43 protein-coding genes, 3 tRNA genes and 1 pseudogene (1 of these 47 running past the window's edge) are annotated in these 47,611 nt (G+C 57.7%); 14 read left to right on the forward strand and 33 right to left on the reverse strand.

Annotation, left to right across the window (positions count from 1 at the left end; translation table 11 throughout):
* The 3 genes from ACR0AG_RS07715 to speB all read left to right on the forward strand — a co-directional run.
* A protein-coding gene (locus ACR0AG_RS07715) for a saccharopine dehydrogenase family protein (protein ID WP_480837696.1) crosses the window boundary here: on the forward strand, positions 1-1,204 show its 3' portion. Its footprint begins 8 nt before the window's first position; 1,204 of the gene's 1,212 nt are visible here — the last part of the coding sequence; its start codon lies off the left edge, out of view; it ends in the stop codon at positions 1,202-1,204.
* A gap of 77 nt (positions 1,205-1,281) precedes the next feature.
* The gene (gene nspC / locus ACR0AG_RS07720) at positions 1,282-2,451 is read left to right on the forward strand and encodes a carboxynorspermidine decarboxylase (protein WP_480837697.1); all 1,170 of its coding nucleotides are present in this window, start codon (positions 1,282-1,284) and stop codon (positions 2,449-2,451) included.
* Positions 2,448-3,290 carry an agmatinase gene (gene speB, locus ACR0AG_RS07725; RefSeq protein ID WP_480837698.1) on the forward strand — a complete coding sequence of 281 codons (843 nt, stop codon included), beginning with the start codon at positions 2,448-2,450 and terminating at the stop codon, positions 3,288-3,290. The genes nspC and speB overlap by 4 nt, the downstream gene beginning before the upstream one ends.
* On the opposite strand, the gene ACR0AG_RS07730 is transcribed toward speB, so the two are convergent.
* The 8 genes from ACR0AG_RS07730 to ACR0AG_RS07765 form a co-directional block, all read right to left on the reverse strand.
* Positions 3,287-4,414 (reverse strand): LptF/LptG family permease, encoded by a 1,128-nt coding sequence (locus ACR0AG_RS07730; RefSeq protein WP_480837699.1) that lies wholly within the window; start codon positions 4,412-4,414, stop codon positions 3,287-3,289. The genes speB and ACR0AG_RS07730 overlap by 4 nt on opposite strands.
* 72 nt (positions 4,415-4,486) lie before the next feature.
* Positions 4,487-5,893 carry a flavin-dependent monooxygenase QhpG gene (qhpG, locus tag ACR0AG_RS07735; RefSeq protein WP_480837700.1) on the reverse strand — a complete coding sequence of 469 codons (1,407 nt, stop codon included), beginning with the start codon at positions 5,891-5,893 and terminating at the stop codon, positions 4,487-4,489.
* Positions 5,894-5,910: 17 nt separating this feature from the next.
* On the reverse strand, positions 5,911-7,218 hold the full coding sequence (locus ACR0AG_RS07740; RefSeq protein ID WP_480837701.1) for a radical SAM protein: 1,308 nt from the start codon (positions 7,216-7,218) through the stop codon (positions 5,911-5,913).
* A complete protein-coding gene (locus ACR0AG_RS07745) occupies positions 7,215-8,978 on the reverse strand; it encodes a ferritin-like domain-containing protein (protein ID WP_480837702.1) in 1,764 nt (587 codons plus the stop codon). Before ACR0AG_RS07745 ends, ACR0AG_RS07740 begins: the two co-directional genes overlap by 4 nt.
* 1 nt (position 8,979) lies before the next feature.
* Entirely contained in the window at positions 8,980-10,656 is a 1,677-nt protein-coding gene (locus tag ACR0AG_RS07750) for a hypothetical protein (protein WP_480837703.1), read from the reverse strand.
* Positions 10,657-10,695: 39 nt separating this feature from the next.
* Entirely contained in the window at positions 10,696-12,255 is a 1,560-nt protein-coding gene (locus ACR0AG_RS07755) for an FAD-binding oxidoreductase (RefSeq protein ID WP_480837704.1), read from the reverse strand.
* A gap of 122 nt (positions 12,256-12,377) precedes the next feature.
* Entirely contained in the window at positions 12,378-15,671 is a 3,294-nt protein-coding gene (locus ACR0AG_RS07760; protein WP_480837705.1) for an AAA family ATPase, read from the reverse strand.
* A 211-nt stretch (positions 15,672-15,882) separates the two neighbouring features.
* A tRNA-Trp gene (locus ACR0AG_RS07765) sits at positions 15,883-15,958 on the reverse strand.
* A 145-nt stretch (positions 15,959-16,103) separates the two neighbouring features.
* On the opposite strand from ACR0AG_RS07765, the gene ACR0AG_RS07770 reads away from it, so the two are divergent.
* Positions 16,104-16,814, forward strand: coding sequence for a lysophospholipid acyltransferase family protein (locus tag ACR0AG_RS07770; RefSeq protein ID WP_480837706.1), 711 nt, complete (start codon positions 16,104-16,106; stop codon positions 16,812-16,814).
* Between the two features lie 68 nt (positions 16,815-16,882).
* On the opposite strand, the pseudogene ACR0AG_RS07775 reads toward ACR0AG_RS07770, so the two are convergent.
* Together ACR0AG_RS07775 and ACR0AG_RS07780 are read right to left on the reverse strand one after the other, a co-directional pair.
* Positions 16,883-17,242 (reverse strand): annotated as a pseudogene (locus tag ACR0AG_RS07775) (transferrin-binding protein-like solute binding protein); the annotation flags it as partial.
* An 18-nt stretch (positions 17,243-17,260) separates the two neighbouring features.
* Positions 17,261-17,785 carry a hypothetical protein gene (locus ACR0AG_RS07780; protein WP_480837707.1) on the reverse strand — a complete coding sequence of 175 codons (525 nt, stop codon included), beginning with the start codon at positions 17,783-17,785 and terminating at the stop codon, positions 17,261-17,263.
* Positions 17,786-17,963: 178 nt separating this feature from the next.
* Here ACR0AG_RS07780 and ACR0AG_RS07785 point away from each other — a divergent pair, with 178 nt between their 5' ends.
* Both ACR0AG_RS07785 and ACR0AG_RS07790 read left to right on the forward strand, forming a co-directional pair.
* The gene (locus tag ACR0AG_RS07785; RefSeq protein ID WP_480837708.1) at positions 17,964-18,755 is read left to right on the forward strand and encodes a tetratricopeptide repeat protein; all 792 of its coding nucleotides are present in this window, start codon (positions 17,964-17,966) and stop codon (positions 18,753-18,755) included.
* A 57-nt stretch (positions 18,756-18,812) separates the two neighbouring features.
* On the forward strand, positions 18,813-19,226 hold the full coding sequence (locus tag ACR0AG_RS07790; protein WP_480837709.1) for a hypothetical protein: 414 nt from the start codon (positions 18,813-18,815) through the stop codon (positions 19,224-19,226).
* Between the two features lie 157 nt (positions 19,227-19,383).
* Here ACR0AG_RS07790 and ACR0AG_RS07795 read toward each other — a convergent pair.
* The 15 genes from ACR0AG_RS07795 to ACR0AG_RS07865 all read right to left on the reverse strand — a co-directional run bounded on the left by ACR0AG_RS07795 (position 19,384) and on the right by ACR0AG_RS07865 (position 28,395).
* Positions 19,384-19,458, reverse strand: a tRNA-Phe gene (locus ACR0AG_RS07795).
* Positions 19,459-19,537: 79 nt separating this feature from the next.
* Positions 19,538-19,720, reverse strand: a complete 183-nt coding sequence (locus ACR0AG_RS07800) for a DNA gyrase inhibitor YacG (protein ID WP_480837710.1) — start codon at positions 19,718-19,720, stop codon at positions 19,538-19,540.
* A complete protein-coding gene (locus ACR0AG_RS07805; RefSeq protein ID WP_480837711.1) occupies positions 19,717-20,739 on the reverse strand; it encodes a ribonuclease E/G in 1,023 nt (340 codons plus the stop codon). Before ACR0AG_RS07805 ends, ACR0AG_RS07800 begins: the two co-directional genes overlap by 4 nt.
* A complete protein-coding gene (locus ACR0AG_RS07810; protein WP_480837712.1) occupies positions 20,736-21,314 on the reverse strand; it encodes a Maf family protein in 579 nt (192 codons plus the stop codon). The genes ACR0AG_RS07805 and ACR0AG_RS07810 overlap by 4 nt, the downstream gene beginning before the upstream one ends.
* 11 nt (positions 21,315-21,325) lie before the next feature.
* The gene (gene infA / locus ACR0AG_RS07815) at positions 21,326-21,544 is read right to left on the reverse strand and encodes a translation initiation factor IF-1 (RefSeq protein ID WP_005978431.1); all 219 of its coding nucleotides are present in this window, start codon (positions 21,542-21,544) and stop codon (positions 21,326-21,328) included.
* Positions 21,545-21,635: 91 nt separating this feature from the next.
* Entirely contained in the window at positions 21,636-22,511 is an 876-nt protein-coding gene (locus tag ACR0AG_RS07820) for a carbon-nitrogen hydrolase family protein (protein WP_480837713.1), read from the reverse strand.
* Between the two features lie 138 nt (positions 22,512-22,649).
* Positions 22,650-22,892 carry a hypothetical protein gene (locus ACR0AG_RS07825; RefSeq protein WP_480837714.1) on the reverse strand — a complete coding sequence of 81 codons (243 nt, stop codon included), beginning with the start codon at positions 22,890-22,892 and terminating at the stop codon, positions 22,650-22,652.
* 170 nt (positions 22,893-23,062) lie between these two features.
* Positions 23,063-23,656, reverse strand: coding sequence for a GNAT family N-acetyltransferase (locus ACR0AG_RS07830; RefSeq protein ID WP_480837715.1), 594 nt, complete (start codon positions 23,654-23,656; stop codon positions 23,063-23,065).
* A complete protein-coding gene (locus ACR0AG_RS07835) occupies positions 23,649-24,047 on the reverse strand; it encodes a ketosteroid isomerase-related protein (RefSeq protein WP_480837716.1) in 399 nt (132 codons plus the stop codon). Before ACR0AG_RS07835 ends, ACR0AG_RS07830 begins: the two co-directional genes overlap by 8 nt.
* Positions 24,044-24,502, reverse strand: coding sequence for an arsenate-mycothiol transferase ArsC (locus ACR0AG_RS07840; protein ID WP_480837717.1), 459 nt, complete (start codon positions 24,500-24,502; stop codon positions 24,044-24,046). Before ACR0AG_RS07840 ends, ACR0AG_RS07835 begins: the two co-directional genes overlap by 4 nt.
* A 3-nt stretch (positions 24,503-24,505) precedes the next feature.
* Positions 24,506-24,985: a UPF0262 family protein gene (locus tag ACR0AG_RS07845; protein ID WP_480837718.1), complete on the reverse strand. Its 480-nt coding sequence runs from the start codon at positions 24,983-24,985 to the stop codon at positions 24,506-24,508.
* A 78-nt stretch (positions 24,986-25,063) separates the two neighbouring features.
* Positions 25,064-26,365, reverse strand: a complete 1,302-nt coding sequence (hisD, locus tag ACR0AG_RS07850) for a histidinol dehydrogenase (RefSeq protein ID WP_480837719.1) — start codon at positions 26,363-26,365, stop codon at positions 25,064-25,066.
* Between the two features lie 126 nt (positions 26,366-26,491).
* Positions 26,492-26,968 (reverse strand): DUF2948 family protein, encoded by a 477-nt coding sequence (locus ACR0AG_RS07855; RefSeq protein ID WP_480837720.1) that lies wholly within the window; start codon positions 26,966-26,968, stop codon positions 26,492-26,494.
* Entirely contained in the window at positions 26,965-28,233 is a 1,269-nt protein-coding gene (gene murA, locus ACR0AG_RS07860) for a UDP-N-acetylglucosamine 1-carboxyvinyltransferase (RefSeq protein WP_480837721.1), read from the reverse strand. Before murA ends, ACR0AG_RS07855 begins: the two co-directional genes overlap by 4 nt.
* Positions 28,234-28,239: 6 nt before the next feature.
* On the reverse strand, positions 28,240-28,395 hold the full coding sequence (locus ACR0AG_RS07865) for a hypothetical protein (protein WP_480837722.1): 156 nt from the start codon (positions 28,393-28,395) through the stop codon (positions 28,240-28,242).
* Positions 28,396-28,478: 83 nt separating this feature from the next.
* On the opposite strand from ACR0AG_RS07865, the gene ACR0AG_RS07870 reads away from it, so the two are divergent.
* Positions 28,479-28,553: transfer RNA gene (locus ACR0AG_RS07870), tRNA-Thr, on the forward strand.
* Positions 28,554-28,644: 91 nt separating this feature from the next.
* Positions 28,645-28,809 (forward strand): DUF6538 domain-containing protein, encoded by a 165-nt coding sequence (locus ACR0AG_RS07875; protein WP_480837754.1) that lies wholly within the window; start codon positions 28,645-28,647, stop codon positions 28,807-28,809.
* A gap of 331 nt (positions 28,810-29,140) precedes the next feature.
* Here the strand turns inward: ACR0AG_RS07875 and ACR0AG_RS07880 are convergent, their stop codons facing one another.
* Positions 29,141-29,986, reverse strand: coding sequence for a sulfotransferase family protein (locus tag ACR0AG_RS07880; protein ID WP_480837723.1), 846 nt, complete (start codon positions 29,984-29,986; stop codon positions 29,141-29,143).
* Between the two features lie 720 nt (positions 29,987-30,706).
* On the opposite strand from ACR0AG_RS07880, the gene ACR0AG_RS07885 reads away from it, so the two are divergent.
* From ACR0AG_RS07885 to ACR0AG_RS07900, 4 genes are all read left to right on the forward strand, one after another.
* Positions 30,707-32,218, forward strand: coding sequence for a sulfatase-like hydrolase/transferase (locus ACR0AG_RS07885; RefSeq protein ID WP_480837724.1), 1,512 nt, complete (start codon positions 30,707-30,709; stop codon positions 32,216-32,218).
* A gap of 185 nt (positions 32,219-32,403) precedes the next feature.
* Positions 32,404-33,855, forward strand: coding sequence for a class I SAM-dependent methyltransferase (locus ACR0AG_RS07890; protein WP_480837725.1), 1,452 nt, complete (start codon positions 32,404-32,406; stop codon positions 33,853-33,855).
* 44 nt (positions 33,856-33,899) lie between these two features.
* Entirely contained in the window at positions 33,900-34,514 is a 615-nt protein-coding gene (locus ACR0AG_RS07895; RefSeq protein WP_480837726.1) for a YidC/Oxa1 family membrane protein insertase, read from the forward strand.
* 153 nt (positions 34,515-34,667) lie between these two features.
* Positions 34,668-35,099 (forward strand): hypothetical protein, encoded by a 432-nt coding sequence (locus ACR0AG_RS07900; RefSeq protein WP_480837727.1) that lies wholly within the window; start codon positions 34,668-34,670, stop codon positions 35,097-35,099.
* A gap of 7 nt (positions 35,100-35,106) precedes the next feature.
* Here ACR0AG_RS07900 and ACR0AG_RS07905 read toward each other — a convergent pair whose 3' ends face one another.
* The 5 genes from ACR0AG_RS07905 to ACR0AG_RS07925 form a co-directional block, all read right to left on the reverse strand.
* Positions 35,107-35,352 carry a MoaD/ThiS family protein gene (locus ACR0AG_RS07905; RefSeq protein WP_480837728.1) on the reverse strand — a complete coding sequence of 82 codons (246 nt, stop codon included), beginning with the start codon at positions 35,350-35,352 and terminating at the stop codon, positions 35,107-35,109.
* Positions 35,345-37,600 carry a xanthine dehydrogenase family protein molybdopterin-binding subunit gene (locus ACR0AG_RS07910; RefSeq protein WP_480837729.1) on the reverse strand — a complete coding sequence of 752 codons (2,256 nt, stop codon included), beginning with the start codon at positions 37,598-37,600 and terminating at the stop codon, positions 35,345-35,347. Before ACR0AG_RS07910 ends, ACR0AG_RS07905 begins: the two co-directional genes overlap by 8 nt.
* The gene (locus ACR0AG_RS07915) at positions 37,600-38,079 is read right to left on the reverse strand and encodes a (2Fe-2S)-binding protein (protein WP_480837730.1); all 480 of its coding nucleotides are present in this window, start codon (positions 38,077-38,079) and stop codon (positions 37,600-37,602) included. Before ACR0AG_RS07915 ends, ACR0AG_RS07910 begins: the two co-directional genes overlap by 1 nt.
* Entirely contained in the window at positions 38,076-38,942 is an 867-nt protein-coding gene (locus ACR0AG_RS07920; protein ID WP_480837731.1) for an FAD binding domain-containing protein, read from the reverse strand. The genes ACR0AG_RS07915 and ACR0AG_RS07920 overlap by 4 nt, the downstream gene beginning before the upstream one ends.
* 125 nt (positions 38,943-39,067) lie before the next feature.
* Positions 39,068-42,280 (reverse strand): reductive dehalogenase, encoded by a 3,213-nt coding sequence (locus ACR0AG_RS07925; protein ID WP_480837732.1) that lies wholly within the window; start codon positions 42,278-42,280, stop codon positions 39,068-39,070.
* 75 nt (positions 42,281-42,355) lie between these two features.
* On the opposite strand from ACR0AG_RS07925, the gene ACR0AG_RS07930 reads away from it, so the two are divergent.
* Positions 42,356-43,258, forward strand: coding sequence for a LysR family transcriptional regulator (locus tag ACR0AG_RS07930; protein ID WP_480837733.1), 903 nt, complete (start codon positions 42,356-42,358; stop codon positions 43,256-43,258).
* 2 nt (positions 43,259-43,260) lie between these two features.
* Here the strand turns inward: ACR0AG_RS07930 and ACR0AG_RS07935 are convergent, their stop codons facing one another.
* Together ACR0AG_RS07935 and ACR0AG_RS07940 are read right to left on the reverse strand one after the other, a co-directional pair.
* Complete coding sequence (locus tag ACR0AG_RS07935; RefSeq protein WP_480837734.1) at positions 43,261-44,295, reverse strand: ACP S-malonyltransferase; 1,035 nt, start codon at positions 44,293-44,295, stop codon at positions 43,261-43,263.
* On the reverse strand, positions 44,292-46,484 hold the full coding sequence (locus ACR0AG_RS07940) for a dehydrogenase E1 component subunit alpha/beta (RefSeq protein ID WP_480837735.1): 2,193 nt from the start codon (positions 46,482-46,484) through the stop codon (positions 44,292-44,294). The genes ACR0AG_RS07935 and ACR0AG_RS07940 overlap by 4 nt, the downstream gene beginning before the upstream one ends.
* Positions 46,485-46,628: 144 nt before the next feature.
* Here ACR0AG_RS07940 and ACR0AG_RS07945 point away from each other — a divergent pair, with 144 nt between their 5' ends.
* On the forward strand, positions 46,629-47,513 hold the full coding sequence (locus ACR0AG_RS07945; RefSeq protein WP_480837736.1) for a LysR substrate-binding domain-containing protein: 885 nt from the start codon (positions 46,629-46,631) through the stop codon (positions 47,511-47,513).
* Positions 47,514-47,611: the final 98 nt, after the last annotated feature.

The raw sequence follows: 47,611 nt of genomic DNA on the forward strand, positions 1-47,611 counted from the left end.
AACACTGGTTGTCGGCGCAGGCGGCGTATCCCACGCAGCCGTGCACAAGATGGCGATGAACTCGGACATCTTTACCGAGATCACTCTGGCCAGCCGCACGAAATCAAAGTGCGACGCCATCGCCGCGGCCGTTAAGGATCGCGTCAGCGTGGATATCAAGACCGCTGAACTGGACGCCTACAAGGTTGAAGATACGGTCAAGCTAATCAAGGAAACAGGCGCTGAAATCCTCGTGAACCTTGCCCTGCCCTATCAGGATCTGGTGTTGATGGACGCCTGCCTTGAGGCCGGTATCCACTACCTCGACACCGCGAACTATGAGCCCGAGGATGAGGCCAAATTCGAATACCACTGGCAATGGGCCTATCAGGAACGGTTCAAAGCGGCCGGGCTGACCGCCATCCTCGGCTCGGGTTTTGACCCGGGCGTGACATCCGTCTTCGCCACATGGCTCAAGAAACACAAGCTGGACACGATCCGCCAGATCGACGTGCTGGACGCCAATGGCGGCAGCAACGATCAGGAATTCGCCACCAACTTCAACCCCGAGATCAACCTGCGTGAAGTGTTGGCCGAGGTGCGCCACTGGGAAGGCGGCAAATGGCACCACAGCCCAGCGATGACCCACAAGGTCGAGTTCGACTTCCCCGCCATCGGCCCCAAAAACATGTACCTGATGTATCACGAGGAACTGGAGTCGCTCAGCACCCATTTCCCCGAGATCGAGCGCGCCCGCTTCTGGATGACCTTCGGCGACGCTTACATCACCCACGCCAAGGTGCTGGAAAACGTCGGTATGACCCGCATCGACCCGGTGATTCATGACGGCAAGGAAATCATCCCGATCCAGTTCCTGAAAACCCTGCTGCCCGACCCCGGCGATCTGGGCGCGGAAACCAAGGGCAAAGCCTGCATCGGCGACATCGCCACGGGTCAGGCCAAGGACGGCTCGGGCGAAAAGACCTTCTACATCTACAACATCTGCGACCACGAAGACTGCTATGCCGAGGTCGGCTCCCAGGCCGTCAGCTACACCACCGGCGTCCCCGCCATGATCGGTGCCGCTCAGGTGCTGAAAGGCAACTGGCGCGAACCCGGCGTGTGGAACATGGAACAGCTCGACCCGGATGACTTCATGGATATGCTGAACACCCACGGCCTGCCGTGGCAGGTCCACGAACTCGACGGCCCGGTAGAGTTCTGATCTTCATCTTTTCCGAAATACTCCGGGGGCCCGGGGGGCTGGCCCCCCGGCCTCTCCACCCGACGGAGACGCCCGATATGTCCGACATGATGACCACACAGGCCGGAGATGCCGGCGCCTTCCGCAAGTTCGACCTCTCCCGCGTTCCGACGCCCTGCTTCGTGGTCGATGAAAAAGCGATCGAACGCAACCTCACCATCCTCGCCGATATCGGCACCCGTTCTGGCGCACATGTGCTCAGCGCGCTCAAGGCATTTTCGATGTTCTCGCTGGCCCCACTGGTGCGTCAGCACCTCGGCGGCACCTGCGCCAGTGGCATCTACGAGGCCCGATTGGGCCGTGAGGAATATGGCGGTGAGGTCGCAACCTTCTGCGCCGGTTACAAAGTCGCCGACATCGACGAAATTCTGTCGCTGTCCGATCACATCATCTTCAACTCTCCCGCGCAAAAGGACCGGTTCCTGAACAAAGCCCAAGCAGCCCAAGTTCAAGTCGGCCTGCGCATCAACCCCGAACATTCCGAAGGCGAGATCCCAAAATACGACCCCTGCGCGCCTTGCTCGCGACTGGGCACGCCGATCAGCCAACTGACAACCGAAACCCTGACCGGCGTGGATGGGTTGCACATGCACACGCTCTGCGAACAGGGGTTCGAACCTTTGCAACGGACGTGGGACGCCGTTGAACAAAAGCTCAAACCGTTCCTCACACATCTCAAATGGCTGAATTTCGGCGGAGGACATCATATCACTCGCGACGATTACGACCGTGACGGGCTGGTGGAGTTCATCAAAGCCATCCGCGCGAAATACGATATCGACATCTACCTAGAACCCGGCGAAGCCGTCGCCTTGGATGCGGGCATTCTGGTGGGCGAAATCCTCGACCTGCCCACCAACGGCATGAACCTTGCCATCACTGATATCTCGGCCACCTGCCACATGCCCGACGTGATTGAAGCCCCCTATCGCCCCGCGCTGTTGGACGAGGCCGACGCATGCCATACCTACCGCCTCGGCGGCCCCTCTTGCCTCGCGGGCGACGTGATCGGTGACTATACATGGGACCGGCCGTTGGAAATCGGCCAGCGCTTTGCCTTCCTCGATCAGGCGCATTACTCGATGGTCAAGACCAACACGTTCAACGGGGTGCCGCTGCCGACCATCGCCTTGTGGAACAGCGAAACGGATGAGTTGAAAATCATCAAACAGTTTGGCTATGACGACTTCAAGGACCGCCTTTCATGAGCATTTTCCTCGACAGTGAACTGACCGACGCGGAACGCAGCGCAGACGCCCGTTTCCGGGTGATCCCAGTGCCTCTCGAGCGCACCGTTTCATACGGATCGGGCACCGCCAAAGGCCCCGAGGCGATCATCGAGGCCAGCAACGAGCTGGAACGCATCACCGGCCACGCGGAACCCTGCGTCGAGGGCATCTTTACCGAAGACCCGCTGGATTGCGCGGGACCGCTGCCCGACGTGATGGAACGCCTTGCCCAACGCACCGAGGCTGCAATCCACGCGGGCAAGGTGCCTGTGACGCTGGGCGGAGAACATTCGCTCAGCTATGGTGCTGTCATGGGTGTGGCACGGGCGCTGAACCAGCCCATCGGCATCGTCCAGATCGACGCCCATGCCGACCTGCGCAACGCCTATCAGGACGAGAAGCACAGCCATGCATCAGTCATGCACCTGCTGGCCGAAAAAGGCATCCGGCTGGCCCAATTCGGTGTCCGCGCGTTTTCGACCGAAGAGGCTAAAAGCCGCCTGAAAAACCACGTCTTTCACGTCGACGCCGAAGAGCTGGTCACAGGCAATATTCACTCAGTAGACCTGCCCGAAGAATTTCCCAAGCTGGTCTATGTCAGCTTTGACGTGGATGGGCTCGACCCCTCTCTCATGCCTGCGACGGGAACCCCCGTTCCCGGCGGTTTGGGATATTATCAGGCTCTGCGCCTTGTGGAACACGCGCTGAAAGGGCGGAAATGCGTAGGATTCGATGTCGTCGAACTGGCCCCGGATGGCAACGCGGCCTGGGATTTCACCGCCGCGCAGATCGTCTATCGCCTGATGGCATCCTGCTAGGCCGCTGCCATTTTACGCCTGCGGTTCGGCAAGATCGGGCGGCCAGCGATGGATAGGAAAAAGCCAGACAGCAAGACGCCGATCAGCGCAGGGACATAAAGCAGAAACCACAGCTTGGGGTCTGCGATAACCAGAGGGGCAACAAACCCACGAACCCCTTCAAGCAGGGTCAGAACAGAAAACGCGCCCAATATCTGCGGCCAAAGTCCAAAACGCGAGAAACTGCCCAGCATCAAGGTCGAGTAGCCGACAAGAGCCACCGCAACCGAAATCGCGATCCAGGAAAACCTCTGGTGCAGTTCTTCGACAAGCTGGCCTTCAGTGTGCCAGTCGCCCTCTGATACGACGGTTCGGTTTTGCAGCAGCTCCAGCGTGGGTATCGCTTCGAGGCTGCGTTGGCCCATCTCATCGGTATTCGTCATTTGCGTGATGTCATACGACGCATCGTCGAACAGCGTGGATGACAAGGTGTTGCCAGCCTTATCATGCCGCAGGGCGATACCGTCCAGCATCACAAGATTGATACCCACCCCGTCGTTGACCAGATAGGCGGTGGCGCTGGAATAACTGACGGGATTGTCGCGATCGCGGCTGTCGGACACGAAGACTTCGTGAAGCGTTCCGTCCAGATCAACCTGACCGATATAGACCGTAACCCCCCGGACCGGATGGAGAAACTCACCTTCATTCAGCAACTGCGCGGTGACGTCACCGGCCACTTCGGCCTGCCGCCGCTCAAGCTGATCGACAGAGGCCGGGCGCAGAAAAACGCTGATCACCGCCATCATCAATCCCGCACACAGGCCAAACAGGAACACCGCCCGCGCCAGCCGCCAGGGACTGGACCCCGTGGCCAGCATCACCGTCATCTCGCTTTCGCGGCTGAGCCGATTGGTGGCGTAGACAGCCGCCGCAAAAACGGCCATCGGCATCACTGTGCGGATCAAGGTCGGCAATGTCAGGGCGGTGAATTCAAGAAACACAAGTGCGGACTGACCGCCACTGATCACACGATCAAACAGGCTGACCGAGCGGGTGATCCAGAAGACCCCAACCAGAACAAGGGTGAAAAACCCGAACAAAATCAGCAATTGCCGCAGGAAGTACCCATCAAAACGCGACATGTGACCTCTTTGTTTCGGATATTCGCAACGTGACGGGACATTAGGCGATTCACGGGTCCGAGGAAACCGCGATTAAGCCTTCTGCAAAATTCGATTGCGCCAGAACCAGTCCAGGAACCGCTCGGCGCGTTCGGCTGGCAAAAGATGCGCCCAGCGCGCCAGAATTTCCGGGCGGGTCGCCGGGATTGTCAGCCCCTCGATCAACGGGGCCAGAGGCTGGGTGTCCAGCATGCCAACGGGTCGCGGCAAATCAGGATGGGCCAACACCTGACCGGGTACGATGAATGCGTCGGTTTGAATGCCCTCGGTTCTCAGTTTTGCGTCCGGTGCCAAAACAACCCGCTGCCGCTCTGGCCACGCTCCGGGGTCAGGGGGCGTGATGCGTCGGGGTATCCAATCCGGTGTTTGGGCCCGGTCCGACCAAAAGCGCGTATGCGCAACGCGCGCATGGTTGGCATAGAAATCCGCTGCCAGTGTGGCGTGGGTCTTGGCCCGTTCTACCTGCCTGTCTCGGTAGAATTCCAAAGCAAGTTTGGTGTCAGTCGGTCGGGACAGAACCGTGTTGGCGACGACCGCGCATTGAATGGCTTGCCCCATAGCCAGTTGCACGCCCTGCGACGATAACGGATCCACGGCAAAGCTGGCTTCACCCACCCGCAGCAGGTCGGTCGCGGGCTCTGTCGTTTCCAACAGGCTGGTCGCATCGCACCGCCGCACAGGGCCGATGCGCCGTTGTTCCAGGCAGGGTGACAAAAGCACGGACCGGGACAAGAGGTTAAGGTACAGATCACGCCGATCGCCCGGAGAAAGCCCGGTGCAATCCGCCGGGTCCACGAACACCATGGCATTGACACGCCCATCCGGCAGCGCAGCGCCCCAAAACCAATGGCTCTCACCTGCTTCAACCCGAGTCTGCGCGCCAAATCCCGGTGGAGCTTGCCAATAGGCATATAGCGCCAACAAAGGTTGCGAGGCTGCACGGTATTTTCGACCCAAACCCGCTTGCCGCCCTGCGGCGTCGATCAGAACCTTTGCGCGTACCGTGGTATCACCCGATTCCGACCGCACAGGGATAACCCAGCCCCCTTGGCGGCGCGCTGGCCTGTGGGCCTTGGCGGGTTGCAAAACTTTTACGCCGGCCGCACTGGCGGCTGACAGCAGAACCGCATCAAACGGCCCGCGATCCACCATCCCGCCTTTGGCTTGCGCCTCTGGCCCGCGTCGTTCGAACGTACCGCCCCACTGCAGAACCGAGCCTGATGAGGGCAGAAAACCCGTCCGCTCCACGATCTGCGTCAGACCCAGCATCTCCAAAATCGGCCAGACCGAAGGCGTCAGAGACTCGCCCACATGCGGGCGTGGGAATGCCGCGCTTTCCAATAGACAGACCTGCCGACCCAGCTGCGCCAACCGTAACGCCGTGACCGCCCCGGCAGGGCCGCCACCCACAACGCAGATTTCGGTCTGGATATCGGGCATGGCTTAGCGGCCTCGGGTCAGGCCGATTTGGCGGCTTGCTCGCCAAAATAGTCCGGGCATGCTTCGGACAGACGGACATAGGCTTGCAGGCAATAGTCCAGCCAACCACGGATGTAGTCGCAGGCCGGGCGCCCGCGCTTGATGACCTCGTGATGACACCCGCCCCCGCATAGATACCGTGCCCAGCAGGTATTGCAGGGGGATTGCGTATGCACATGCCGTTCGGCCAGCCAGTTGTCCCGGCGCAGGTTCGGACCGGCATAAACGTTGCCCATTGCACCGGTCTCGTCTTCGACAAAGCGGTGGCAGGCATAAAGACCGCCGCTGGCCGAGACGCCAAAATACCCCGCTCCCGCACCGCAGGCATAAGGACGGTGGGTGCCCCGATGGATTTCCTGCATGGCCGAGGACATATTCGAGAACGGAAAGCGCCGCCCGCTGATCACGGCCGCTTCAAAAAGCGCGCCGCAGGCCATCATCTGGTCCAGCATCAGGGCCAGATCCTCGGTCGCCAATTCATGCTGACCGTTGGGAGAGGCCAGCATTGGCGAAAACCCGACCGAGTGGAATCCCATGGCAACGAACCGCTCCAGCGTTTCGGTCAGTTCCATGTTCTGCGGCGTGACAGTCACCCGCGCGCCGACCTGCATCCGCTGTTGCCGGGCCAGCAGGGGCTCAATACGGCGCAGGATCGTGTCATAGCTTCCACGCCCGCCGCGGTTGGGGCGCAACCGGTCATGGGTGGCCCCGACGCCATCCAGGCTGATCGTCACCGCAAAGCCCTGGGTTTCAAAGAATTCGGCATCCTCGGGGCGCAACAGGGTGCCATTGGTGGTGATCGAAAATCCAACCCGAACGCCAGCTTTTTGCGCATGACGCACAGCATAGTCGGTTGCCTTGTGGATGAGATCGCGATTGATCAGCGGCTCACCCCCCAGGAAGGCAAGGTTGATCCGGTCGCCCGGGTCCGCATCTGTAATCAGGCGGTCGATTGAGGCCTGGGCGACCTGCCACTCCATATTCTGCGCCTTGCCGCCGAATTCTCCGCCCGAGGCGTAGCAATATGTGCAGGCAAGATTGCATTTCTGCGCGACCGCCAGCGACAAGGATCGCACCGGCATGTTTTCCGGCGGTGCATCATGGATGAAAGGCGCACCGTCCAGCCCCATCGAGTGTAGAAAGGCACGCTGATCTTCTTCCCCCTGGGACGCAAACTGCGCGGACGTTCCGTCGGGCACGTCAAACACACGCGATCCATCCACGGCCAGCATGTGCTGACCATGCGCCGTCTCAAAGAAATGTACATGTGCGGACGGGTGCGTCACCCTTCACCCTCCGTCCAGAAGGGGATGCCGATACCTTCGGTGGCCAGCCGTTCGCCTTCGACCCGAAGCAGTTTCATGGTGTCGCGCACCTGCTGGATATAGATTTGGGACTGTTCATACTGCTTCTTCGCTTCAAGCTGATAGGCCTTCCGCAGCCCATCTTTGACCTGATCGAACAGGGCCAGCGCCTCGGCTGTTTCTGTCTTTGACCCGACCCGCACGGGCCGCAGATAGGCAGGTGTGCCCTGCCCCGTCTCATACTTGCGCAGGACCTCTCGCATTTGCTTGAACCGCAGGAAATGCTCGTCACCATCGGTATCGATGCGAACTGCCAGCGCATAAAGCTGGTCGTCCTTACCCTTGAGCTGGTCAAGGGTCGCAACGCATCGGGCATAGGCCCGGTCAATCGCCCCATCCGGGCTTTCGATGTCGATGTATTCGTCGATTACATCACCTGTCAAAGGCCGCAGGGATCGCGGGTATTCCCGCCCGTCGCCCGGCCCGATCCGCAACGTATTGGAGGGTGTCAGAACCGGCTCGTAGTCATCGCCCAAAAGCTCCCACAACAGCTGGTTCGCCCAGCGCATATGGGTCATTTCACCGATGGCGACCTCGATAATCGCACGGCGTGCAAAAATCAGATCATCTTTGAGCGTGGGCCAGCGGTTGGTATCCACCGTGTCCGGATCGGCCAGCGAGAAATACGAATACAGGTATTGCAGGCTGAGGGTCATTTCCATCGGCGCCAACCGGTCTTTCAGGTCATTTGCCATCTCCAGTTCATCACCATAGGCCGTCATGTTCCGCGTTTCGGGATCGGCGGTGTAGACCTCGCCCGTTTCGCGACCCTCAACCACAATCGGCAGCTCGCTCCACATCTGGTTCACCTGATAGTGGTCAATCTGATAGGGGCGGTTTTGTTCGACGGTGTTGAGCGCCGCCACGTTGCCGGACGGCGATTTATCGGACCGCAGCCAATCCAGATAGGTTTCCGCCGCGACCGGGTCACTGGATTGTCCGGTGGCCAATTGGTCATCTGGTGCGACCTCGGCCATGACAACGTCCGGGTGGTTCGAAGGCCAATAATGACAGCCGCAATCGCGAAAATCATGGGACCAGGGATTGCACAGGCTTTGGGTCAGCTCTCCGGGATCGTAGGCACCGCTGAACACCCCAGCGTCAGTACGATATTGGCGGCGGTATCCGTGCAGAACGACCTGTTCGGCATCCACGACGCCTTCATGATTGCGCCGTTCCAACGCAATTGAAATCGGATGGTCGTCGCCGCATTCCAGACTGCGGATAAAGCGCCAGACCATCAGCCCGTCATAGGGATCACCGTTCGGGTCCTGAAACGTGATCCGCTTGCCGCCTTGTTCGACCCAAGACAGGAACCACCGACCTTTGCTGAGGTTTTCACCGACCGCGCCGCTATAGTCGCGCAGCAGGGTCTGCACCCAATCCTCAGGGCTGTTGTCGGGCAGCATGGGGTCGTAGAAGTAGTCGACGAACACGAGGTGAAACCCCTGCGAGTTCTTCGGCGCCTCTGGCACCGGGCTGAGCGGAACGCGAACGGCATTGAACACCAGCCCGGGAAAGAACCGGCGATCCAAGTTGCGCACATCCATTTCCAGACCGGGAAAACAGTTCCCGACCGATCCGTCCATGCGCGTGTTGTCGGGATTGCCCGGCACCTTATAGGCCATGCGCGCGGTCAGGTTACGGGGCGTCAGGCGGATTGGATCAGGCTGATCAGTCATCTTAAACCTCCGGTTCCTTAGCGGGCGCATGGGCCACGAGATAGTCGATGAACGAGATCACCAGATGGTACTGACGCCTCGACAAAGACAGAGGGTAGTAGTTGGAATCGCGCATATAGGGCGGCATTCGGGCGTCGTGCATCATGTCGCGAATGATGCGTGGATCGCGGAACTTGGGGTTGGGCACCTGATCCGGGCTTGGGTTCGTCTCAAGCTCTGTCAGGATGCCATAGGGCGGTCGCAATAGGGTTTTGACGAAATCCGGGCGACGACGCAGGAAATCCAGCAGGTTTTCTTCGTCGATCAGCTGTTCATGAACGAACTTCGTGGCGACCGTATAGGGCAGACGTTCGTTAGGCACCGAGTTTGAAAAGACCGAGACAGGCTGCGGGCGGATCAGATCGGGTATCTTGTCGGGTGCGCGGGCGTCCTCTTCGGTCATCGACGCCGCGTTGGTGGACGGCAGGCCCGGAAAAGCCGGCATGTTGGTCTTGGCCTGCAGCGTTGCGTTGTCCTTCAGCCCTTGGGCACGGATGTCGTCGAGATTGATCAGACTGTTGGTCTCAAACGCGCGGCGGAAGATATCGACCACTTCGGCCTTAGCGTCCTGATAATTGTCGTCAGTCACTCTCACCAACGACAGGTCGCGATCGGCAAGGTCGTCTTCGAGGCTATAGAACGGGCGGCAATCCGGCGCGAAATCCGGCGGCCCGGTCATGATGTTGGCCCGCGCCGTGAACCTCTCGCCACGCACCGACAGCGATGCTTCGATGACGCCGTCGCTGGTGTCATCGGCCACGCCCCAGGACTGATCGTTGCCCACCCGCGCGCCATCATAGCTGTCGTGGGGCTCCGGGTCGTCCGAGGTGCCACTCATCATGATCCATTTCGACCACGGGGTGTCGGGGTTCAGGATGCGGTTCTGCTCGGGCACGATCTCATGAATGCGGCCATATTCGGATTTTGGCGGGTCATTCTGATAGCTCGGCACCGCCAGAGTTGCCGGTCCATAGGCCGCGTCGGGCGGACCATAAACCTCGCCCTTTGGGGGCATGAAACGCAGCCGTAATATGCTGCGGTCGACGGGGTCGTTGCCGGGTGGAGTGTCAATGCCTTCCACCGGTTTGATCGCACGGATATGCCCCAGCGGGATCGGGCTGTGTTCATACACCATCGGCTGCTGCTCTGAAGTATGAGGGCTGAACGCCAACAGGGGTTTGGGCGAGAAATCTTCGCCCGCAATCTCGACCCTTGCGCGAAAACCGCAGGCCGCATCCCCGGTGCGGCGCTCAGCCTTTTGGTTGCCTACCGCAACAGTATAGCGGATGTTTTTTAGCGACAGTCCCTGGGTTTCCAGAAAATCCAGCGTCACCGGGGTTTCGTACTCATCCCCATTGTCAGGGTCATGCATCCGCGCCCACAACTCAAAGAACGGAGCCACGGGCCGCAGTGCGCCGCCTTTGTCGCGAAACCGGATCGAATTGGGATCCGGCAGAAAGGCCGAGATGCTGCCATCTTCGTTCTCGCGCAGGGTTAAGTTCGACCGGATGACGGTCTTGTTGTTGCCATGGGCGTCTCGGTCCTGCTGCCATTCATAGCTTTCCAAGGGCGTCTCACCCGGCCCCAGCCGCGCAACCGCCATCGGTGGCAAAAAGAAGATTTCCTGAATCGTGTCCATGGCTGGGCCCCTCCCGTCTGGCCGTGGCTGTCCCCGGGTTCAGGGGCGTGAATAGCTTTCGTATGTGATCTCGGGGTCGTCAAAGAAAGACTCGGACGTGTCCCGAATGATATTGGGCGGATCACTTTCAGGGACTGGAGTGATGCTTTGCTGGAAATCAAAAAGCTCGGTCGGGTTGAACTTTTCCTTCACGTACAAAAGCGAGTTGAAATTGTCGCCCCAGTATTGCCAGCGATAATTCCGCTGCGAACGGCGCGGATAATTCTGATAGACGCGGTCGATGAAATACCCCTCTTGCACCATCAGATCCATGAACCCATCTAGCCAGGGCACGACGATTTCCTTTTCCTCTTCCGACAGCCAGAACACGTCCACATAGAAATTCAGCGACACGTTGCGATGGATAAAGGCGTTGCCGTCCTTGCCTACGGGCACTCGATTGATCGCCCCGCCATAAGGCTCAATCGCGACCGCACCATAGGGGTTCGGGGTTGAGGCCAAGTAATCCACAACGCGCTGCCACTCGGCCTCGGTTAGGTGGCGCTGAATATAGCCCGCCTGTTTATCTTCGGCGGCCTGATCCGGGACAATCGGGATATCGTATTTCTCGTCATAGAGCCACGCGTTGACCTGTTCGTAAGTGCCGGTGCAACTATCCAGAAGCTCGCCCCCGATCTGCTCACCAATCAGAGGGTCAATGACTTTCCTGCCTTCCTCTTCCGTCCCGCAATAGAGCATGGACAGCAGCAATATCTTTTCGTCACCCTTTTCTGCCAGAAAGATATAGGCGCCAAATTCGTCCGATTGGCAGGTGTCCATATAATTGGCCTGCAGGAACTCCAGCGCTTTGGCGGCCTTGTCGAGGGGCCACTTGATATGCGCCCCCCAGACCTCGTAGAGCGGATGCAGCTTATAGCGAATTTCAAGCAGAACCCCGAAATTGTTGCCAGTCCCGCCGCGTATGGCCCAGAACAAGTCCGGATTGGTGTCCGCATCCGCGATGACGATGCTGCCATCATGCAGCATGACGGTCACGCCCAGCACGTTGTCGCAAGCCATCCCGAACCGGCGCGAGGTAAACCCGTAGCCGCCGCCCATCATGAAGCCCGCCACGCAGACATCCTGACAGGCCCCACCGGGCACATGCAGATGATAGGAATTCAGCACCGAGTTCAGCACCTTGAACGGCGTGCCCGGTCCGACATAGGCCATTGGAACATCCGGATCGACGGTCACATAGCGCAGCCCGCTGGTGTCCAGCACCATCGAATTGTTCGCCGAATACCCGGTTGTGCTGTGCCCGCCCGAGCGCGATGCAATGGTCAGCCCATGCTTGGTCGCAAAGGCCAGGCTTTCGCGCACATCCTGAATGGTTTCGCTATAGACGATGATCTGAGGAAACAACTGAAAGGCCGGGTTCCACACCTGCCGGTCAGTGTTGTAGTTGGGGTCGGTTGGCAAAACGACCTTGCCGATCAGCCTTTTCTCTAATGCCCGGATCTCTTCGGGTTCGATCTTGTGATAGTTATGCAGCGCCAGATCGGTACGGCTTTGGGCCTGGATATCCTTGGCCAATATGGATTTGCTGATCTTGGGCATGGGCATTCCTTAAACGGTCATAGTCGTCATCACCGGGACCGCGCCCCGATGTCGTGTTCGCTAAAGTATTGATATCATCCAACTCTGCCCGCACCCAAGCTGGCAGCATTTACCCCCTTCGGTCAAGCCATCGTTTCGACCAAACCGCGCGCTTCGTTCAATTCCGGCAGGCTGACATCGGGGCCGCACCCCGCCAAAACCCGTTCCAACGCATCGCCCGAAGGTTTTCCGGCGTTCTGACGCCACCTTGTCAGCGACAGGGCCGCGCGCAGTTCGTACAGCTTCGCGCCTTGCGCTTGGGCGATTTCGATCGCCTGTTTCAATACCGGTTCGGGGTCGCCGTCCGCTTGGGCAATCCATTCCGCTTTGATACGCAGACGCTCAGCCTCGGCCCATTTCTCTTCGCTTTTGCTGAGGTTGTCATCAGCCTGCGCCAATGCCTGCTCGGCGGCGGCAAGATCACCGTTCAGGATCGCAAGCTCGGCGATCAGCGTTGGGAAATAGCTTTTGTAGTTACCGGCACCAACCGACCACCATTTCTCGGCGGCAGCACGCAACGCGTCGATACGCCCGGTGGTTGGGGCTTGCGTTGCTTGCGCCCAACTCGACCACAGGTTGGCAATGGTCGCCATAAATGGCAGCGAGTGTTCCTGCGCGATCTTCTCCAACGCCTCGACATCCTGCACCAGGGCGGGAATGTTTCGCGTCAGCAAATGAACCTTGCAGGAATAGACCAATATCTGCGCAACACTATGCGCGTGCTTCAGACGCTTGGCGCCTTCAATCGCCTGACGCTGAATGTCCAGCGCCCGGTCCAATTGCCCCATCAGGCAATAGCATGTGCCCAAAAACGCCGCCGTGATGGCCGCATGATCTGTGCCGTAGACATAGGCAAGCTGGCCATGCTCATCAAAATCATAAAGCGCCCAGGCCTGTTCAAGATGCGTTTGTGCCTCGGGCAAATTGCCGATGTGCAGCTGCACAGCCCCCATCGCGCGGTGCCCGATCATCTGATGCTCGGTCTTGCCGGTTTCAGCCGCCAGATCCAGAATTTGCGCGGCGACCTCTTTCGCCATCCGGTATTCGGCCCGCACCAGATGAAATGCATAAAGACCATTGAGGACGGGGAACAGACGTTCGGTCTCATTCGCCCGGTGGCACAGGTCTCGCAACCGGCCATAGGCCTCGCCCGTCGCATCGCCCGAAATACCGCTGGTGGAGCGCAGCACACCGGCGCGCAGGATCTGAATATCGATCTCCTGCACATCCCTGTCGCGGCTTTTGGGCAGGTCGCCCAGCTGTTCCAGCGCCGTAGACAGGTGCGAGAGCGCTTCGGCAACAGCCGACCGTTCAATCGCGCGCCGACCGGCAATCTGCCAATGCTCGACCGCCTCTTGATTGCGTTTGGCCAGAGAATAGTGCTGCGCCAGAACCTCTGGCTGGGTCTGAACCAAATTGGGTTGGGTTTCCAGCAACGCCCCCGCGGCGCGGTCATGCAGCGCCTGTCGTTCGGTACGCAGCAGACTGTCATAAGCCATGTCGCGGATCAGAGCATGCCGAAAGACAAACTCATCCTCTGCCGCGTCAGGTGCCTGCAGGATGATCCCCGCCGAAGAGAGCTGATCAAGCCCGTCCTGCAATACCGTTGGCGACAGAATCGACACGGACGCCAGCAACGCAATCGAAAACTGCCGCCCAAAGACCGCCCCGGTCTGCGCCACCTCTTTGGCTATCCCAAGCCTGTCCAAACGCTCCATCAAAGAATCCTTGAGCGTGTTGGGCACGGACAGCGCCGGTAACGGGCCTTTTAGCACATAGCCATCAGGGGTCAGACGCAATTGCCCAGATTCCAACAGGCCGCGCGTGACCTCTTGCACATAAAGCGGGATGCCATCCGTCTTCGCTGCGATCAGATCGCAAACCTCGGCAGGAACCGAATGCCCGCCTGCCACATCCTCGACAATTCCGGCGACGTCGGTGTTCACCAGCCGTTTCAGCGGGATATGCAGCGTATTGTGATGATGCCCCCAACCCGGGTCAAAGCCGGGACGGGCGGTTACGATAATCAGAACGGGCAGGTCCCGGATCTTCTCGATCACCCGATCCGTCAGCGACAATGTGGTCGGGTCGATCCAGTGCGCATCCTCGAACAACAGCAAAACGGGCTTGTCCCGCGCCAGTGAGGCCAATTGTTCCGTAAGCGCCTCAAGCGTTTTTTCCATTTTCGCTTGTGGCGTCAGAGTTACCGGATCCAGCCTGCCCTGTGCGTCTATGCTGAGAAGATCGGCAATCAGCCGCTGATGCTCCTTGGATTGGTGTCGCAGCGTGTGCAGCAGTTTATCCAGCTTTTCGCTGTTACTGTCCGAAGGCACAAATCCCGCCGCGCGCTCCAAATGCTGGATGATGGGATAGAGCGAACTGTTCGAGTGAAACGGCGAACACTGAAAATTCTGGCGTCGCAGCCCTTGCTGCAGCTCTTGGCCCAGACCTTCGATCAGCCGGGACTTGCCAATCCCCGCCTCGCCCGAAATCAGAACGGATTGCCCCGCCCCGCCGCTGGCCTCGTTCCATTTGGCCAGGAGCTTGCGGAATTCGGCCTTGCGCCCGATCAATCGACCCGCGCCCGCGTCCGGCATGATATCAAAGCGTTTTTCTATACGCGCCTGGCCGGTCACCGACCAGGCCTGAATTTCCTCAGTAAAGCCTTTGAGATCAAAGCTGCCCATATCCTCAAGCTCAAACGCATTCCCCACCAGACGGCGGGTCGACGGACTGATGACCAGCGCGCCCGGAGTGGCCAGCGATTGCAGACGCGCGGCAAGGTTGGGGGTCCGGCCCATGACCACGTCATGTTCCTTTAACCCTTCGCCGTGGATGGTTCCCACCACCACAAGCCCAGTCGAAATCCCGATGCGGGCGCGCAGCGTTTCGTCGCCTTCAATGCGCGTCAGGCCATCCAAAATCTCCAGACCCGCATGGATAGCGCGCGAGGCCGCGTCTTCCAGCGCATGCGGATATCCGAAATAGATCATCGCCCCGTCGCCCATAAAGCTGGCCACATGGCCACCGAACCGTGCCACGGCGGTGGTACAGGTTTCTTTGAAGCGTCGGATCAACTCACCCAGATCTTCAGGATCAAGCCGTTCGGACATGGCCGTGGAGCCGACGAGATCCACGAACATGACCGTAAGCTGCCTGCGTTCGGCGACAATCTTACCGTCACCATGCACGGTTGATCTGACCGCACTGCCAACAGCCGCCATCAACCTTTTGCGCGGTCCCAGCGGCAATCCAAGAACGATCAGGTCTTTTTCTGAAAGGTATTGCAGGTCTGAATATGAGACCTCATTCGACGCGAAAACCGGTGCATAGCTCGATAGCCCCAGGTCCTCCAATAACGCGTCGATTTCAGTCATTGTCCCCTTTTCCCCTGTCCGACCCTGGCATATTCACCTATCCACACAAAACCCCAGAGACTGATTTTCCCCCAGTCTTCCGAGTCTTGCGGAGCGGTCGGCTTATTTAGTCTAGCTTTTTCTTTCGCTGGCGACCAGTCAAGTAAATTGAAAGATGACGTCGCACCACGCTGACGACCCAGGGATAGAGCGCTATGGACGGGTCGGGAAATGGCAGGGGCAGCAGGGTTCGAACCCGCGACCTACGGTTTTGGAGACCGTCGCTCTACCAACTGAGCTATACCCCTACGATGCGCCATCAGATATGCCAGCCACGCAGAGGACTCAAGAGCCTTTTTTGAATTCCGCCGCACTTTGCGCGACCGACAAAAACATTGCACCTGTGGCATAGTACAGTAAGACAAGCGTCGGCCCAGACGAAGGACACCCGCCTTGAATATCCGTAAGAAGATCGCCAACAGCGAAACTGTGCTGAACTGGGCTGCACGACGAATTGCAGGCTATATCCGGCTGGTTCATCGAAATACGCGGTGGCAGCGGATCGGATATGAAGAGCTGGATCAACTGGCCGATCAGGGTGAGCCGGTCATTGTTGTGCTGTGGCATCAAAGGCTTGCTCAATCCCCGTATTTCTTCCCTTTGGACAAGGCCAGTATCTGTTCGATCACCTCAGCGGCGCGCGCTGGCAGCATGGTGGGGCGGGTGCAAAAGCTGTTCGGTATGGATACGATCGCCATGTCCAGCCGCAAACGTCATGTGGCCCTGTCGCGCGAGGTCCTTGGCAAAATGAAACAAGGTATCTCGATCGGGATAGCTGCTGACGGGCCGCGCGGGCCAGAGCGGATCTCATCCACCGTGCCGCTGGTCTGGGCGCGCACCTCGGGCAAGCGGATCTTCGGGATCACATTCTCGACCCGGTACGGTAGCGAGGCCGGAACCTGGGATCGTCTGCTCATGCCCCGGCCCTGGCGGAATGAGGGCGTGTTTTTGTGCCGCGAATGGACCGAGACGGTCCCGCGAAAGGCCAGCCCGGAGCAGATAGAAGCCCTGCGGCTGAGCCTGCAAGATCACATGAACCAGATCACAGCAGAAGCGGACAGGATGGTTGGCCGCACACCGTGGAGCAAACCTGAAGAGGCCTGATCGATCTGACAAAAAACCCCGCCGTGGTATCGGCGAGGTTTGTAGGTTGGTTTAAATTTTGAAGCCCGTTATCGATCCGCACCAAAAGAGCCGATATGGGTCACCCCGCCCGAGCCGGTTGTGCGGAAAGTGCCGCCCACTTCGTTTGCCCGCGGACCATAGAACAGGCCATTGGCTTTACCGGAAGTATCAGTGCCCGCAACGTCCGCCGAGAAACGGTTGCCGTTCACGTCTCCCGTTCCTGAGAAATCCAATTCGCTTGCGAGCCCTTCGGAGTCGTCCACTAGGCTACTGGCTACGGTGCCCGAACTCGTGATCGTCGCTGTTCGGAAATCGGTAGATACCGTGATTTCGGATGCCGTGAGATACGGGTTTCCATCCAATCGACGCGCGAAACCGGTGCTGACGCCTTCGTATGTTGCCGATCCGCTGTTTGGAACGTCGCGTTAAGCGGTGCGCGATCCATATGAACCCGCGCCAGCGACACCATTTGCTGTCCCGCGCCCATCCAACCACACTCCAAATGTCTGATACTCAAAGCGGCTCTTGGACGGATCCACGATCAACGCACCATCTTCTCGATCTGGTGAGTCAAAAGCGGCCAGAACATTTGTACGGGTTAGATCATCGTCTTCACGCGAGTCAAATGACACCCGAGAATTCTGGCCCGTGATTCTGGCTGCAACAATTTCATCGTCTTCGGTCGTAAGCCGAAGTGTTGAATCATCAGGCGCATTCACATCGTTAAAGCTGATGGAGCCATCGGATGCTGTGGAAAACCCTGCGGTGGCGGCTTCGCCATCAAATTGAACTGATCCATCCTGAGGCAACACCAGTTTGTCCGCACCGCTGCTCGACGAACCGCCCGACGAACTGTCAGAGGAACTGCTACTACCAACGACACCGCCGCAGGCCCCCAATGCCAGAACTGATAGAACTGCCGCCGTACTAATACCAAATTTAACCCGCATAATCCCTCCTAGGTAGAAATTTTCTACACCCTATTCACCGCCAAACGGCATGCAAGTTAATTTGTTAATACAATCTTCACGTGTCACATCGGCCACACTTCTTTAAGGTGTGACCGCATCTCTTTTCACGACGAATAGCCTCGTTTAGAAGCTTTTTGCTACACCCAGCCTTGAGTACATGAGTGTTGAATCATTTCTTTTTCTGATCGTTTGCATCGCAGTTACAACCTTTTTTGGAAACAATGCCCAGTCTCAAACTGAGGGTAGCGCGTATCTGAACACAACAGCTGACGAAGCAGAAATCGAATCTGTTTTCCTCAGCGGGCTTGAGGACCTCGACCGAGGAAACACGGATGCAGCGATCGCGAAATTTTCGGCGATTCTGGCCATCGACCCGACCTTGACACGGGTGCGTCTTGAACTTGGCCTTGCCTACTTTCGAGCCCAGCAATGGAACCGCGCCCGCAATGAGTTCTTCACCGTACTGTCCGGGGATTTGCCCGAAGCCGTCCGGTCCAAAGTGCTGAACCTTATCCGCCAAATCGATGCGCGGCGCGGCTTTGATTGGGACATGAGCATCGGCCTCACCAATGTCGGGAACCAGCGGGATTTCGATACGGATCAGATTCTCCTTGATTTTTCAGGAGTTGAGCTGCCCTTCCGCTTGAAACGAGAAAAATCGGATGAGCTCGGGTTACGCGTTACAGGATCCGCCAATTTCCGTCAGCCTCTGAATTTCAAACTCTTCGGCGCCGATACACTTGGCGTTGCCGCGCTCACCTTTGACGTGACCGAAGCGAGAACTTCGCAATATGACGACTACGTCTTTGGCGGCCGACTCGGCCTGAGAACGACGGCCGAACGGACAACAACTTCCTTCGGGCCGGTCATCACGACGCGACTGCTGGGTGGCAATGTCTATGAAAACAGAATTGCACTTGAGGCGGCCTTTGAACGACGTAACCTCTAGGGCGGGTCTGTATTCGCCATCCTTAGCGGTGCAAAGCTGCATAATCCAACCTCCAGCTTGCTGGACGGGCACGAATTTGACGGCGAGATCGGTGTGCGCAGGTCCTTTGGCGGGCGCGGCCTGATCGGTGCCAGCCTCTTTCTCGAAGACAAATCCGTCGACGACGCGCTGGAAAATTTCCTGCGCCGCCGTTTCACGATCTTCGGACAGTTGAATACACGCGGAGGTTTTACCTTCCGCCCTGCTGTCTTCGTTGAGAACAAGGATTTCCGCACACCCAGCATTCTCTTTACAGGCGATCCCAACGAAGACAGTTGGGGCGGCACACTGCGCATCGAAAAGAACGATTTGTTCTTCGGTAACGGGTTCTCACCCTTCCTGCTGCTATCCTACCAGCGTACCGAGTCCGGGATCGAAGCCTTCAGCTATTCCGAACCCGGGTTCGAATTGGGCCTTGAGCGACGGTTTTAGAGCCCAATACTGTTCACTTTCAGAGACGATTGTCGCGCTGCCAGTGGATGTCTTGGCTACTGGCACGGCAAGACAAAAACGGAGTCTTTGCCGCGGTATGTCATGGCGAAACAAACGCGCACCTAAGCCTTTAACACTGCGATAGAAAGCTTGAAAATGGTGCCCGGGGGCGGAATCGAACCACCGACACGAGGATTTTCAATCCACTGCTCTACCCCTGAGCTACCCGGGCATGGGAACGTCGTCTGACGTTGGGTGCAGGCCTTCTATGACTTGCCACCGGTGGTGTCCAGAGGCTTTTTGCACTTTTTTCAATGTGGACGGATGGGTCGTGTTTCAGTGGACTCGGGCTCGTCGTCGATGTCCTCTTCGCGCTGCGACGGGACCGCGTATGAACCGTTCAGCCATTTGGCGAGGTCGATATCAGCGCAGCGTTTCGAACAGAAGGGGCGGAAGGCGTGTTGGGTGGCGTCTCCGCAAATCGGGCAGCTCATTTGAGGACCTCGTTCAATGGAATCCGGCCGCGTTTGCGCTGCAGTTCAAAATGACCAAGCGGGGTCCAGCCAGCCAGGATGGTTTCTTCGGGGTCCGACTTGAAGGCCGCGCGCAAGGCGGATTCGAACCCACGCCGTTCTTTCTTGGGCATCGGCGCAAGATCCAATGTGATCTGCCCCCCCAGCCCACGTACACGCAGCGCACGGGGCAAAGCTTTGGCGCAGGCGAAATTGGCCTTGGAGCCAGCCGCCAGTGAGCTGTCGGAACCAGTGTTCACGTCCACCGCGACCAGCGCTCGTGTCGGCTGAATATACAAGTGCCCCCCGCCCGCAAGCCTTTCGGAGATACCGCGGGCAATATCCAGGGCATCAAGAACACCATGATCTTCAAACCCGTTTGGATGGGTGACGATCTCGGCCGGGTCCGTCCAATCGCGCCACGCCAAGACATGCGGACTGTCGCCATCGCTGAGGGTTTCGGGATCGCAGCCGGAATCGTTCATCACCTGCTCGGTCTGGGCACGCATGGCCGAGATATCTTCGGCAATGTCTTCAGGCTCAGCGTCGTGACAGCAAGACCGCAGGATCAGCCCGTAGGAACTGCCCTCCATCTGCTCATGCGCGATTTCCAGCAACTGATCGCGCGTATCATCGTCTCGGATACTGCGCGAAACGTTGAGGCCCGGCGCATCCGGCGTCACGATGGCATAGCGGCTTTTGAACAGGATCCGGTTGGTCACGGGAATGGCCTTGCCAGGTTCGGCATAGCCGGTCACCTGAACCAGCAAATCGGCGCCCGGCGCCAGCCCTTTGACCTGCCGTAGAAAAGCCGGTCCGTCCGGCGTTGTCAGGAACATTCCGCCCTGCCCTTTGACCGGGCGATCCGCCTTGGCGCGATAGACCGTTCCGGGCGGCGGAGCGTCTGAGGCAATCAGAAAATCCTCAAGCACGCCGTCAACCATCAGGGCCGCGGCTTCGCGCCCCTCGATGTGATCCAGAACAACTGTTCTACCCTTCATGATCCCTCACGATACAGCGGATAACCGATGCCTTGCAAAAGGGCTGCCGTCTCGGACAACGGTAGCCCGACAATGCCGGTGAATGAGCCTGAAATCCACGGAATGAACGCGCCCGCAGGGCCCTGGATGGCATAGGCCCCGGCCTTGCCCTGCCAATCGCCGGTCGCAAGATAGGCATTGATCTCGGTATCTGACAGGCGCTTGACCCGGACTTGCGAGACGACATCGCGTTGCAATACACGATCACCGCGCCGCACAGCGACGGATGTGATCACACGATGCCGCCGACCGGAAAGCGCGTGCAGGAATTCTGCGGCCTGCCCGGCATCATCGGGTTTGCCCAGAATGCGACGCCCCAGCGCAACCGTTGTGTCGGCGCACAGCGTGATATCATCGCTATCTGCTTGAACTGCGGTGACTTTTTCGCGCGTGATCCGGCTGCAATAGGGAACCGGTAGCTCACCTTTCAGGGGCGTTTCGTCAATATCCGGGGGCCGAATGGCATCAGGCTGCACGCCAAGCTGCGCCAGCAGGTCCAGCCGCCTTGGGCTGCCCGATCCCAGAATAAACGCCATGGGGCGGCGCGTTACTTGAAGCGATAGTTGATCCGACCCTTGGTCAGATCATAGGGGGTCATTTCGACCTGAACCTTGTCGCCGGCCAGAACACGGATGCGGTTCTTACGCATCTTGCCTGCCGTATGTGCGATGATCTCATGGCCGTTTTCCAGCTCGACCCGAAACGTCGCATTCGGCAGGAGTTCCTTCACGACACCGGGAAATTCGAGCGTATCTTCCTTGGCCATGTTGTCTCCACATTTAAGTTGCACTCGCAGAATCTGCGAGGATGTGCGCTTAAATGAGCCTATTTCCGCCTTATTTCAAGGGCGGAATCATCTAAAGGCGGGATATTGTGACCGATTGGACTCGGGGCGGTTGCTCGTCCCAATGTAACCGGTTCAGCACGTGACCGTCCGCACGAACATTGGCAATGGCCGACAGATCGACCTCGGCATAGGTCCAACCGGGCTGGTTCAAAACCCCTTCGGACAACACGCCGGTCGGTGGGAAGCCAATGTCGGGCGGTCCGAAAACACCACCGGTTCCGGTGTTCATATCCACGGCTTCCGACCACGGATACGCGCCGACTATGGATGACATGACCGAAACGCATTGGTTTTCCAGCGCCCGCGACATCGCGCCGATCCGCACCCGCCAATAGCCTGACAGCGCCTCGGTGCAGGACGGCACAAGGATCAGATCCGCCTCGCTGAGGGCGCGGCCCAGCAACGGAAACTCACTGTCGTAACAGATCAGAATACCGATCTTGCCCAGTGCGGTTTCAAACAGTTTCAGCGGACCGCCGGGGACGACATCCCAGGCCTCGCGCTCGAACCGGGTCATGATCTGCTTGTCCTGATGGTCCTGCGCGCCATCCGGTGTGTACAGCATCGCCCGGTTCACCGGACGCGCGCCACCGGACAGAACCGGGGCAGAGGCGCCCAGAATGTGAACCTTGAACTCCTGCGCCAAACGTGTGTGAACGCTTGATGCTTCGCCCATACGGTCCGAGACCGCGTGGATCGACCGTTCCAGATCACCTGAGATATCCGCGCCATCAAGCGTAGACAACTCCATCGCACCATATTCCGGAAACACCAGCAGGTCAGCACCCTGAGCCGCAGCCTCAGACACCCACCGATGCAACTTGTCCTCGTACTGCGCCCAACTGTCGAGCCAATCGAGGTCATAGGCGGCGGTTGCGGCTTTCATTTCGGCCTTCCCAGCTATTCAGTCCACGGCACAGATTAATCGCCACCATACAAACTTGTATAGGGAGCTTTGGACGATGCGCTCAAAAACCGTACGGCAAGCGACCCTTTCGCCGAACACCAAGACCGGTTGGTACGCCTATTCCAGCCCCCAGCTTTCCTCATACTGGCCCATAAGCCGCGACATATCGAGCAAAGAGGCAAAGAGCCGGGCGTAAACGTCCCGCGACATCATGGGTTTGTTGTCGTCCAGCACATTCAGCAAATCGACGATGCTTGAGGCAAAGCGGTCGTAAACCACTGCATCTGCGGCAGTGGGATCCAATGTCCAAATCTCATGCGCGTCATAGTAACTGGCGGGCTTCGGTTCGTTCTCAATCATTCTGTGACCTCATGAATCTGAGGCCTACTTGAGGGCGAACCCCGCGCTGACAAGCCTGCTGGCGAAAAGTCGCAAGACAATGGCAGAAACAAAAAAAGGAAAGTGCATCAGGGGTTTGGATGGCCTGATTGCCTAAGCGATCTCAGTCCATTTTGAGGGGCGGCAAACGCCTACAAATCCCTGATCCAGAATTGCAGGGGCTTAAGGGTTTCGCCGTCTTCTCCGACATCCTTCCACGAAAACTGCGCGACGACGCCGGGCAAAGGCTGATACCCTCGCGCGCGCCAGAACGGGTCCAGAGGGCGATAATTCGCGGGCCGCATCGGGTGATCATCCGGGCGTTGGACGCCGCAAAAGGCGCATTTGGCAAAGCCCAACCGCCGCGCGTGGGCTTCGCGTTCGTCAAAAAACTTGTGACCAACCCCGTGCCCGCGATAATCGGGCAGCAAGACGGATTCCGCGCAATAGAAAATCTGTCCCAGATCCAGGTCTGTGCCCTCGAAGGCGGCGGCAAAATCATCCGCGTGATCCGTCAGCGGCGCCCCGGTCGAGGCGCCAATAAGGCGGTCATGGTCGAAAGCCCCGACCACGATAGCCCTTTTGCTGTCGCGATAGGATTGCAGGTAAGTGCGTTCGTACTCCAGATCGCCGTCATAGAGGTAGGGCCAGGCGCGAAACACTTCGATCCGCAGGCGCGCGACATCATCCAGCGCGCGCTCCAACTCTGCGCCTGTCAGGGCGCGGACGGCTGTGACTTCAGCCATTCGAAACCTGTTTGGTCCAATCCGCCAGGTTATAGAAAGTTGTGACCCGGGTGATCTTGCCGTCTTTCAGGTCGAAAAAGGACCCCGCGGGCAAACGGTAGGACTGACCATGGGCTTGCGGCAGGCCTTCATCGGTTTCCAGATAAGTGCCATTCACAATGAATTCGGCAGCGGCGCGCGTGCCGCCCTCGGCGTCAAATACCACGATATCCGTCAGGTTTTCGCGGTAACACCGGTTCATATGGGCGCAAAACGCGGCAAATTTCTCTTTGCCAACACGGATCTGCCCCTCGTTGACATGATGAGCAACATCGTCGGACAGGCAGGCCAGCATGCCGTCCACATCCCCTGCATTAAAGGCATCGAAATAGGCTTTGACGGTCGTGTTCATGTGCTCTCCTTCGGCTCGCCCCATCGATCTTTCAGATGTTGGATAATCTGGTCGCGAGTCTGACGATAGTGGTGTAATTTCTGTTCGCGATTTTCGCCCAGCCCGGTCGGGTCCATGATCGGCCAGTAGTCCACATCAAGATGGAACAGCCGCGTCAGTTCCAGCGCGCGACGTTGGCTGGCTGGCGACAAAGCGACGATCAGGTCAAACGAGCTGAGATCATCGCCCCATTCCTGCATCTCATCGAACGAGCGTGAGCGATGCCGCGACAGCTCGACCCCGATCTCCTGGCAGGCTGATATGCAAAACCCATCGATCTCAAGGTCATTGTGAACGCCCGCCGACTGAACGTAAGTGCCCGTGCCATAGAATTTTTTCATGATCCCTTCAGCCATAGGCGAACGGACCGAGTTGTGGTCGCAACAAAACAGGATGGACTGCGGCAGTGGCCTCACCTGTTATCCCCCGAAGTGCAGCACGCAAATCAGCGTGAACAGGCGTCGCGCGGTGTCGGTATCAACTTCGGCCTTACCTTCCAATCGTTCCTGCAGAACCCGGCTGCCTTCGTTGTGAATGCCGCGCCGGGCCATATCGATGGTTTCGATCTGGCTGGGCGGCAATGTCTTGACCGCATCGAAATAGCTTTCGCAGATCTGAAAGTAGTCTTTTACCACCTGTTTGAACGGACCAAGGGACAGATGGAACTCGGCCGCCTTTTCGCTGGCTTCTGTCGCGATGTCGAAAACCAACCGCTTGTCCCGGATCGAAAGCTGCACATGATAGGGGCCGTCGGGCACGCTGCGATCATCCCGGCGCGGCAGGGTGAACGAGTTGTCTTCCAGCAGATCGTAAATCGCCACCTTCCGCTCCTGCTCAATCTCGGGCGTGGGGGGAGGCATGTTACGGTCGTCAAGTTCAATATGCGATATGCGGGTCATTCGGTATTCGTCCAACAGGGTCCGAGGGGACCTTTAACATTGAAAGTGGTGAGGCAAAGGGGCGCGGATTGCAAGCCATCACTCGTTCAGGCGCTTTAATCGCGCCAGAACCGAAAGACCATGCGCCTCAAGGCTTTCAGATTGCGCCAATTGCGCCGCTGAGGGGCCGATTGCACGCAACGCCTCGGGCGTCATCTGGCTGATCGTGGTGCGTTTGAGAAATTCCATCACACTCAGCCCCGATGAAAACCGCGCCGAACGGGCTGTGGGCAGGACATGGTTTGGCCCGCCGACATAATCGCCAATGGCTTCGGGGGTGTACTGACCCAGAAAAATCGCCCCGGCGTGATGGGTCTTGTGGCTCAGCGCCACCGGGTCGGCGACGCACAATTCCAGATGCTCGGGCGCGATGCGGTTCGACAAATCCGCGGCCTCGTCAAGATCACGAACGGTGATGATCGCACCAAAATCGCGCCAGCTGGCCCCGGCAATTGACCGGCGCTCCAGCGTTTCCAAACGTCGTTCGACGGCCTGCGCGACCAAGCCCCCGAACTCCGCATCATCCGTGATCAGAATGGACTGCGCATTTTCGTCATGCTCTGCCTGGCTGAGCAAATCCAGAGCGATCCAATCGGGGTCGTTGTCCTTATCCGCAATGACCAGAATTTCCGAAGGGCCGGCGATCATGTCGATCCCGACCTTGCCAAAAACGCGGCGCTTTGCGGCAGCGACAAAGGCGTTGCCCGGGCCGGTGATCTTGTCGACCGGCTGAATTGTCTCGGTGCCATAGGCCAACGCTGCAATCGCCTGCGCGCCGCCAATGCGATAAATTCTATCCACGCCCGACAGCTGCGCAGCCAACAGGACCAACGGATTTACCTGACCATCAGGGGTCGGCACTGCAATGGCCAACCGTTCGACACCGGCAACCTTGGCTGGGATAGCATTCATCAACACCGATGACGGGTAAGATGCGATACCACCGGGCACATACAGCCCTGCCGCCGAAACCGCAGACCATCGCCAGCCCAAAGTGGCGCCAGCCTCATCCACCCATTCCTCATCCGATGGCATCTGCCGTGCGTGATAGGCACGAATGCGGTCGGCCGCCAACTCCAGCGCCGCGCGATCCTCGGCCCCGACCAGCCCGGTCGCGGCCTGGATTTCTTCGGCGCTGAACGCGATCGTGCCAGGCGTCAACTTCAGGCGATCAAACTTTTCGGTCAGTTCAATCACCGCCGCATCCCCACGGCTGCGCACATCCGCAATGATCCCGGCCACAACCGCGTCCACATCGGGGCTGTCTTCGCGCTTGGCCGACAGCAGCGAAGCAAAGCTTGTTTCGAAATCCGGGGACGTTGTGTCCAGAAAGACGGGCATGTCAGAAACTCCGCAGCATTTGGTCGGCTTGTAGCGTCCGGAATGCACGCCCTCAAGCCTTGGCCGAAAGGTTGCAACAGTTTGCCCCAGCACCGTTGGCCGAGGGCGCAAACAGAGGGCTAAGGCTTATTCCGGATGGTGCGGTGCGTGGCCGGATGGGGCCTGATAAGGGCGCGTCACGTCTTTGAGCGTGGCATCCAGCGCCTCGACCTTTAACCGGATCGCGCCATCACCCGCCAATGTCAGCAGAACCTGACCCGCGCCATCTTCGCCAGGCTCGAAATCCACCGACAGCAGAGACAGGATCATGTCCTTGTCGCTGCGGTCGATGCCCTGGCTGGCCACGGACAGAACCGAGCCGAAAACCAGCACGGACTGGACGCGCTCAAACGCGCGCCTGCGGCGGGTTGCGGCATCCTTGTCTTCCCAGCGAAACCGGTTCAGCAGCAGCGCAAAACGCCGCTCGGACGGGCGCCATGTCATCTCAGTGACCGGAAACACAGCATCCTGCGTCAGGGTCGAAATGACCTGCAGATCATCTGCATCCTCGGCCCCCAGATTCAGAGGAACCTCGCGGCCATCTTCAAAACTTGCGTCACTCATGAGCCCGTTATCCGTTCGATTTTGGCGCCGACGCCTTCCAGCTTGCGCACCACATGTTCATATCCGCGGTCCAGATGGTACACCCGGCTGACCGTCGTTTCCCCTTCTGCCGCCAAACCGGCAAGGATCAACGACACCGAGGCCCGCAGATCCGTCGCCATCACCGGCGCGCCCTTCAGCCGTTCAACCCCGGTCACTGTCGCGGTCCCGCCTTGGACCTCGATATTCGCGCCCATGCGCACCAGTTCAGGTGCGTGCATGAACCGGTTTTCAAAGATGCGCTCCTCCAGAACCGAGGTGCCTTCGGCCGTACACATCAGCGCCATCATCTGCGCCTGCAGATCGGTGGGGAAGCCGGGGAAAGGTTCCGTGACCACACCAACCGACGTCACGCGTCCGTTTTTGCGCGACACTTTCAGACCCTTTTCGGTCTGTGCCACACTCACTCCGGCTGCGTCCAGCTTGGCGGCAAAACTTTCAACCAGACGCATTCGGCCGCCCAGCAGTTCAACCTCGCCGCCGCAAATGGCAGGGGCCAGCATATAGGTGCCCAATTCGATCCGATCGGTGACAACCTGATGGGTAGCCCCATGCAGACGGTCAACGCCCTGAATTTCGATGGTCGAGGTACCTTCACCCGCAATTTGCGCACCCATTTTGCGCAAACATTCCACCAGATCGACGATTTCCGGCTCGCGCGCGGCATTTTTCAGAACGGTTGTGCCCTTGGCCAGCGTTGCGGCCATGACGATGTTCTCGGTCGCACCCACGGATGCAAAGCGCATCTCATGCACGGCACCTTTCAGCCCGCCTGTGGCCTTGGCATGTAGATAGCCGTCTTTCAGCTCGATCTCTGCCCCCAGCGCCTCAAGCCCTTCAACATGCAGATCCATCGGGCGCGCACCAATGGCGCAGCCACCCGGCAGCGACACAACCGCCTGCCCAAGCCGCGCCAGCATCGGGCCCAGAACCAGGTTTGACGCACGCATCTTGCGTACAATGTCATAATCCGCCGTGTGGCTGTTCAGAACGTGGCTGGACATGGCAATGACCTGCCCGTCCTGCAGCGACGATACCTCGGCCCCCAACGACTGCAGCAATTGAGTCATTGTCTTGATATCACTCAGGCGCGGCGCATTTGTCAGGGTCAGCGGTTCTTCGCTGAGCAGCGTCGCTGGCATCAGCGTCAGACAGGCATTCTTCGCCCCCGCAATGGGTATTTGCCCATTCAGCGGGCCGTTGCCCGTCACCAGAATCGAATCCATCTGCTCTTATCCCTCGTCCTTACCGGCTTTGTCATCCGAGGCCGCCCGCGCCGTGGCCTGCGCCTTGCGCCGCGCCATGTTCGCCTTGAGTGCAGCCTTCAGCCGCTCCTCTCGCGCATCCCCGGGTTTGCCGTGTTTTTTAGGTGAATTTTTGTCTGCCATTGTCTTTCTCTACAGCAGACACAAAAAACCGTCCAGACACCCTTGCGCCGCGTTTCGTTTGAGTCTAATCACCCGCCCACGATGCTGCTGTAGCTCAGAGGTAGAGCACTCCCTTGGTAAGGGAGAGGTCGAGAGTTCAATTCTCTCCAGCAGCACCATGACTTCCTTATATACATCATAAACTTACGCCAAACCAAGGGCTTGCGCTTGCAAACTCCTACATAGGAGTCCTACACAGTGACCCGGACAATGCCCTCACCGACCAAGGACAAGAATAACGGAATTTTCTACCTTCGGGTGCGCGTTTCGGCTGGCTTGGCGCGACTCACTGGGAAAGTCGAGGCGACAAAGTCGCTTCGCACCCGAGAACCCGCAGCAGCGAAAGAGCGGTTCGCGGTAGAATATGCAAAGTGACAGAAGCAATGGGCAGCCCTCCGAGCAAGGGCGGAACGCCTATGCAATCTTTGGCTGTTTCAACCCTTCTCTTGCCACAAAAACTTGAAGTCTTCAGACGTAGCCAGAACAAAACGCAAAAAAATTATGTCGATCAAAATGATTGGGGACCCCATCCACGGGTTCGTTGACTTCGAAGGTGCGGACTGCGTTGTGACTTATCAGCCTATTTTCTCCACCAGCAGATGCTACATACAAAATTTGACGAGAAAAGGCCCCACATACTTTTGAGCGTCATGTCTCAGTGATTTGTCTGCCGCGGCAATTGAGATGCAGGACGTGCATATAGGGCCTAAACACTCTGTTTCCCAAAAAGCTTACGAAGCCAAGTTTGAGACTGGTTCACCTCGCCGGAAATTCGCTCTGGTTTAGATTGTTTCTGCGGATCGACCTGCTGCCATGACGACGAGTTTTCAGACAAGTCCCACAGGCCTCTCTTGAAGCCAAACTTGTCCAAAAACGCTTTGGCATCTGTGGAAACAAGCGAGATGAATTCTCTGCGAACTTCCATAGGTATTTCTGGCACACTTGGACGGTTGGGCTTCCAATTGCCCTTGTTTGCATTTGGAAAACTCAGGTTTCTTGGCTCAAGATCTATGTGTAGCTGCATCCGATACATCCAAGCTTCGGGCTTTTGCTTGATAGCTTCCAACGGGACTACAAGAATTTTCGGCTCAGAGAACCAACGGCTATAATAGCTATACTGCCTCAAGAACTGGCAGCGGAATACCAAGGCTTTTTTCCATTGTCCTAAAGCATCAGCGAAAGGCATCTCCTTTCCAGAAATCTCAGCATGCATACGCCAGTTTGATATTGCGCACTCGATCGGATTGCGCACGATGTAGATTAATTTTGCTTCTGGGTACTCATCCCAGATCTTTTTTGCTGGAGAGTCGTCAGAACTGGCGGCATAGGTGTAACTCGGTGAAAAATCACCGCATAACTCATCATCGTGAGCCTGTGCAAAATTAGCATGGTACCAATCCCACCCCTTTGCTTCATTGGTCCCGCAAAAAAACCGTGGCTCTTTAATTTCGGGTGAGAACACGTTGGGATGCTGCCTAAGGGATTTGAAAATACTCGTCGTTCCACATTTTGCGGCACCTATTACAAAGAAATCAATTCGAGGTTTTTTCATTGGATTTTCCGATGGGTGTTGCAAAATTACTTCGCGAACGGTTACCCGTATCGCGCGTCAAACATAACAATTTAAGTTTCGTTCTTCACCCCCGCGACGCAAAAAATGCCTAGCGGTTGAGTTGGACAATTCACGAGGGGAAACTTTTGATCCTTCTGTTTGCCTCCGCAATCTACAACCAACAAGGTTCATCTAAATGCCGGAGCCTGACGTATTGACCTTCTCCGTGCAGTCTTAAAATACGCCAACAATAATACCGTGTCAGATCAAGTGGCAGAACCATCGAGCAGGTCTGAGTGGTATACTGTTCTCAATACCTCAATCCGGGTAGCATCGGACATCCAACTTGCGGTCGTTTGCATAAAATTTGAGGCCTTTCGGAAGGCTTCGCTAGACGCAATGCCGTCGGGTGTAATTATCGGGATAGGCTAGAAGCATACCTGCCAGCCCAAGCTTGTCACTTAACTCCCGCTCCTTCTCCATCAGCAGGCCCATCAAATCATAGGCACGGCTGAGATTTGCGAAACAGTTAGAATGGGATCGCATATGAAGACTGATCTGAAAAACACATTAAATTAGTCCCAGGCCTGCCTGCTGATACTTTTCAAAAACCAAACTGTGTAGTAGCGATCTCCTCTTGAGCTCTCAGCTAGCCTGAACCCCAACAATTGAAGACAACGACACATTACGCTAACACATACCCGACAACCGGAGGCAGTCTTGGTCACAAAAAACAACCGCAAAAAGTACCTAGGCATATTCTTATGCGCATTCATATTGGTTGCTGCGCTATCGATCTTCACGCTGGATACAATTCTCAGCGCAAAGAATGAGTTTCGCCCCGTTGAGCTGGACTATATCAAAACCGCCTTTCTGGTATGCTGTTCCGTCCTCGTCGCGATGGTTGTTGTTTCAAACCTGTTGCCGCCGAAACTTGCCATCGCTGGGAGAGCCCTGACAGGCGCGATTTTTGCTGCCGCTGTTTTTTCGATAAACTGGTCGATGGTTGAAGCATTCGTGTTGCTTCCTACGATCGCAATGGCTGGCCTTTGCCTTCTTGCAACTTACTTGGTCTATATCGTCTTGAGCTTGGGCAACAAAGGTCAGTTAATCGTCGCTGTTATCACGGCCGTCGTTTTTGTCGCTGTGCCCGGACAGGAACTGCTAGAAGAGACTGAAGAACCTAAGAAAATTAAAAACAAGAAGTTCCCGGACATTAAAGACATCACGTTTGCAACGAAACCCAATGTCTATTTCATTTCGTTTGACTCAATACACCCCAAAAGCCTGACATCACGCTATATGGACATTGAGGAAACTGCTTTTCACGAACCGGTATATACCAGAATGGATCGGTTCGAAAACTTGTTCTCTGTTCGCGTTCCGACAAGATATGCAATGAATTTGATGTTACGGATGGACGTTGATGAATTCGATCTCGGAAAGCGCAAGAGTTTTGAACTATATCGTGGTAGGTATGACGGTCGCTTAAATGCAATTTTTCGCAACAACGGTTATGAAGTCAACACAGCCTACGGTGGCAAGTATTTTGGAACCGAAAAGGGCCGCTTCGTAGACAGATATCATATCCCATCGCAATCAACGGGCGCGTGTGAATTCAATGACAGCAAGTTTCGACAAGTGTCCTTGTTTGGTCTCTGCCGTTTCATTGACAAAAAAGCCGATGGAAAAATAGACAAAGCGGCATTCATGCTGGATTTCGTGTCTTACCTTTCCCGCCAGAAGAAGCCGCAATTCTTGCTCGCTTCGATCTACTCGCCTGGCCACACAGGTAAAGACTTCTTCATCGAAGACGAAGAAGCCGACGCCGCATACAACGAATTCTATCTGGAACGGTCCAAGGAAGCACAGCAAACCATGGAGCGGTTGCTGGACCAGCTTGAACGGGAAGACCCCACAGCCATTCTTTATATATTTGGTGATCACGGCCCTTGGCGGAGTCGCGGAACCTGGGAGACCCGTTTTGCCCATGACCCTGTATTTTTTGTACACGACCGCTTTGGAATATTAGGAGGAGTTTTTCCGAAAGGGCGTTGCAAAACTTACGTGGACTTGAGAAATGAGCAGACGTATACGACAAGCGTTCAAGGTGCGGAAGCAATCTTAAAGTGCCTGACCGAGGGTCGTTACGACGAACTGGATCAGGACTATAGAATAAACCGAAGCGTTGACGGCGTAAGCGATAAATTTGAGGACTATGTATATGAATAGCCACAAGAGATTGGCACTACTCATCATTGCCGCTGCCATTGTGCACCCATCTGTTGCTCTCGCATACGTGGATCCGGGTTCGGGAAGCGTTATTGTGACCACAATTCTTGGGTTCTTTGCGGCGATTGCCTACACGTTTCGGAAGTACTTTTATAAACTGAAGCGGAAAGTGTTCGGCTCAAATAGTGACGAAGAAAACAACCGAGCGCTCGATGATTAAAGCAAACGGTGGGTCGTTTCGTGATCCCAGCAGCCGTGTGTACTCTGTTGGATCGCCAGGAAGCAACGGTTACGCAATATTCCGGGGCGTCGATAGTGAGACGTTGGCAAATTTCGAAAAACTCCAAGCTGAGCCCTTCTACAAGCAACTGGAATCAGAAAATCGCGTTGTAAAAACTAGTCTTTGTGCGTCCCAAGAACCAGTTGCGCAGGAAATCCTAGAAGACGGATGGGCGGGTGTGATGCAGCACGAGCCCGTTTCGTTCATTTCCTATTCTTACGAATGGTCGTTCGCGATGCTAAGACGAGCGGCACTTTTACATCTACGTATCTTGACCGATGCGCTGGAGGCCGGTTGGATCGTCAAGGACTCAACACCCTTTAACATCCAATTTAATGGTACGGCGCCAATTTTTATTGACATCCCATCGTTTGTACCTTGGCAGGACGGTGAACCTTGGACAGCATATCGACAGTTTTGTTCCTGTTTTCTTACCCCTCTGATGATGCGCAGCCATCTTGGTATTAACCATCTACCTTTGCTACGGTCCTACTTGGACGGCATACCACCGGTTGAGGCTGCCAACTATTTTAAAGGTTTCTCTCGCCTTAAGCGAGGAGTAGCCAGCCACATCATGCTACCGGCGCGTGTCGAAAGGCAGATTGAATCACGTGAGCGTGATGCTGTTCCCGCACAAGATCGTAGCCAGCGCAAAGTTAGCCGAAAATACGTACTCGCTCTTGTTGAAAGTGTAACACGTCTCGTCAAATCGCTCTCTGTGAACATCAAACACACGGATTGGTCAGAGTACGATAAAACCCACACTTACGACAATGATGAATTCCAAGTGAAGAAAGGCTTTGTAGAGCAGTTCATACAAGTGAAAAAACCATCCTGTGTAATGGATATTGGTTGCAACACAGGCACTTTTTCAAAAATCGCGGCAGAACATGCTGACTTAGTCATTGCGGCGGACGGCGATCACGACGCAGTCCAGAAGCTTTTTATGCATGAATCCGGTAATTCGGAACACAACAACATTGTACCCTTGGTACTAGATCTGTCCAACGTTTCGCCCAATCAAGGATGGGCCGGCAAAGAGCGTTCTTCGTTTGATGATCGCGCCAAGCCAAATGCTATTTTGGTTTTGGCCTTGGTCCATCACATTCGAATTTCCGCCAACATCCCAATGGCACTGTTCCTTGATTGGTTGCAATCCTTCGAATGTGATATCGTGATTGAGTTCGTTGATCGGCACGATGAGATGGTGGTAAAGCTACTTCAAAACAAGGTCGAACAGTACTTGGATTACAGTCGCGCGGCCTTTGAGCAAGAGCTGCAAACGCGGTTTAAGGTTCAAGCATCCGAAGAAATCAAGGGCGGTAAACGCGTAATTTACCATGTTGAATCGCAGTGATACATGACTTTTTTTACGCAGTATTGCTGCCTGTTATATATCCGATGGAATGGGTCTTCGATCTAATTTGGTCGGTTACAAATTCAGCCGGTCTATCGATTATTCTTCTCGCGATTGTGGTCTCCACTGCAACTATCCCACTGAAAAAGTGGGCAAAAAAGTCCGAAGACAAGTTTCTCGCGCTCAAGAAAACTGTCGACGCCGACATCGCACAGCAGGCTGTTGGCCTTAAAGGGGAAAAACGATTTGAAGTTGTGGAAAAAGTCTATGAAAAGCACGGTTACCACCCCATAAAATCGATCGTAGCTGGGACATCGTTCGTTGTTATGCTCCCATTTCTGATTTCTGCGATCTATATTTTTGGAGGCTCCGAAGAATTGAAGGGGGTTAGCTTTCTGATTATCGGTGACCTTTCGAGCCAAGATCATCTTTTGTTTGGGTTAAATCTACTGCCTGTATTGATGTTGTTTTTGGGGGCGGGTGAAGCCCTGTTGCGTTGGCAGGACCAAATGGATCAATTGATACGTTACCTGATAGTGTCGGTTGTTTTGTTTGCGTTGGTTTATTCACTTGCATCAGCGCTAATTATCTACTGGATCAGCATGAATGTTTGTGCCGGAGTTATTTTCTTTGCTGCGAACGGTCGGGGCGCGCACTAAGGAAGTTATCCCAACACAAGCACATGTATCACCACAAAGCACATACGGTGTTTCACGGGGGCTCGCCCTGCTGTGACGATGGTTTATTGGGCATCTCGCATTTCGACCGCATATCCTATTCTAGAGACAAAAGGACCAAGAATCGGAGGCGTTATGACGAAGTTCAGCAGTTACGCATCGGCGCTCGCCCTTGTTATCGCTGGTGGTTTGATCAGTGATCCGGTGGGGGCGCAAACGTTTCACGTCAATAACCACGGCGGAATCGAAGGGCGAAAGGTCATAAAACACCATCGACACACGGGCGGGACCGTTGCCGTTCGGGTAAACCGCCACTTTGGAATTGTCGTGACGTCACCGGCGGCGAAACCCAAGATCTATTCTCCGCCCAAAGCCGTGGTGCAGAAAAAGAAACACAAACGGTATTACTACACGTCCAAGCCTGTGTCGCATTACAAGTATCAAAACAGATACAGGCACAATGGATATGTTGGGGCAAAGCCCAAATTGCAGTCCCGGCATATCCCGTACAAGGGCCTGAAACGACGGTCGTTTCACCGCATTCCGCACGGGTTTCACCGGCGGTAATCCGGGGTTATCCACCGCGCAGGCGTTGCAGCAGATAGACCTCGCTTCCCTCGGGGATGGGTTCTGACAGTCCTGTGGCAATGACCCGACCGTTGATGGCAATGGAAACGCCAGCGTCGATCGGGGCCTGCAGCTGAGGGTGCAGGCGCACCAGCTCTTGCAGCAGCTCGCCTGTGGTCGAGGCCTCAACCTCGACCATCTGCTGGCCCCCGGTCAGCGACCGGAGGCTGGACCAAAGGTTGACCTCAACCACGGTCTTTCAAAGCCGCAAGGATGCGCGGGGGCGACATCGGCAATTGCCGCATCCGCACGCCTGCCGCATTGGACACCGCGTTGGCGATGGCTGCCAGCGGGGGTACGATGCCCGTTTCGCCGACGCCGCGCACGCCGAACGGATGTCCGGGATTGGGCACTTCGACAATCACGGTATCGATCATCGGCAGGTCACTGGCCACCGGAATGCGATAATCGAGGAAGATCGAGTTTTGCAGGCGACCATCATCGCCATAGATATATTCTTCGTTCAAAGCCCAGCCGATGCCCTGCGCGGCACCGCCCTGGTATTGCCCTTCAACATAGGTTGGGTGAATGGCCTTGCCCGCGTCCTGAATCACCGTATAGCGCGAGACGCTGGTTTTGCCGGTTTCCGGATCGACCTCGGCATCAACGATATGGGTCCCGAACGAAACACCAGCCCCTTCGGGTGTTGCCTCGAAATGGCCCGAGATCGGGCCGCCGGTTGCACCCATATTGGCCGTGATCTCAGCCAGTGGCAGGGGGTCGAAATCGCCTGCGTTGGGGCCCGAAGGAACCGCGCAGCCGTTTTCCCACTTTACCGCATCCACAGGGATGCCCCACTTCGCCGCCGCACGTTCGCACAGCTTCTCGACAGCGTGTTTTGCAGCGCTGATCGTGGCGAGACCGCTGGCATAGGTCACCCGGGACCCGTGGGACACATCGTTGTACCCCAGTGTCGCCGTGTCCGCGATGGTCACACGAATGTTTTCATAGGGAATGCCCAACACTTCGGCGGCCATCAGCGCCATGGATGCGCGCGACCCTCCGATATCCGGCGTGCCGACCATGACCTGCGCCGATCCGTCCTCGGACAGGGCCAGCGACACGCTTGTCTCGCCGCCGTGGTTGAACCAGAAGCCGCAAGCAACGCCGCGCCCCTGCCCCGGCTTGAGCGGTGCGGAATAATGCGGGTGCGCCTTGGCAGCTTCCAGCGTTTCAACCAGGCCGATCCGTTCATAGGTCGGGCCATAGCTGGCCTTTGTGCCCTCATGCGCGGCGTTTTTCAGGCGTACATCCACCGGGTCGAGGTCCAGTTTGTTGCACAGCTCATCAATGACTGATTCCACCGCAAAGGCACCCATCGGCGCACCCGGCGCGCGGTAGGCGGCTTGTTTCGGGCGGTTGGCGATCACGTCATAACCCACCTGCCGCACGTTGGTCAGGTTATAAGCGGCAAAGGCACACATCGCCGTCATATCAGCCGGGGCGCCCGGGAACGCGCCGCCCTGCAAACGGAAGATACCTTCGGCTGCGGTAATCGTGCCGTCGTTTTTCATCCCGATCTTGATGTCCATCGACGCGGATGAGGTCGGGCCTGTGGACCGGAACACTTCGGACCGGCTCATGACGATCTTGACCGGGCGGTTAGCCTTGCAGCTCAGCGCCAGCGCGACAGGTTCGATGAAAACAGTTGTCTTGCCGCCAAACCCACCGCCGATTTCAGACGCGGTGACCCGCAGCTGAGCGGTTTCGATGCCCACAAGCGTGGCGCAGTATTTCTGCGCGTACCAGTGGCCCTGAGTGGTGCACCACAGCTCACCTTTGCCGTCAGCACCCAGCGAGGCCAGGCACGCGTGCGGCTCGATATATCCCTGATGCGTGGCCTCGGTGACAAAGCTGTCCTCGACCACCAGATCGGCCTCTGCAAAACCCGCCTCGACATCGCCGTGGCCACTTTCATGATAGCGAACGACGTTCGGGTGCATCCCTTCGGGCACGGAATAATCCGCCGCACCTTCACGGATCACCGGTGCATCGGGGGCCATCGCCTTGTCAACATCGGTGACGTGGGGCAGCACCTCATATTCGACCTCGATCAGCTTGAGGGCATCACGCGCCGCAAGCGCCGAAGTGGCCGCTACTGCCGCGACCGCATGCCCGTCATAAAGCGCTTTTTCGCCCGCCATGACGTTTTCCAGCACGCTCCAGAACTCGCCATCCAGTCCCGGATAAAATGGAACATCCGCAAAATCGGCCCGGGTCACGACGGCTTTGACATCCTTGTGGGCCTCGGCCTTGGAGGTGTCGATCCGAACGATCCGTGCGTGGGCGTGGGGTGAACGCAGAATGGCGCCGTGCAACATACCCGGCGCGTGCGCATCCGCGCCAAACTTCGCGCGGCCTGTGACCTTGTCCAAACCGTCCGGACGGTTTGGGCGCGTGCCAACGAAGGAAAAACCTGATTTGCGATCGTCCAGAGCCATTATGACGCCTCCCGCAGTTCTGCCGCCGTATCCATCACGGCGCGAATGATCTTGTCGTAACCGGTGCACCGGCACAGATTACCGGCCAGCCAATAACGCGTTTCTTCCTCGGTCGGGTTGGGGTTCTTTTCCAACAGAGACTTGGCCGCCACCAGAATACCCGGCGTGCAAATACCGCATTGCAGGGCGGCGTAATCGATCATCTTCTGCTGCAAGGGATGCAGCACATCGCCGTCGGCAATGCCTTCGACTGTTTCGATCTGCTTGCCTTCGGCCTCAACGCCCAGCATCAGGCAGGAACAAACCAAACGCCCATCGACGGTGACAGAACACGCGCCACAATCGCCGGTGCCGCAGCCCTCTTTCGCGCCGGTCAGGTTCAGCTTGTCGCGCAGGCAATCCAGCAGGGTTTCACGCGGATCGCAGAGGTATTCGACCTCATCGCCGTTCACGATGGTGGTTACATGAAGCTTGTTCATACGTTTTCTCCCTTGGCGCGGGCATAGGCGATTTTAGCCGCGCGTTTGGCCAGAACACCCGCAACTTCGGTGCGGAATTCAATTGTGCCGCGCTTGTCGTCGATCGGATTGCAAGCCGCTGACGCAGCCGCAGCCAGCGCATCCAGAGCCGCATCGTCCAGCGTGCTGCCGATCAGTGCCTGCGCGCAGGCATCCACCAGCAAAACGGTCGGAGCGACAGCGCCCAGCGCGACGCGCGCCTCGGTAACGGTATCTCCGGTCAGGCGCAGGCTAACGCCAACGCCGACCACCGCAATATCCATCTCGGTGCGTGGAATGAACCGCAGGTAGGCATCGCTCGCCGCCTCTCCGCGTGCAGGGATGTTCACGGCCGAGATCAGCTCACCCTTGGCCAGCGACGTCTTGCCGGGGCCCGTTGGAATATCCTCAACCGCGACGTCCCGCGACCCATCGGGCCCGGTGACCGTAACGGTTACACCCGCAGCTACCATCGCAGGCACCGAATCCGCCGCCGGGGACCCGTTGCACAGGTTGCCCGTCAGGGTCGCGCGACCCTGCACCTGCGTCGATCCGATCAGGTCCATCGCCTCAACCACACCGGGCCAGTCGCGGCCCAGACTGTCATGCTCGCTCATTTCGGCACCGGTAACAGCGACACCCAGCGTCCAACTGCCGTCTTCATTGCGCGCAATGTCGCTGACGCCATCGATCTTCTTGATGTCGATTAGAGTATCCGGCGTCACAAGGTCCGAGCGCAATTGCACCAGAACATCGGTGCCCCCGGCCAGAAACCGCGTAACACCCGTTGCATTCGTGGCCAGAGCCGATGCTTCGGCAAAACTGGCGGGGCTATGATAATTCATGAGATTTCCTCGCACCTGTTGGACAGGACATACTGGGTTTGTGCGGACGTTAGTGCAGCACCCAGATGACGTCCATGGCCGGAGCGACAAATTTTTTCAGTTTTGGAGTCGTTTCTGAGCGATTGCTAGAGGTCGACTTCAAGCTCTCCATCCGGGTCTGCCGCGCGGCTTTGACACAGGATCATCGTGCTTTCGCGCTGCTTGTTGGACAAAACAAAATCGCGATGCTCAACCTCGCCCGAAAGAACTGTGCATTTGCAGACACCACAAATGCCGTCTGCGCATTTGACATCAACGTGAAAACCGGCCTCGTTCAACACCTGCGCGGCATCCTTGTCGGCGGGCACGTCCAGCGTTCGGCCGGATTGACGGAGTTTGAGCCTAAAGGCGTGGTTCTCATAGTCCGGCTGCTCGGGAACCGAGAAATATTCCAGATGCCGCGCCTCTTCGGGAAACCCTTTTCGCGCGGCGGCTTGCATCACGCCATCCATGAACCGATCGGGTCCGCAGGTATAGACATGCCAGCCCTCCACATAGCCTGACAGAATGTTATCCAGATCGGCGCGCGTGCCTTCGTCCGAAAAATGATAGTGCACGTGATCCGCCCAAGGCATAGCTGCCAGGTCGGTCAGATACCCCGCCCCTTCGCGGGTGCTGGCGGAATAGTGCAGTTCGAACGGTTTGCCCAAGCTATGCAGGCGATGGGCAAAGGCGATCATCGGCGTGATCCCGATACCGCCGCCCATCAGAAAGGTTTTGGTCGCGTTTTCGTCCAGTTCGAAATGGTTGATCGGCTTTGAGATGAAAACCTTGCGCCCTTCGCTGAAGATGCGATGCAGCAGGGCCGAACCGCCGCGCCCCTCGTCCTCGCGCAGGACGCCGATCTGATAGGTTGCGCGATCGGACGGATCGCCCGACATCGAGTATTGCCGCAGGAACTCCGGGGCCACCAGCACGTCCAGATGCGCGCCCGCCGTCCACTCCGGCAAAGGAGCGCCGTCCAGCGACGAAAACTCGTATTTCGTGACGTCAGAGGTCATCTTGTCGACCTTCGTCAGATCGACCCGCATCACCGGGGCGTCTCCTGCGATCTGATACCGATGAATGACCGACATATCGCCCGCCGCCTTGCGGGTCTTGTATTCATCCGCCGTGACCATCGCCTCATAGGCTGCAATCCCGGCCTCACGATCCATGTTGAACGGGTACGGCCAAGGGTGCGGCGCCAGCGGGGCGGGATAGACAGCCAGCGTCTGATCCTCGTATTTCAGGTCCAGATCCTTTTGCAGGTCGCGTCTGTTGAGCGGATGTTGCGTGGGGCGATAGGCCCCGTCCGCCTGTAACTCGATATCCCACCACCATTTTTTAGTGTCGTTCAACCCGCCATTGCCGACAGCGTCATCAAGCTTCGCCAGGGCGGGCGCGGCTGCGGGCATGTTCATCGCGGCCCAACGGAAGGGCCGTTCCTTGAAGATCCCCTCAAGGTTCCATGGGCAGGTCTTCATACACCGCCCGCACATCGCACCGCCCGGCGTGGTGATCCGATAGGTCGCGCATTTCTGACTGTCGGATTTCCAGATTTCATAGCCATTGAACATCAGCTTTGGCCCTGCCGTGATTGCCCCAGAAGGACATTCGCGGGCGCATTTGTTGCAGCTCTCGCAAAAGGTCTGCAGGCCGAAATCAATCGGCTTGTCATGGGCCATCGGCATATCCGTCGTCACCACGCCCGATTTCAGGCGCGGGCCGAGATAGGGGTTCAGAATGACCTCTCCGATCCGGCTGACCTCACCCAATCCGCTAAGCAACAACAGCGGCGGCTGCAGGACCTCGCCATCCATCACCGTATGCGCCTTGGCTTTGTAGCCCAGATTTCGGATCTGCTGCGCGATCACGCCTCCCAACAACGAAAAGCGCAGATAGGCGCGCATGGATTGGGCCACGCTGATCCAGTCATCGCCGCTGGCCCCTTCCATCGTTTCATAGCCCTGATCAATGATCATGCTGATGGCCTGATCATGGGGCGGAATGATCTCCTCCCCGGTGGCATCGTGGGAATACCAACTCCATTCGGGGCACCGGCTGAGGCCCACCGCGTCGACCCCAAGGAAATAGGTCGCGGCCTTGATATTGGCGGCATTTCGCTCGGCATCCGTAGGGCGCTGAGCCTCAGCACTCTCTCCGTCCTGCAGCAGAACGAATGCCCCCAACGCGCGGCGCTGCGCAAAGCTGGGCGCGGCCTTGCGGGCGTAATGCCCACCCTTGGCCCCGTCTTGCAGAGCCTTACCCATGTCACCAAATTGCGCCCGCGCGAACATGTCGGCGCGTTTGGGCACGCGGGCCACGTTGGGCTCATCAATATAGGTGGTCGGTGTGTCCACGCGTTTGAGCTTTTCAAACGGGTGCGCCCCATCCACATAGCGTCGCTTGGCATAAGCGTCCCGGTTCAACGCATTCTTCGCAAAACCCGCGCCCAACCACCAGGCGGGGCCTTGGGTGCGGAACCACGGTTGCTCAGCCATCGGACGCAGAGGACGGTCATGTGCGATCTCCATCTCGGTGGTCACAGCGGCCAGGCCGAAGCGCCGACCCAGCCACGGCACGACCACCTCACTCTCTTCGACCGAGGCCAGCCCGGCGGCGACCGCCAGCTTGCCCAGATCAACCTCGGACGACATCGCCGTGTGGGCGCGCGCATCAAAGCCCAGAAGGCGGATGTAATTGGCGATGACCACCGCATTCTCGGTCGCCAGAAGGCAGGCGCGGTGATCTTGGGCGTCCATGATCCACTCTGCCCCGGGTTCTGCCGGCTCAGGGTCGCGATAGTATTCGTACAGAAAGACAATCGCATGGCGGTGGCTGTCCATGGGGCGCGGCGCGGCCTCCATGCTTTCTTTCAGATCCGCCATGATCACGTCGATGCCCGAGGCCAGCGTCTTGGTCTGGCGTGTTTTCAGCGCATGGGCCAGCCGGTCGATATCAGGGTTGCGCCGGGGTGCGGTTAGCATGGCGCCCGCAGGTAGTGGCCCGCAGCCCATCATCGAGGCATCGTTGAAATAGCCAAACGCTTTCAGATGGTTGGCGCGTTCCGCAGGGTCGGCGGGAATGTCTGACGCAACCGGGTTCACGAACCCATCCCGGATCGCATCCATCATCGCCTGAAACTCACCCATCGCGTTGACGATGCTTTCATGCTGCTTGGGCCGGTGAAAGCTCAATTCCGGCATGTCGGGTGTGTGTGACAGATCCGGCATGTCGTCCTGCCGGGCCAACCGCTCAAGCGGGAAAGATCCCATATGCACGGGCCGGTTCTTGTCCGAGAAAAAGCGGATCCCCATCGCGCACCTCCTGTTTCTGCCCGTCACCTAGAGCTTCGTAGACAACAAATCCATTCATGGATAGTCATACTTGGTATGAGCAAAATCGATTTCAGTGATCTGGACGGCAAAGTCCTGCGGGTTTTTCTGACCATTCTCGAAGAAAGCTCGGTCTCGAAAGCGGCAGACAGGCTGGGCGTGACGCAGTCAGCGATCAGCCACACCCTGTCCAAACTGCGCCAGGTGCTGGGCGATCCGCTGTTTGTCCGCTCGGGTCACGGGCTGACACCAACCGAGCGTGCCCTGTCGCTGAAGGAACCGGTGCAAAAGGTGCTGGACGATTTGCGCGCGCTGACCGTCGAGCGCCCGTTTGATCCCCTGTCAGAAGAGATCACGCTCCGCGTCGCGACCAATGACATGCCGCGTGAGTTGATCTTTCCCGAATTGCTACGCGCCACCCGGGCCGAAGGCGTAAGATTGCGGCTTGAGTTCATTCCTTCGGGCGTGCCGGACCCGGACGTTTTGCGCAGTGATCGGTGCCAGCTGATGCTGACGCCACTGCCGCCGGACGGGCCGGATATCTTTCAGAAAAGACTGCTGTCCAGCCCGCTGATGATGTATTTCGACGCCAGCCAAACACAGCCGCCGGACAGTTGGGACAGCTATTGCGGGCGCGATCATGTTGACGTGCGGTTTTCGGATGGGCGCAGTGCGCGTGCTGTCATGAAAGGCGTGGATCACGGCCGGATAATGCCACCCATCGTGACGCTGCCGCATTTCAACGCGATCCCATCCTTTGTGCTTGGAAGCGATCTGATTTCGACCGATACGGCCCTTATGGCACAGGGTCCGCTGGCGGCGCTGGATAGCGCGCCGCTGCCGTTTCCCTGTGATCCTGTTTCGATCTTCATGGTCTGGCACCAGCGGTCGACCAACGATCCGGCGCATCGCTGGCTGAGGGCACGTATCGAGGCCATCGCAGGCGCGCTGCAACCCTGATTTCAGCCTGTCACCAGACCGCGTTGATCCTCGCGACCCATAGCCACCAGGAAGGGCGCGTTATCCTGCTGCGACTGGAAGGCGGCCTTGTCTGAAAGCCCCTTCCAATCCGCCAGAACCAGTGATTGCGCGACCGCCCCGCCCAGCGTCGCCCCGGGCCCGGTGACGATGAAAAGATCCGGCGCAAACTCGCGCGCCGCGGTCTGGATGGCACGGGTGAAATCATAGGCATCGGTCACCTGATGACCCAGAGTGTAATCCCACAGTGCGGCAGTATCCGTCGCGTCCGGCCACCAGATCCTACCGCGCCCATCAATGAGGGGGGTGTCCGGTTGACCGAAGAGATCGGGTTTCAGTCGCGATCTACCCTCAGCGGCGACAGGCGCCTGTAGCCGCGTATGAAACGCCGCGTGGTTCGGCAGGCGCATCGGGAACCGTTCTTGGACAACCGGATGAGTCTTTTCGAACGCGGTCAGGCCAGCCTCATTTCCCGCCAGAACCAGCATGCCACCCAGATCGATGGACAACGCCAAAACCTGCCCGTCGACAGCATCGATGTCGGACACGTCCCGCAACAGCTTCGCTTTCCGCCCTTCATCATCACGCCAATCATCTGATGCGAACGGATAGACCAGCTGACCCCCGATCAGGTTCTGCTGCATCAGCGTCCCCATCGTGTTGACCACATCAAACCCGTTCTCCGGGCTAAGCGCCCCGGCCACGGCCAGCGCGATATACCACCCCATCGAGTTTCCGGTGACCGCGACAACCTCAATATCATCCGCAAGCGACTTGGCATCTGCCAGCGAGGCCGCGTAGATCAGGGGCGATGCGACATCCCCACGAGAATACGTTGCGACCGAGAACCGTTCTGCCCCGTCCAGCGCAGTTATCGCCTCTTGCCCGGCCTGCTGTCTTTGTGCGTCAAAGTGCCGGAACATGTCCAGTTTGTTGCCGTGGTGGTGATGCAAATAGCCAAGTTCAGGCTTGTTGTATGTGCCCCGACCCGGGCAGATAACGACGGCTGTACGGGTCATGATCGGCCTCCGGTCAGGGTCAAAGCGGCGGTGACAATACCGTCTTTGGACGGAAGAGGCGCGGCGTAGGCTGGGCCGGTCGCGATAAAGCTGTCTTCAGCCACAACGCGGGCGGTGGGCACGGTGACGCCCTCTTCTTGGAACAGGGTCATCAAAGCCTCGGATTGGCTGCCGGTGCGGCGGCACTCATCGACGATCAGAATATGTCGGCAGCCTTGGGTTGCCGCGCGCAATGCCTCAACCGGCATTGGGGCGAGCCATCGCATGTCGATGATCCGCGTGCTTAGCCCTGCGGCCTGCAGCTCGGGCTCGGCCTGTTTGGACAGGTAGTGACCATTGCCATACGTCACGATGGCAAGATCGGTTCCGTCCCCATGAACACCAACCTCTCCTAGTGCAATGCGTTGATCGGGCGACGGGTATGTGGTCATCCACCCGCCGTCCTGGGCGGTGTGCAGATCGCGCATCGGATAAAGCGCGATGGGTTCCAGAAAGACGACGACGCGCTGTTCTTCCCGCGCCAGCCTTACGCATTCGCGCAGCATCATTGCCGCTTCCGCCCCGGTTGACGGGCAGGCAATGATCACACCCGGTATGTCGCGCAGTACGGCCAGAGAATTGTCGTTGTGAAAATGCCCGCCAAAGCCTTTCTGATATCCCAGACCCGCAATCCGCAGCACCATCGGGTTGGTGAATTGCCCGTTTGAGAAAAACGGCAATGTGGCCGCCTCGCCGCGGATCTGATCTTCGGCATTGTGCAAATAGGCCAGAAACTGGATTTCCGGGATCGGTACGAAGCCGTTATGCCCCATGCCAATCGCCAGACCCAGAATGGATTGTTCGTCCAGCAACGTGTCGATCACCCGATCCTGACCAAAGCGTTGCTGCAGCTTTTGAGTCACGCCATAGACACCGCCCTTGCGGCCCACATCCTCGCCCATGCAGACGATTTCACCGTGTTCCAGCATCAGGTCGGTCAATGCCCAGTTGATCAGGCGGCTCATGGGCTGGGGGTCAGCCATGGCACGAGTATCACCGCCAAAAACACGCTCGCGCTTCGCCGCATCCGGCCCATTGGTCGGCTTGCACATACGTTTGGGCGGAATAAGGCTGGTCATCACCTCGGACGCCGAGGCCAGATGTGGGCGCTTGACCGCCTCGGTCGCAATACGATCGGTCCGCGCGCAGGTGTCCGTATATACTTTGAGCGCTTTGTCCGGTGTCAATGCTCCGGCTTCGTTCAGCAATCTCACCGAATGCAACAGGGGATCATTGGCTTCATCAGCCTCAACCTCTGCCTTGGGCAGGTAGGTGGTGGGCATATCCGCGCCAGCGTGACCGTAAAGGCGCACGGTTTTCAGGTGCAGGAAGGCAGGTTTGCGGCGGGTTCTGACGTAATCCGCAGCCTCTTTGGCCACCGCGTAGGTCTGAAAGATGTCCAGCCCGTTGGCCTGAAAGTACTTGATGCCGGGGCGATGCTCCATCGACGCCTGTATCCAGCCTTTGGGCGTTTTGACGGAGATCCCGATGCCGTTGTCCTCGCACACGAACAACAAAGGTAATGGCGTCGATTGGACACTGGTCCAACCCGCAGTGTTGATCGCACCTTGAGCGGTCGAGTGGTTGGCCGATGCATCCCCAAACGAGCACATGGCGATACCATCGTCGGGCAGCACCTGGTGTTCCGGCACATGGCGTCGCGCGGCGCCCAGCGCATAGGCTGCGCCAACGGCTTTGGGCAGGTGGCTGGCGATTGTCGAGGTCTGCGGCGGGATCATCAACGCTTTGGACCCCAGCACCTTGTGTCGACCACCAGACGTTGGATCCTCTTTCGAACAGGCAAAGCTCAGCAACATGTCCCAGGCGATCTGCTGGCCCGGCACCTGCTCGGCCCGTGCGATTTGAAACGCAGCATCTCGGTAATGCAGAAACGCGATATCCGACGGGCGCAGCGCATGTGCAACGGCCGCCATACCTTCGTGCCCCGAAGACCCGATGGTATAGAACCCCTGCCCGGCCTTCTGCATCGCGCGGCTGGTCCGGTCCAACGCCCGGCTCAGGACCTGCGAGCGAAAGATCGACACCGCATCCGCGTGTCTTAGCCCGTTTTGCGGCGGAGACCCTGCGGGCAGATCACCGCTGGCGACACGGGCAAGGAAATTGTCATGTACGATCTGAGCGCGGTCCATCTGTCCTCTCGGTTCTCTTGCACGGCGATCCCGCAGGCGAAATTACCTGCCTGAGACCGGACGCGCACATGCCGAAAGTCTAATCCCTCTGGCTGCGGCGAAAAACCAGTGTTATTGCGTTCTAAAGGTATGAGGTTTTTTCATATGATTGCCCCCCGCCGATTTCTGCCCTCGATCTCGTCACTGCGCGCACTTGAAGCCGTGGATCGCCTCGGCAGCGCATCTGCTGCGGCAGAGGAGTTATCCTTGACACAAAGCGCCATCAGCCGGCAGCTGAAATCCCTAGAGGATCAGCTGGGGGTCCAGATGATTGCGCGAAACAAAATGCGACTAGGGCTGACACCTGCGGGCAAGGATTATGTCCAAACCGCAAGAGGGGCCCTTCACGCGCTGTCTCAGGCCGCCGTGAAGCTCAAGACGAACCCAGGCGGCGGATCGCTGGATTTGTCCATTCTTCCGGCATTCGGCATGCATTGGCTCGCCCCAAGGCTGCGGGATTTTGCCCGCACGCACCCTGAGGTCAGCGTCAATCTTGGAACCCGGCTGGAACCGTTTGACTTTGCCACCGAACCCTTTGACGCCGCCATTCATTTCGGTCGCCAAGACTGGAGCGGTGTAAGCTACCTGCTCATCATGCAGGAATATGTGCAACCCGTATGCGCGCCGGATTTCAAGCCCGGCGGATTCTCTGACCTTCACGATCTGAAAGCCAGCACACTTTTGCACCTGCAAACCCGCCCGGATGCCTGGGAACGCTGGTTTCAGGCGCAAGGTGTTGACGGCTCAAAGGCACGCGGAACGCTGTTTGACCAGTTTTCGACGATGATGCAGGCGACGATTTTTGGCCTCGGGGTCGCCCTATTGCCCACCTATCTGATCGAGGAAGAACTTGCCAAGGGCCGCCTGATCCGTGCCTGGAACGGCCCGGATGTCAGCCTGGGTTCGTATTTTCTTGTTTGGCCCGATGCAGTTTCAATGCCCGCGCCCCTTCAGTCATTTCGAGGCTGGCTGGAAACCCAACTATCGTAACCTGCGCGGCCTTCGGCCTTGCGTCCTGCGGACGGCAGGGGGGCCAGGCCGGCGCAGGCTTTGCCTGCGCCGGCCTGGCCCAACGGGAGGATACCTTC

Source organism: Ruegeria sp. H6 (genome assembly GCF_056532975.1).

Excerpts from the sequence above, each read along its gene's own strand:
- ACR0AG_RS07940 (WP_480837735.1), bottom strand. The coding sequence starts at position 46,484 with ATGGACCGCGCTCAGATCGTACATGACAATTTCCTTGCCCGTGTCGCC.
- ACR0AG_RS07800 (WP_480837710.1), bottom strand. The coding sequence starts at position 19,720 with ATGAGCTGCCCGATTTGCGGAGACGCCACCCAACACGCCTTCCGCCCC.
- ACR0AG_RS07900 (WP_480837727.1), top strand. The coding sequence starts at position 34,668 with ATGACGAAGTTCAGCAGTTACGCATCGGCGCTCGCCCTTGTTATCGCT.
- ACR0AG_RS07810 (WP_480837712.1), bottom strand. The coding sequence starts at position 21,314 with ATGGCGTTTATTCTGGGATCGGGCAGCCCAAGGCGGCTGGACCTGCTG.
- ACR0AG_RS07755 (WP_480837704.1), bottom strand. The coding sequence starts at position 12,255 with ATGCCCAAGATCAGCAAATCCATATTGGCCAAGGATATCCAGGCCCAA.
- ACR0AG_RS07835 (WP_480837716.1), bottom strand. The coding sequence starts at position 24,047 with ATGAACACGACCGTCAAAGCCTATTTCGATGCCTTTAATGCAGGGGAT.
- murA (WP_480837721.1), bottom strand. The coding sequence starts at position 28,233 with ATGGATTCGATTCTGGTGACGGGCAACGGCCCGCTGAATGGGCAAATA.
- qhpG (WP_480837700.1), bottom strand. The coding sequence starts at position 5,893 with ATGCCCGATATCCAGACCGAAATCTGCGTTGTGGGTGGCGGCCCTGCC.
- ACR0AG_RS07785 (WP_480837708.1), top strand. The coding sequence starts at position 17,964 with ATGAGTGTTGAATCATTTCTTTTTCTGATCGTTTGCATCGCAGTTACA.
- ACR0AG_RS07895 (WP_480837726.1), top strand. The coding sequence starts at position 33,900 with ATGGAATGGGTCTTCGATCTAATTTGGTCGGTTACAAATTCAGCCGGT.
- ACR0AG_RS07825 (WP_480837714.1), bottom strand. The coding sequence starts at position 22,892 with ATGATTGAGAACGAACCGAAGCCCGCCAGTTACTATGACGCGCATGAG.
- ACR0AG_RS07865 (WP_480837722.1), bottom strand. The coding sequence starts at position 28,395 with ATGGCAGACAAAAATTCACCTAAAAAACACGGCAAACCCGGGGATGCG.
- ACR0AG_RS07910 (WP_480837729.1), bottom strand. The coding sequence starts at position 37,600 with ATGGCTCTGGACGATCGCAAATCAGGTTTTTCCTTCGTTGGCACGCGC.
- speB (WP_480837698.1), top strand. The coding sequence starts at position 2,448 with ATGAGCATTTTCCTCGACAGTGAACTGACCGACGCGGAACGCAGCGCA.
- ACR0AG_RS07945 (WP_480837736.1), top strand. The coding sequence starts at position 46,629 with ATGATTGCCCCCCGCCGATTTCTGCCCTCGATCTCGTCACTGCGCGCA.
- ACR0AG_RS07820 (WP_480837713.1), bottom strand. The coding sequence starts at position 22,511 with ATGAAAGCCGCAACCGCCGCCTATGACCTCGATTGGCTCGACAGTTGG.
- ACR0AG_RS07880 (WP_480837723.1), bottom strand. The coding sequence starts at position 29,986 with ATGAAAAAACCTCGAATTGATTTCTTTGTAATAGGTGCCGCAAAATGT.
- ACR0AG_RS07730 (WP_480837699.1), bottom strand. The coding sequence starts at position 4,414 with ATGTCGCGTTTTGATGGGTACTTCCTGCGGCAATTGCTGATTTTGTTC.
- ACR0AG_RS07875 (WP_480837754.1), top strand. The coding sequence starts at position 28,645 with ATGCCCTCACCGACCAAGGACAAGAATAACGGAATTTTCTACCTTCGG.
- infA (WP_005978431.1), bottom strand. The coding sequence starts at position 21,544 with ATGGCCAAGGAAGATACGCTCGAATTTCCCGGTGTCGTGAAGGAACTC.
- hisD (WP_480837719.1), bottom strand. The coding sequence starts at position 26,365 with ATGCCCGTCTTTCTGGACACAACGTCCCCGGATTTCGAAACAAGCTTT.
- ACR0AG_RS07935 (WP_480837734.1), bottom strand. The coding sequence starts at position 44,295 with ATGACCCGTACAGCCGTCGTTATCTGCCCGGGTCGGGGCACATACAAC.
- ACR0AG_RS07760 (WP_480837705.1), bottom strand. The coding sequence starts at position 15,671 with ATGACTGAAATCGACGCGTTATTGGAGGACCTGGGGCTATCGAGCTAT.
- ACR0AG_RS07805 (WP_480837711.1), bottom strand. The coding sequence starts at position 20,739 with ATGAAGGGTAGAACAGTTGTTCTGGATCACATCGAGGGGCGCGAAGCC.
- ACR0AG_RS07750 (WP_480837703.1), bottom strand. The coding sequence starts at position 10,656 with ATGGACACGATTCAGGAAATCTTCTTTTTGCCACCGATGGCGGTTGCG.
- nspC (WP_480837697.1), top strand. The coding sequence starts at position 1,282 with ATGTCCGACATGATGACCACACAGGCCGGAGATGCCGGCGCCTTCCGC.
- ACR0AG_RS07780 (WP_480837707.1), bottom strand. The coding sequence starts at position 17,785 with ATGCGGGTTAAATTTGGTATTAGTACGGCGGCAGTTCTATCAGTTCTG.
- ACR0AG_RS07930 (WP_480837733.1), top strand. The coding sequence starts at position 42,356 with ATGAGCAAAATCGATTTCAGTGATCTGGACGGCAAAGTCCTGCGGGTT.
- ACR0AG_RS07745 (WP_480837702.1), bottom strand. The coding sequence starts at position 8,978 with ATGACTGATCAGCCTGATCCAATCCGCCTGACGCCCCGTAACCTGACC.
- ACR0AG_RS07915 (WP_480837730.1), bottom strand. The coding sequence starts at position 38,079 with ATGAACAAGCTTCATGTAACCACCATCGTGAACGGCGATGAGGTCGAA.
- ACR0AG_RS07845 (WP_480837718.1), bottom strand. The coding sequence starts at position 24,985 with ATGACCCGCATATCGCATATTGAACTTGACGACCGTAACATGCCTCCC.
- ACR0AG_RS07925 (WP_480837732.1), bottom strand. The coding sequence starts at position 42,280 with ATGGGGATCCGCTTTTTCTCGGACAAGAACCGGCCCGTGCATATGGGA.
- ACR0AG_RS07920 (WP_480837731.1), bottom strand. The coding sequence starts at position 38,942 with ATGAATTATCATAGCCCCGCCAGTTTTGCCGAAGCATCGGCTCTGGCC.
- ACR0AG_RS07830 (WP_480837715.1), bottom strand. The coding sequence starts at position 23,656 with ATGGCTGAAGTCACAGCCGTCCGCGCCCTGACAGGCGCAGAGTTGGAG.
- ACR0AG_RS07855 (WP_480837720.1), bottom strand. The coding sequence starts at position 26,968 with ATGAGTGACGCAAGTTTTGAAGATGGCCGCGAGGTTCCTCTGAATCTG.